Consider the following 57,671-nt stretch of genomic DNA (forward strand, 5'->3'; position numbering starts at 1 on the left):
AGCGAAGCAGACAAGCTAGCCCCTTGTAAGAGACTGATAAAGGTGATACCAACTTGAATTGTTGATAAAAAGTTATTAGGATTTTCCAAAACAGACAATAGACGAATGAATTTCTTATCGCCTTCTTCTGCTTTTTGTTCAACACGTGAACGATTAAGGGAAACTAATGCCATCTCAGAAGCTGAGAAAAAGGCATTTAGCAAGGTCAAAATTAATAATAAAATAAATTGTAAAACTAAATTCTGACTGGGGTCTTCCATATCAATTCTACTCCTATTCTTAAAATATCTATTATGGTAAGATTTTATTCTCCACGACAAAATAGTATAGTAACTACATTATAGCATATTTTTGATTTTATGTAATAGATAAACAGCCTTATCAAGCATATTTTACAATGCTAAACTAAAGTATCAAAATTTTCAGAAAATGATATAATAACTATTAAAAACACATGGAGGGCTCCAAATGTTACAAATCAAACTAAAGAATGTCAGCTTAGAACGTCAGCATAAATTATTATTAAAAAATCTTAACTGGGAAGTTAACAAGGGGGAACATTGGGCTATTTTAGGGCTGAATGGTTCTGGTAAGACAACGCTTTTAAAGCTTATCATGGCTGAATATTGGAAAACAGACGGTGAGGTGGAAGTCTTAGGAACATCATTTGGTGGTACTGACATTAGCGATATTCGTACCAAAATTGGTATCGTTGGCTCATTTATCGCTGAGCGACTTCCAGCCAATATGCTTGCTGAAAAAATTGTTTTGACTGGGAAATACAAATCAAGCATTCTTTACAAAGAATACGGTGAAAAAGAACTTGATGAAGCACGACAAATGTTGATTTCAATTGGTGGCGAATATCTGCTTGGACGTATTTATACTAGTCTGTCACAAGGTGAAAAACAACTGCTCCTTATCGCACGTAGTTTAATGGAAAATCCTGAAATTTTGATTTTAGATGAGGCTACAAGTGGACTTGATTTGTTTGCGCGTGAAAAACTATTGACACAGATTGAGCAAATCACAAGCCTTCCTAATGCTCCAACAATTCTCTACGTGACACACCATGCCGAAGAAATCACACAATCAATGACTCATGTCTTGTTGCTGAAAAAAGGAGAAATCATTGCCCAAGGTCCTAAAAATGAAGTTTTGACTGAGGACATTTTAACCGATTTCTATGACCGAATCGTCTCAATCATCTCACTAGGCGACGAACGCATTTACATCAAACCTGAATTTAAATCATAATAGTAAAGCCTCTAGGACATTTTCGTTCTAGGGGTTATTTTATAATAAAGTAATTATATGGTAGTGTTCCGTAGTCATCTTTTAACGAATAACTTTCGAGTTTATTGACATTGCGGCGTAGGAAGGTTGCATAGCTTGATGTGATGTCACCACGCATTTCATATTCGGCAATCACTTTGCGCTCAAGATAATACCCTCGCAACATTTCATAAATATTATCAGGTTTCATATGAGCAATGACACGTTCAACAAAGACGCCTGATTCAATAATATTAGCTTCTTGTAGACGTGATCTTTGGAGGAAACTAATCAATTCTGAATTGTAAATGCCTTCCAAATCTTGTAACCCTTCTAACACCAGCTCCGTATTCCTTAAATAAAGCTCTGTCAAGCGTTCACGGTTATCTTCTGTCAATTTAATTTCGCGTGATTTTCCAGAAAGAAAGTGACGGATAGTTGGCCAAAAACTGAGGCTTTCACGAACTAAGCGACGAATCATTCGCATGCTAATTGTGAAGAAATAGCTAAACGTTGAAATAAAATCACGATTAATCTGACGTTCCAAATTTTGCAAGTAACGTTGATACAAACGGTATTCAAATAATTCTATCTTGCCTTCTGAAAAGGCATGCTCTAAACCATCGCTTTCAATTCCAAGAATCATCAAGCGCAGGTAAGCCAATTCTTTTTTGACAATAGTCGGCTCTTGTTCCAAAATCAAGTGCTCAATACGCCCATTGTAATTATCAATGGCTGCATAAAGTGGACCTTTGTCCTCGACTTCTTTTAAATCTTCCTCCAATGTCTTAACCACTTCATTTAAAATGGCAATTTGAGTGACATAATCGGTGGTATCAGTATCATCAGAGCTTTGTGCCAAGTTTGGTAAAACAAATACACCAATTAGAAAGCTTAGCAAGGTCACCGCTGCTACAGTAAATAAAATCAAGCTATAAGCGTAACTTTCAAACTGTGGCAATAGCAAAATTGTCGCGATTGATACCGTCCCTTTCACACCAGAAAAAGTTAACAGCAAAACCTCTCTCAATAGTGATTTACTTAAACGTTTTCCTTTACGATAATGCAGAATATAATAAAGCCCAACCATGACAAATCGAACTAAAAAGAGTAAAGCTGTCACGACTAACACAATCGCTACAAGACGATATTTATTAACCAAAGGATTGGTCAAAGCAGGCTCAACGATACGTGTCAATTCATAGCCAAAAACGATAAAGACAAAGCCATTTAAGATGAAGCTGACCGTCTCCCAAATAATCTGGCTGACACGGTCCACCTCAGCATCAAATAAACGAATTCGTTTGAAACGACTGGCTTGTGATAATCCAGCAATCACGACAGCAATGATACCTGATACGCCAAAAAGACTGGCAACAAAGTATGACACAATCGGCAATGATAATTCCAATAAGAGAGCCCCTGTCACATCAGCGACGTCAATTTTTTCAAGAAAAGCCATGACGCCTCGATTTAACAAGGCAAAAAATAGCCCGACCAACATTCCACCAATAATTACCCAAAACAGACTAAAGCTCGCAGTAAGCAAAGAAAAGGCTCCAGTGGTCAAAGCCGTCACAGCAAATTGGAAAGAAATCAAACCGCTGGCATCATTCAAAAGCCCTTCTATTGTCAAAATGGATTCGACGCGCTTTGGAAATTTAAACCGTTTTGCAATTGATAAAAACGCAACGGCATCTGTCGGAGCAAGCGCTGCTCCCAAGGCAAAACTAGCAGCCAAGGGGACATCAACAGGTAATAACTTACCAGTCACATAACCAACTGTCAGCATTGTTATCAAAACAGTTGGCAAAATTAGATAAGCCACAATTGACTTGTATTTGACAAAGGTCGTCACATCACTTTCTTGCCCCTCTCTAAAATTAAGCGGTGCAATTACCAGAGCCAGAAATAGCTCTGAATTTAAAGTGAGTGTCGTCTCTTTTGCTAAAACACCCACCAAAATTCCCAAAATAATTTGGATGAAAGGTAAAGGTAATTTAGGATAAAGACGATTAATGACGTTGGAAACAATGAGCATTAATAAAAATGCTATAACAAGGATAGAACTCTCGATAAACCATCACTCCTTATCGTTGTTTTTGGCGGCAATAAACAGTAAAACGTTCTTTTTGCTTGGCAATTTTTTGATCAATAACCGTAACATCTTTACGATCACGAAGTCGTATGCAACGTTCTTTTTGCTTGGCAATTTTTTGATCAATAGCCGTAACATCTTTACGATTACGAAGTCGTACGCAACGTTCTTTTTCAAGACTGGCTAACTTTTTCTTAATTGTCAAGATTTTCTCTGCATCTTCTTCTGACAACTTGGCACACGGTTTAGTGTTTGCGTCATCTAAATATTTTTGATGCATTTGATGTAACTTTTCACGAACCGTTATGGTTTGCATAATGCTTAACTCTCCTTCGACTGTTTTAATTTTTCAATCATTACTAAAAATGGTGGTTGATTAATTTGGTTTAAAGGTTGATACAGCATGGCAGTAAAAAGCCTTTGGTCTAGCTGATTGACATATTCTAGCACAGCATCTTTTTCCATGTCACCGCCCTCATGTCCATAGTAAATCATGATAGCTAAGCGACCACCAACCTCAAGCTTTTTTAAAATTTTCTCCACAGCAATCAAGGTTGTGTCAGGTTTAGTGATAACCGTTTTATCAGCACTTGGCAAATACCCTAGATTGAAAATAGCTGCACGAATTGGTTGATTCACATAATGGTCAATATGTTGATGCCCATCCAAAATTAAATGAGCATTGTGAATTTCTTGTTTTTCTAAACATTCTTTCGTGCTTTGCAAAGCTTGTTCTTGCACATCAAAAGCATAAACTTCTTTAGCATGTTGGGCAAGAAAAACTGTGTCATTGCCATTTCCCATGGTCGCATCAACTGCGATTGCTTGTTCATCCAAAACTTCAGCTAAAAAATCATGAGATAAATGCAAAGGGCGTTTTATCATAACACGGCCTCCTTATTTTCTAGCTTACAGCCTTGATAAGAACCACGGCGTTCCATTTCTTGATCAATGGCATTTAAGACTTCCCATTTTTTAAGACTCCACATTGGACCAATGAGCATATCGCGCGGAGCATCACCTGTAATACGATGAATAATGATATTTTTGGGAATAATCTCCAGTTGGTCACAGATGATATTAACATATTCTTCCATACCCAGCAATTTTAAACGCCCCTCATGGTAATCACGTTGCATTTTCGTACTTGTCATCAAATGCAATAAATGAAGCTTAATCCCGTCAATTTCATTATCTGTCACACAACGTCTGACATTTTCAATCATCATGTCATGCGTTTCGCCAGGCAGACCATTAATCAAATGTGAAACAATCTCAACTTTCGGTGCTAACTGACGCAGGCGTTTAACCGTTTCAACGTAAAGGTCATAAGTATGCGCGCGATTAATGATTTTGGATGTTTCATCATAAGTTGTTTGCAAACCAAGTTCAACCGTTACGTGCATACGATCAGAAAGCTCAGCAATATAAGCAATCGTCTCATCTGGCAAGCAATCGGGACGTGTCCCAATATTGATACCAACCACCCCAGATTCATTAATGGCTTGCTCATAACGCTCACGAATGACATCTACGGTATCATGCGTATTTGTGAAATTTTGAAAATAAACCAAATATTTCTTAACATCTGGCCATTTGCGGTGCATGAAATCAATTTCCTTGTAAAATTGGTCACGAATCGGTGCGTCAGGAGCAACAATCGCATCCCCTGAACCAGATACGGTACAAAATGTACAGCCACCATGTGCGACCGTACCATCTCGATTTGGACAATCAAAGCCCGCATCGATAGGAACTTTAAAAATCTTCTCCCCAAAAATCTGACGATAATAATCATTTAAAGTATTATAACGCTTTTTCATAGCTTATATTATAACACTTTCCCCAAAACAAACAAACTCTTATCACTTATCGTAAACATATTCTTAGCTATAAAAAAGCTGGGATAACCCCAGCTCATTTTTCAATTACTCTTGTTTTCCTTGGAAACGCCATTCAAAGCGTTTTTTATCATAAAACGGATAGGTTGTGGCTGCGATAGCAAATGCTAGTAACCAACCTCCCAAAATATCAGACGGATAATGAACCCCTAAATAAATTCTTGAAAGTGCTGTTGTCAAAGCGATAACCACAACTAAAACTTGTAAGCAACGTTTGAGTGTCGTCTTTGTTAAGTGTTGTTCGATAATCACAACCAAGCTCAAAGCAACAACCATGGTCGCCGCAGCATGCCAACTCGGAAATGATGGTCCCATTGGCTTTGGAATGAGGTACTGAATACTTGGACGCGGACGATTATAAAGGTATTTAAAACCTGTTGAAAAAATGCCCATTAACACTAAATTCCCAGCTAGCAAAATAGCTTCTGCTTTCCACTTTTTCCAGAAATAAAATACAAAAGCAATGGCAAAGACATAAACAAAGATAAAAACTTCGTGTCCAAAATGCGTTACGATTTTAAAGAAAGCTGTTGCATTGGCAGGAAGATCACCACGAACACTTGTTTGAATGCTTGAGTCAATTCCAACCAAAGTCTCAGGAAAGAATTTGACCAAATAGCCTAACATCATAAAAATGAGAAGGAAAAATGAAGCTCCTACAAGATAATTTTGTTTATGTTTCATATTACAATACCTTTTCTATCAAAATGTCGTAAGTCTATTATACCTTAGTTAGTTTTTAAATCCCAGATAAATCCTCGAAAAATCTGTGGCAAAATTGTAGGAATTTATCATTCTAAACAGTTTACAAAATCATCAAAAGGCTTCCAACCACAATCAGCAGACACCCAAGCATTGACTTTAAAGTTAGCTGTTCATTTAGAAAAATGAAGGCTAAAATCAAAGTGATGACAACACTTAATTTATCTATCGAAGCTACTTTTGAAGCGTCGCCCATTTGTAAAGCGCGATAATAAAATAACCAAGAAGCACCAGTAGCAAGCCCAGACAATATCAAAAACAACCAACTTTTTCGGTTAATATCACCAATACCACTCTGAGCATTTGTGATAAAGACTATTCCCCAAGCCATGAAAACCACAACAACTGTTCTGATAGCTGTCGCTAAATTTGAATTGACACCACTTATCCCAATTTTAGCTAAGATAGACGTTAACGCAGCAAATACCGCCGATAAAATCGCAAATAAAACCCACATTTATTTTCCCTCACTCCAATTAAAACTCACTTAAACTATACCATTTTTAAGCGTAAAGCAAAAGCCAATATATGTTGGCGTTTTTAATTTAATCTATTTCTAAAATTGGTTTAAGGCAACTATATAAAATAAAGAATGTCACCGAAAAGATAATCCCTTCAATTAGGTTAAATGGAATGACCATGGCAAAGAGATAGTTTCCCAAACCCAAAATAGCAGAAATATCAAAATTCGCAAATTTGGCATAAAGTGGCACAGCGTAAACATAATTAAGTACAAACATTGCCACGGTTAAGCCAAGCGTTCCCACGACTGATGCTAGTAAGTAATTTTTCAAGCTTGGTTTTTGTTTCCAAAGAATGGCTAGCGCTACTACAAAGACACCTAGAGCAACAACATTCATTGGCAAACCAATAATCGTTGAAACACCACCGTTATTTAGCAAAAGCTTTAGCAAAGTACGAAGAATTAGAATTCCCAAAGCACTCTTCAAATCAAACATCACAAGCCCAACTAAAACAGGCAAAACTGAAAAATCAAACTGTAAAAAACTAGCTGACGGAATCAGTGGAAACTGAAGATACATCAGCAAAAAAGAAAGTGTTGATAAAATCGCAATATGAGCAATTTTACGCGTATTAGTCATTGTTTCAGACATAAAAAAGTTCCTCCAATTTTCTCAAATTGAAAGAAGGCGTTCGAGTATGTGGTAGCATAACAAAAACAGCATAGCCTAACTCTTGGTCTTCTCCCATCCAGACTATACTGTCGGTTCTGGAATCTCACCAGATCAGCTGCTCTGCAGCTCGCGGACTTTAAATCACTCTCGTTCGTTTTCTAAACTAACTAAGTTGTTTAATCTTTTGCTTTTAGTCTAGGCGACAACCCGCAGACACAACTGACATTAGGCAAGGGAAGTCAACGACAAATAAAAGCAAAAGGCAGACAACTAGAGGCAACACCGCCGGTCGGGAATTACACCCTGCCCTGAAGACAATTCTAGAATAGCAAAAAAACAGCATTCATGCAATATTTTTCGCACAAAAACCTTGCTATTATCAAAAAACAGCCATTTTGACTGCTTTCGTATAATTTATTTTAATTTATCGTGTGCGTAAGTATGACTTAATTCTAAATTCGGAAAAGCTTGCTGACGAAGAGCTTCATAGACAATCATACAAACAGTATTTGATAAGTTTAGGCTACGAACGTGTTCATCATTCATCGGAATGCGAAGAGCTTTTTCAGGATTAGCTCGCATAAATTCTTCTGGCAAACCTTTATCTTCACGCCCAAAAAGGAAATAGTGTTGCTTCCCGTCGTTATAATTTTCATCAGAATACACTTTGTTGGCAAATTTACTAATCAAATGAACCTCACCATCGCATTTTTCCATAAATTCATCCAAACTATCATAGAATGTCACATCAAGTTTGTCCCAATAATCCAACCCCGCGCGTTTCATTTTATGGTCATCAATTGGGAATCCCATTGGACGAATAATGTGCAAAGGAGCGTTTGTCGCAGCGCAAGTTCTGGCAATATTTCCTGTATTTTGTGGAATTTGTGGTTGAAAAAGAACAATATGATTCGTCGTTTTATTCGGTTCTTCGTGATAGTCAATCTCTTCAATATTCATAACTTACCCTTTCATTTCGACATAAAAATAAACCACACTGCTCGGAGTCAAGCTCAGCAAACAATGTGGTTAGCGGCGATTCATTAACTTAAATCATAACAGGTTTGATTTAAACTAACGAATTCTTGATATTTATTATAACACTTTAATACCTAAAGTCAACGTATTTGACATAATTTTGTGATGCTTTTGCGTGTTTTTCCAATATTTTTTGATTCTTTTCCTAAAAATAGTGGTCTCAATACTTTTCATTTCAATTTTTTTCAAAAAATATGAAATGCTCATTTTCACAGACGCTTCAGCGAAATATAACATTATTTTCTGCTAACCAATATTTGCTTTCCAACTTTGAAATTAAGTTAGATTTCAGAGCAAAGCCTATCGTTATCTATATCTGATAATTAGTGATTAAATAATTGTTCACTAAGGTGAAATTCAAAAGTCTTAACATCCACTAAACCAACTGTTTGGTTGCTTTGATATAGTTTAATCAGAAATTGTGCCATTTCTTCACTTGTATGATATTTAGAAAATGCTTCGTCATAATCATACTTATCAGAATCAGTAGCAATTTGTCCAAACTCCGTTTTTGTTGCTGCTGGTGCTAGAACTTTTGCTCTCAATAAATTGTGAATTTCTCTTAATTCTAGCGCTAAGTCTTCTGTAAATGAGCTAACATAAAACTTACTAGCACAATAAGTAACTGCATCAGGTACCATCATATAGCCACCTCTAGAAGAAACATTAATAAGTTGAGCACCTTCACAGTCCTTATAATCTCTTACATATAAGCTAGATAGTATTGTCAATGCCTCAATATTTAAGTGTAACATTTCTAAAACTTTTTTAGATTTTGATGTTCTAGACTATCATAGTTCCCAAAGCCAGCATTATTTATCCACGTTTTTATGTGATACGATTTTAAATCTTCGTAAAGTTTAAAAACATCATGACTTTTAGAAAGATCAACAACCTTAATAATCACATATAATTCTGGAAAATGTGACGAAATAGTCTCGCGTAATTCTTCTAATTTTTCTTGACGTCTAGCAACTAAGATAAGGTTATTTCCCAGCTTTGCAAATTGTTTTGCTGTTTCTGCTCCAATACCAGAACTTGCACCAGTAATGCAAGTATAATCTTTTAGAATTTCCATTATTTTTATCCTCTCTGTACTTGTTTACTAAATATCATTGATAGTTTTTATGTCATAACTTCACCACCTTTCGCTCAGATTGAATCAAATCTCTTTGATGTAAAGTATTTTAAATAGTAAAGTTAACTTTATGTCAAGGATGAATAATATTTTTTTATTAATGTGGTAGAATAATCAAAAATACCAGAAAAGGAGAAATATATAACTCACTATTCTATTGGAGAATTCGCTAAAAAGACATGGTTGTCTATATCTAAACTTCGTTACTACGAACAAGAAAAACTTATTTACTCTCTTAGAGAAAAAAATAATCGAAGATATTATAAAGAATCTAATATCGCATGGACTCAATTTATTATCAAACTTAAAAAACGGGGAAGTCAATAAAAAATATGCAAGAATATGCGAAATTAAGATACCAAGGTGACTTTACTATTCCTAAACGACTAGAACTCTTATTTTTACAACTTGATGAACTACACAGTCAACAGTCCGAAATTAACCAACATATCAATTTTCTTGAAAATAAAATAAAAACCTATTCAGGTATCAAGACTGATTAATCATTTAACATAAAAAAGCCCTGAAATTCAGGGCTGTGTGCATTATTTTTTCAAATGATAGGAATAAATTGCGATGATAATATCTTCATACCAGCGTAGGCGAGCAAGTAAGCGCAAGCTCATTTGGTTGTGAAGAATATTTTGCCATCTGTGTTTTGGAATGAATTTTGGAATAATCACTGTCATGGTGTGATTGTTTTTCTTGGCTTCCTGATTCATTTTTTGAACAAATGACATTGTTGGTTTCACAATATCACGATAATTTGATTCGATATTGACAAACGTTACGTCTGGGAAATAGGTCTTGAATTCTTGTTCAATTTCCAAATCTTTTTCACGGGTTTCTAACGTTGAGACGTGCATAGCAACAACGGTTTGACCAATACTTTTGGCATAATTAATGGCACGAATACTTGCTTGTGTGATATTCCCAACCAAAATCAAAACCGTATTGCCATCGTAATGAATATTTTTGACATCATCTGTTAGACGCAACTGCATGGCAACATTATTATAATGGCTCTTAATCGAATAAAATTGAATCATCAAGACTACGATAATTGGGAAGAATGGCCAGATTTCACCGATTCTAAAAATCAATAAAATCAATATAATCAGATAACAAATGATTGCTCCTAAAATATTAGCAACTGAATGTTTCAAATACCCTTTGCCAAATTTGCGTTTCCAGTGTATGACCATACCAGTTTGTGAAAGTGCAAATGGAATGAAAACACCAATTGTATAAAGTGGGATAAGGCGTTCTGTTGAACCATTGAAAATACAAAGCAAAACAATTGCTCCAACTGCCAAGGTAATAATCCCATTAGAATAGCTTAAACGAGCTCCTTTTTCCATGAAAAGGTGTGGCATGTATTTATTTTTAGCCATGTTAAAAGCCAACATTGGAAAGGCTGAAAAGCCAGTATTGGCTGCCACAGCTAAGATAAGAGCTGTTGACAACTGGAAAATATAGAAAAGTGCATTTCCGATTGCTGAATCGCCAAAGATTTTTTGAGCAATTTGCGCCAAGACAGTCACATGTGCTGACGGCAAAATGCCCAACCAATAGTTCAAGAAAGTGATGCCAGCAAACATAGCCCCTAAAATGATTGACATTATAGCAAGCGTGCCAGCAGCATTTTTTTCCTTAGGCTTTTTGAAAAATGGTACCGCATTTGAAATAGCTTCAACACCAGTAAGGGAAGCCGAACCGCTTGTGAAAGCCCTTAGTAAAAGAATCAAAGATACTCCAGGAACAACTTTACCAACATGTGCTGTTGCACTATAAGCAAGGTGCCCCGTTGCAATTTGAATGCTACCATAACCAATTAAAAAAAGGATACTAACAATGAAAAGATAAACTGGAATCATCAGAGATGTCGCTGATTCACGCAAACCACGCAAATTCATAAACATCAAAATCAAAACCAATACAATGGAAATTTCCAGATTAAATTCTTTAATAGCAGGAAAAGCTGATGTAATTGCATCAGCACCAGATGATACGGATACTGCTACCGTCAACATGTAATCAACCAAAAGACTACCACCAGCTATCAATCCCATACTTGGCGATAGATTTTCAGTTGAAACCATATATGCTCCGCCACCTTTTGGATAGGCGTGAATAACTTGTTGGTAAGATATTGTCAAACTAACTAACAATACCAAAACCAATAATCCAATCGGTAGAGACCACCAAATAGCTGCCGCAGAAATCGTTGTTAAAACTAAGATAACTTGTTCTGGTCCATAGGCAATAGACGAAAGAGCATCGCTCGATAACATCGCTAACGCTTGTGACTTAGACAATAAATGTTCTTCATCAGACTCGCCAGCTGATTTTAATGGATTACCGATAAAAACATTTCTTAACTTTTCAAGCATTGAAATTCTCCCTAAAATTAGATAATGATTTATTATAATTCTCCCCTTCTCATTTAGCAAGTATTTTGTAAAAATGTTATATAATTTTAACAATCAATGTTACCTTCTGTGAATTTTTCAAAAATACAGAATCTATCTCAACCATTCTTCTTTAATTAGGAAAACAGCTCTATAAAGAAAGGGGTTACAAATGATTAAATAGCTAGTATTTTTAGAAAAAAAAGTGTATCATGGGATTGATGCATTTCGGAGGTAAGAATGAAAATAATTGTTGTCGGCGGAGGTAAGGTTGGTACCGCGCTTTGTCGCTCTCTTGTTGAAGAAAAACACGATGTTGTCTTAATTGAAGAGAAAGAATCCGTTTTAAAAAACATCACCAAACGTCAAGATATTATGGGGATTGTTGGTAACGGAGCCAATTTTAAAATTCTCGAACAAGCAGATGTTAGCAACTGTGATATCTTTATCGCCCTAACTGCCGAAGATGAAGTCAATATGATTTCTGCTGTTTTGGCTAAAAAGATGGGAGCTAAAGAAACCGTTGTTCGTGTGCGCAATCCAGAATACTCTAACGCCTATTTTAAAGATAAAGACTTTCTTGGCTTCTCACTTGTTGTCAATCCAGAGTTGCTAACAGCTCGCTACATTGCCAACTCAGTTGATTTTCCAAATGCACTTTCCGTAGAACACTTTGTCAACGGTCGCGTCATGTTAATGGAATTTATGATTGCTGACGGCAGTAAGCTTTGTCAAATGACACTTAGCCAATTCCGAAAGAAATTTGGCAATATTGTCATCTGTGCCATTGAACGCCAAGGTAAGCTGATTATTCCAGATGGTGATGCCGTTCTCAAAACGGGAGATAAGATTTTTGTCACAGGAAATCGTGTGGAAATGATTCTCTTCCACAACTTTGTCAAAACCAAAATCATTAAAAATCTGATGATTATCGGCGCAGGACGAATCGCATACTATCTCCTCAACATCTTAAAACATACAAGAATCAATCTTAAAGTGATTGAAAACAATCAGGAACGTGCTGAACTATTTAGCCAAGAGTTTCCTGATGTACATGTTGTTCAAGGTGATGGTACTGCCAAAAATGTGTTATTGGAAGAAAGTGTTGAAAACTTTGATGCTGTTGCTACCTTGACAGGGGTTGACGAAGAAAATATTATCACTTCAATGTTCCTTGAGACCTTGGGAGTGCAAAAAAATATTACCAAAGTCAACCGTACAAGTTTGCTTGAGATTATTGATACCAGTCAATTCTCAAGTATTGTCACACCAAAAAGTATCGCTGTTGATACCATGATGCACTTCATTCGCGGACGTGTTAATGCACAAGATTCAAACCTTGATGCCATGATGCACTTCATTCGCGGACGTGTTAATGCACAAGATTCAAACCTTGATGCCATGCACCACATTGCCAACGGACGCATTGAATCCTTGCAATTTGAAATTCGTGAATCCAATAAAATGGCTGGTAAGAGCTTATCATTATTGAAATTCAGAGATAATATTTTGATTGCTGCCATCATCCGCAAAGGAAAAACAATCTATCCTACAGGTGAAGATGTTCTACAAGTTGGTGATAAAATTGTCGTTGTTACCTTCTTGAAAAACATCACACGCATTTATGATTTGTTAGCGAGGTAAGTTATGAATAGAAGTATGGTTCGTTACCTCCTTTCAAAATTACTCTTAATTGAAGCGGCGCTTCTACTTGTACCAATGTTGGTCGCCATTATTTATAGTGAGCCATTGCGTGTGCTCAACAGTATTGGCATTACAATTGGTATCCTTCTTATTCTTGGTTTGCTGGGTTCTGCTTTCAAGCCTAAAAATTACCACATTTATACCAAAGAAGGGTTATTGATTGTCGCTCTCTGTTGGATACTCTGGTCTTTCTTTGGAGCACTGCCTTTTGTCTTATCTGGGCAAATTCCAAGCATCATCGATGCCTTCTTTGAAATGAGCTCAGGATTTACAACAACGGGAGCAACCATTTTACCTGATGTCAGCGTCTTAACGCACTCACTTCTTTTTTGGCGAAGTTTCGCCCACTTAATCGGTGGTATGGGAGTGCTTATTTTCGCGCTAGCCATTATGGAAAATAGTAAAAATAGCCACCTCGAAGTCATGCGAGCTGAAGTCCCTGGACCTGTTTTTGGTAAATTGGTTTCCAAATTAAAAGAAACGGCACAGATTTTATACATTATTTACCTGACAATGTTCGTTGTACTTGCTATTATTTTAAAAATAGCTAGCATGCCAATATATGATAGTATCGTTACAGCCATGGGCTGTGCAGGTACTGGTGGCTTCGCTGTTTATAATGATTCGATTGCTCACTATAACAGCTCACTCATTACCAATATTGTCTCTGTTGCTGTTCTTCTTTTCGGAATCAACTTCAACTTGTATTATTTCCTACTCCTTCGTAAATTCAAAGCATTCTTTAAAGATGAAGAACTAAGAACATATATCGGCATCATTGTCATTTCTACGGCGCTTATTTGGCTCAATGTTAGTGGGCTATATGCAAGTGCTGGTAAAGGATTGGAAAATGCACTATTTGAAGTTACTAATGTAATTACGACAACAGGATTCGGAATTACTGATTTAACCGTCTGGCCGCTCTTTTCTCAAGTTATCTTGCTCATTCTGATGGTTATCGGCGGTTCGGCTGGTTCTACAGCTGGTGGGCTCAAAGTTATGCGAGCATTGATTTTAACCAAAATCTCAAGAAATCAAGTTTTATCAACGCTTTACCCTAATCGCATTATGACTCTCCATGTCAATTATCAACCACTTGACAAAGAAACGCAACGTGGTGTCTTGAAGTATTTTTCACTCTACATCACACTGTTGGTTGGACTGATTTTAATCTTATCGTTAGATAGTAATAACTTTATGGTCGTTGTCAGCGCCGCTGCTTCAACCTTCAATAATATCGGACCAATGCTTGGTACTAGTGACACATTTGCTATCTTTAGCCCATTTTCAAAATTAATCATGTCTTTTGCTATGATTGCCGGGCGTTTGGAAATTTACCCAATGTTACTACTCTTCATTCCAAAAACTTGGTCAAAATATTAAATAACGAAAAGAGGAAAGCCTTAGCCTTCCTCTTTCTTTGTGCGAAAATCTTTATTGCGTCGAAGCGTAAAATAGTCTGGAACTGGGTCATCGCCACCTGTCACAAATGGATGACAACGTATAATACGTGCAATTCCCATTAAAATACCTTTTAAACCATGCTTTTCAATCGCGCCAATCATGTAATTAGAACACGTTGGGCGATAGCGACATGACGGCGGTGACATGGGTGAAATCCGTTTTTGATACCATTTCACAAGAGCAATAAGACTTTTTTTCATCATTTTTGTTTATTGACAGCCAGATTGTGCAATTGACTGATTTCCTTTTTGTTGAGACGACGTGATTCGCCTGGACGAAGTCCTACCAAATCAAGCGTTCCAAACTGTGTACGAGACAATTTATCCACCAAAAGTCCAACAGATTCAAACATTTTCTTGACTTGGTGATTGCGTCCTTCGTGGATAGTTAACTCAACGACTGAACGATTTTTTTCAGGGTCAACCTTGACAATATTGTAGCGTGCTGGTTTTGTCTTTTTACCATCAATCACCACACCACGTGTCAATGGGCGTAAGTTTTCCTTCGTTGCAATACCTTTAACACGCGCCAAATAGACTTTGTCAATTTCATTACGTGGGTGAATCATTTCATCTGTAAAATCACCATCATTAGTCAAAATCAAAAGCCCAGTTGTATCCCAGTCCAAACGTCCAACAGGATAAATGCGTTCGGTAACATTTGGCAGCAAGTCAACAACTGTTTTACGACCTTTTTCATCTGAAACACTTGAAATGACACCACGAGGCTTATTAAGAAGATAATAAACCTTTTCTTCATTATAAATCGGTGAGCCCTCAACCTCAACAACATCACCAGATTTGACCGTTGTTGCCAGTTCTGTAACCACCTTACCATTAATCGTTACCAAGCCTTTTTTGATAAGCTCCTCAGCTTTTCGACGACTAGCAACCCCCGCATGGGCAATATATTTATTAATTCTCATTCTCTTTCCTTTACTACATGCTATAAAATACCAATTGACTTTATGGTTATTTTACAGTATTTCGTTATTTTTAGCGACTGTCTAACCTTCTTCAGGCAAGCCAGAATTATCAAAAAGGGTCATTTCCTCATCGACCAACTCAATATTGGAAACGTCGATTAATTCACTCAAGTCGTTAATGCCCATGAAATCTAAGAAATAATCAGTTGTCGCATATAGATTTGGACGACCAATAACTTCTTTTTTCCCTGCTTCTGTAATCAGTCCTAAAGTCATTAGTTTGCTAATAGCGCTGCTTGAATTCACCCCACGAATATCATCAACTTCAATACGTGTAATAGGTTGCTTATAAGCAATAATGGACAGAACTTCTAAACTCGCACGCGATAAACTTTGGTTGACAGGTGTCTTAGCAAACTCTCGTAGTAAGTCAGCAAAGATTTCCTTCGTTACAATTTTATAATTACCTGCGGTTTTAATCATACAGAGACTTGATGTCTCATCTGTTTCATATTTTTGGGCTAATTTTTCCAATTGTTGTTGGAGAGCTGTCGGGGTTAAATTAACCATACTAGCCAAATGTCGCAAGCTCAATCCCTCTTCACCTGCCACAAAAAGGAGGGCTTCAATCTGAGCTAAATAGTTCATGTAACTTCCTTTCTTAATCCTCTTTTGCTAAATGCCTTCTACAAGATTTGACAGCTTAGCTAACACTACGTAAAACAATGTCACCAAAATTTTCTTCTTGTTCAACCTCAACTTCGTGAACTTTGATTAATTCCAAAGTTGCCAAAAAAATGGTAATCATTTCAGGAAGTGTCTGGCATTCACGAAAAACGGTTGTCAACACTAGTTTTTTTGTCGCATTAAGACGTTCCACAATGATTGTCATCATGTCCTCAATGCGGTAATCATCACGTTCGATAACTGTATTGCTATTTTTTAATTCTTTTTGTTTTTCAGCCATGACATGTGAAAACGATAAGAACAAATCCATGACCGTCTTATCGTGTGTTAACACAGCATCTTCAAAAATTAATTCTTGCTTTGGTTTTGAATAGAATTTAGCACGTTCGTCGTGCTGCGCTGACAGTTCCTCACTAATCGTTTTAAAGCGGCGATATTCCTCAATTTGGGTCAGCAATTCTTGTTCAGGATCGTTTTCTTCTGACTCTGCCTCGACAACTTTTGGCAAAAGCTTACGGCTTTTAATAAACATCAGCTGACTTGCCATAACCATATATTCACCAGCCACTTCTAATTTCCTGGCTTGCAAGGTTGAAATATAAGCCAAATATTGCTCAATAACTTCTACAATTGGCACATCATAAATATCCATTTGGTATTTTGAAACCAAGTGCAAAAGCAAATCCAGAGGCCCTTCAAAATCTTTTAACTTAATATCCATTATTTATAAAATTTCTCTAAAGTCACTGGACTTTTAAGGCCCAGATTACGACTAACCTCCAATATTGATTTACCTGCTGCTTTTTGATGCAAAATGTATTGCTGGCGAATTGCCTGCGCAGATAAGTAATCTAAATCCAAGGTTGCTAAAAATGATTTTAGTTGATTGAAAAACCATTGACGTGAATAAGTTTTCCCTTGATTGTCAAAAAGATAAAGCTGATTCTCTGAAGAACTTGCTGCTACATAAAGCAATAATTTTTCAGGAAGCTCTAAAACCCTCACTAAACCTGCTCTTTGCACGCGCAAAACAGCAAAATTCAAATCAAAATCAGCAACTTTTAACTGTTGAATATCACTTGGTGATAAACCAAGTTCAATCATCAAAAGCGCAATTAGCTGCCCTGCTTGACAATTCGTTTCTTGATAAAAAGAACTATAATCCAAAAGCGCCAGCTCAACTGGTTTTGTTGTTATTTTCTCTTTATTACTCAACTTGTAAAAATGGTTCAGTCGGTCTGTTTCATATAAGAAATACAGAAACTGATTGACCGCTGAAATTTTTCGTTTTTTAGCCGAAGCTCTTAAAGGCGACAAAGAGTGTTCATACAATGCCAGCTTTTCTTTGTTAACTTTGCCATCAATAGCTTCAATGAATTGTTGCAAATCATAAAAATAGGCATTCTTTGTATTTTCAGATAAGGGCTTGCTATCAATAAAATCTTGAATAAAATCAATCATCTTTCGGAGTAATCGTGTAATAATCAGTGAAATCGTGTAAAAGGCTATTCACCGCCTTTAGAATCGATTTACGAGTGATAATGCCCAAAAACTGGTCATTTTTATTTAAAACAGGTAGAAATGGGTAATCTACCAAAAGGTGCATAATATCCGTCAAATCCGACGTTTCACTAATCGTTTCCATTTTAGTATTTACCATTTTACCAATATCTATTTGAGCTAGTTCCCAGTCTGTCAGCTGATTTTTAGCTTGATAAGACATAATATCCGCAATACTAATGGTTCCAACATATTTTTTATCTTTGGTAATAACTGGAACACGCGAATAACCATTGTTAGCTAATAAAAGCATGGCATGGTCGGTATTATGAGTATCAATAAAAATAGCTAAATCCTCTGCTGGAATCAAATAATGTTCCAAATGACTGAGAAGAAACTCTTCAAATTCTTTTGCTATCATCTATCAAATTCCTTAGAAAGTGCAGGAAAAAGGTCGTGATTACGTGTGTAATAATTTACCTTAATCTTATCATCAGTAATGTCAACTTTGGCATAGAGTTTTTCTTTCACATCACCACGTGGTTGTAAAACACTACCTGAGTTGATAAAGATTGTTTTGCCATTGCGCCAAGCTGCTGGACGATGTAGATGACCATAAAGGCAAATATTAGCATTCGCTTCTTGGGCAAATAAATCCAATCTATCCCACGTAAAATTAATATTATAAAGATGACCGTGTGTTTGTGCCACAACAACATCACCGAGATAAGTGATTAATCTTTCAGGATAACCATTGTCATAATCGCAGTTGCCACGAACCACCTTGATACCTTCCCAAATCGTGTCCGAACTTGGCAATTCAGAATCACCATTGTGGAAAATAGCATCTACTTCCCCTTGGTATTTTGTCTTAATATCATTGATAATCTCACGGTCACCATGAGAGTCACTCATTACAATTATTGTTTTGTTTGCCATACTGGGAATGCCTCCATTAATTTCTTAACAGCCAATCCTCTGTGCGAAATATCATTTTTTTCTTCAGCAGTCAATTCAGCTGCGTGACGTCCAGTTTCACCGACCATAAACAATGGGTCATAGCCAAAGCCGTTATCGCCTTTTGCTTCCATTGCAATGTATCCTGGCCAGTCAGCTTCAACAACTAAACTGTCTTTGTCTGGTGCTGCAACCACCAAAGTAGTATGGAATTGTGCAGAACGCTCTTTATGGTCAAATACCATAGCCAACTCATGAAGTAATTTGGCATTATTTGATTCGTCAGTCGCATCTGGTCCAGAAAAACGAGCTGACCAAACCCCAGGAAGTCCACCAAGAGCATCAACTTTCAATCCTGAATCATCTGCCAAGACCATTTTCCCTGTCAATTTTGAAATGGTTTCAGCTTTCAAACGTGCATTTTCCTCAAAAGTCATGCCAGTTTCTTCAACTTCTGGTAAATCAGGATAATCATTAAGATTTTCAACCTTGATACCGATTTTTTCAAACATCTTACGGAATTCTTTGGTCTTGCCTTCATTACGTGTTGCAATCAAAATCGTATCACCAAAGGCAGTTTCAGAAGTTTGTCCAAAGAAAGCCGATGCTTCAACACCGTTTTCTGGCAAATGAACCAAGAGCAATTGTTCAGCTTCCGTAACAATCACTGCTCCCGCACGTTGTGTCACTTCAAGCTTGCGATTTGTTTCTTGATTAATTATATCAGCGACAAAACGAATCAATTGAAAATCTGATGATTTTTTCACAACAGTCACATTATAACCATTTCTATCATCGGAATGACAATCTCCGTGGCAATTACCGTAACACTTGCTTGTGTTCAATTTAGCCACTTTTAAACTCAATTCAGAAAGGGCATCATTACTAATGTTTCCTAAACCTGAAATGGTGTTAAATCCGCCCCATTCACCAAGGAACCAATTTTCAGCATCTCTATACTCATAAATTTTATCAGTCATTTATTACAATCCTATTTCTATTTGTTCAGCTTTTTCAAATCAACGTGTTGCACATCAATATCTTTAGCAAGCCAATTCACAGCAATTTCTTTGAAACTCTGGCTACTTGCTGTTGTGTAAAACGCATGTGTCACGTCATCTTGTGTGCGACTGCGATTAATTTCAAAGTAGTTTAACAAAACCGATACATCACGAATACATTCAGCCCCACTATCAATAAGTTTGACATTCGGTCCCATTACGTTTTGAATAATCGGATGAAGCAAAGGATAGTGTGTACATCCGAGCACTAATGTATCGACTTTACCAACAAGCGGTGCTAACGTTTCATAAACAACTTTTTTAGCAACACTTGAAGTCATTTCGTTAGATTCTACAAGAGGAGCAAATTTAGGACAAGAGAGGCTTGTAACGTTCATTTGCGGTGCCAATGATTTTATTTTTTGATGATAAATATCCGACTTGATTGTCATCGGCGTTCCAATCACACCGATTTTTCCATTACGAGTTGATTTAATGGCTGCGCTAGAACCTGGCAAAATAACTCCCAAAACAGGAATATCCAGCTTTTCCTTAACTTCTTCCCAAGCGACTGCTGTTGCGGTATTGCAAGCAAATACAATCATCTTAACATTTTGTGTCAAGAGAAAATTAACCAATTCCCAAGTGTATTCGCGGATCTGTTCAGCAGGTCTAGGACCGTACGGCGCTCTAGCCGAATCTCCAATATATACAATTTCTTCATGTGGCAGCTGACGCATTAACTCACGTACAACTGTTAATCCACCAACTCCAGAATCTAAAAAACCAATTGGTCTATTATCCATAGAATCTTCTTTCTAATCATGGACTTAGAAAAAACTCAGTTGGTGAGCCAACTGAGTCATTCATTTCTGAGCTCTGTGCTCGAAAATCTTAGCCAAAAGAGACTGACTTTTTGGAATATCAACGACACCAATCACAGCAATTGACAATTATTTTTTCAAACCAAAGATTAAAGATTATTTTTTAGCTTTTGCTGCAGCTGCTTTTGATTGTTTGATAATGTTACGATAAGTTTGTTGAATCTTAGCTTCGCTAGGTTTTTGACCCATTTGGCTCATCATTTCACGGATCGCATCAGGCGTCAAACGTGGGTGTTCACCAATTTCCTTTTCAAACTGTTTACGAGCAATAAAAACGCCACCAACAAGGCCACCAAGAAGGGCGACCAAAACTAACAAAATCCAAAGAAATGTTGTCATGAATATTTTTCTCCTAAGTTTTTCTACAACACCCATTATAGCAGAAATAGAAAGAGTTTACAAATTCTTGAATGGCTTATTGCGAGAGTATTTTCCAAAAGGAAGTGACTTAACAGAGGTAGAACACTTAATTATTCAGGAATGGGAAGATAAATTAAACAATAGACCACGAAAATGTCTAAACTGGAAAACACCTTATGAAGTTTTTTATGGGATAAATGTACACTTAATTTGACAATTCGCCACTAAAAAACACCCGCTTTATGTCAATCAATACTTTGATTGCACAAGTGAGTGCTTTATGGTGTTATTTAGTTATTAAAATCAAATCCTTTGATAGTTGCGAAGTAATCTTCTGGTGTTTCTGCACGGCGGATTAAGCGAGCACTACCGTCTTCTTGATAAAGGATTTCAGCCGAGCGTAGGCGACCATTGTATTGATACCCCATTGAAAAACCATGCGCACCAGTATCATGAATCACAAGCGTATCACCAACACGCGCTTCTGGCAGTTCACGCTGTTTCGCAAATTTATCATTGTTTTCACAAAGTGATCCGACAACATCAACCACTTCAAGTTTGCCATTAGGATTAGACACATTAGTGATATGATGATAAGCATCATACATAATAGGGCGCATCAGGTTAACTGCTGACGCATCAACCCCAATATAAGTTCGATAAGTTTGTTTACGATGACGAACTTTGGTTACAAGTAAACCATGCGGTGCCAACATAAAGCGACCAAGTTCGGTGAAGATTTTAACATCACCAAGTCCAGCTGGAATCAATACCTCATCAAAGACACGATGAACGCCTTTACCAATCACAGCAATGTCATTTGGTTCTTGTTCGGGACGATAGTTGACCCCAATACCACCAGACAAATTGATAAAGCTGACAGCCACACCTGTTTTTTCTTTAACTTCAACTGCCAATTCAAACAATTGACGCGCCAATTCAGGATAGTAATCATTTGTGACTGTGTTTGAAGCAAGAAACGAATGAATACCGAAGTTTTTGACGCCTTCTGCCTTCAAATCTTTGAAGCCTTGAATCAATTGGGTTTTAGTCATCCCAAATTTAGATTCTTCGGGATTATCCATAATATCTGTTCCAAGAGCAAAAACACCTCCTGGATTGTAACGAAGCGAGACGGTTTCAGGAAGCCCAGCCACTTCTTTCAAGAAAGCAATATGCTCATAAGCATCAAGATTAATCGTTGCTCCGATTTCTTTAGCATATCTAAATTCACGCGCAGGAGTATCGTTCGATGAAAACATAATATCGGTAAAACCAAGCTTATGACTCATCAATAATTCCACTTCTGTCGCACAATCCACACCACAATTTTCCTCTTGAAGAATCTTCAAAATCGCAGGTGTCGGTGTTGCCTTAACCGCAAAATATTCCTTGAACCCCTTATTCCAAGCAAAAGCTTTGTTTAAGGCACGAGCTTTTTCACGAATACCCTTTTCATCATAAAGGTAAAATGGCGTTGGAAATTCATCAGTAATTTTTTGAAGCTCTTCAGCTGAAATAAAAGGTGTTTTCATATTTATCCCTCGAATTTTCAAAATATTAGGACTATTATAACACAAAGCGCCAAAATCACCAATGGAAATCCCTAAAAATAAAAGAAGCCGATACAGATTTAACTGTACCAGCATTTTCTTATCATACTTAATCGTCACTTCTAAAAATACGAAGCAAACTCAAGAACAAGTTAATAAAATCAAGGTAAAGACTTAATGCCATTGAAATTGCCCAGCCGTCACCAACATTACCTCCAGTGCTCTCATAAACACGTTTAATCATTTGATTATCATAAGCAATCAAACCAGAGAAAATCAAAACTGAAATGATACTAATGATATAACTCATTGTGCCTGAACCAATAAACATATTGACTAAGCTAGCAATAATGATACCAATCAATGCTGCCATAAGTGCCTTAGCCATTCCAGACAAATCTCTTTTAACAAAAGTTCCGATAATAGCCATAACACCAAAGACTAAAGCTGATGAAACAAAGGCTTGAACAACCGTTGTTTGCGTGTATGCCACAATAACAAAACTAAGTGTAAAGCCATTTAATGCCGAATAAAATAGAAACAACGGCAAAGCAGCAGGCGTATTTTTACGAGCAGCATTACTAGCTAAGAAAACCAAAGCAAGCTCTAAAAAGATAGCACCGTAATAAACAAATGGATGGTAAACAATAATATTAACCATATTATCAGTAAACACATATAGCATCAAAAATGATACCAAAGCTGATAACCCTATTCCAACGCCGACCAAACCGTAAATCTTAGCAAAGAAACGATTCAGTGCACTATCTGTCTGTGTGTAAATAACATCGTTATGATTCATGAAATCTCCTCTCTTACCATCATAAAATCCTTCTAAACTCAATCTATTCTAGCGATGATTGCTAGGTAAAATTTTACGACTGTAACGTCTTCTCTTATTAAAACGATTACGAAATGGGGTAATGGCTTCTTTGACAGCCCAATATTTATCTACCATTGTCACGATATAACCTTCTTTATAACGCGGTGGAGCAATCGTTGCTCCCCACATATGTTTCAAGATAATATCTTCCTCACGTTTATTTAGTGTAGTCAATTTTCTGGCATTGCGCACAGCAATTCTCGGATGTACCCAAGCATGACCTTTATTAAATTTCGTTTCTCGCCAATCGTAATAAAAAAAATCGTGTAAAAGTCCTCCACGCGCCGTGGATTTTTCATCCCAACCAAATTTTTTGGCAATCTTGTAGCTCGTATAAGCCACATTAATAGAATGTTCCATACGCGTCGAATAGTGATGCTGTGGAATATTATCTAATTTTTGAAAACGAGGGTGTTGGATAAGATGACCAACAAGCTCCATAAATTCTTTATCTTTTTTATATGCTTCCATACAGAACCACCTTCTTTCACCATAATTATAACATATGACCTTAAATTAGACTGAAAACAAGTTCTCTCTTGCACCACATTTTTCAAATTAAATCAACTGAAAAAGGACAATTCCTGTCGCCACAGCAACATTTAAACTTTCTGCTTGCCCAGGCATCATAATATGTGCCAAAATGTCAGCTTGCTTTGTCATTAACTCTGAAACACCATTTCCTTCATTTCCCATGACAAGCGCAAAATCGCCATTATGCTCAACGGTCTTGTAATCCACAGACTCTTTAGAAAGCGTTGTGGCAATCAGCGGTACATCAAGATTTTGTAGCTTCTGACAAGCCTCATACACATCAGTACGCCAAATCGGTAAATGAAAATGACTCCCCTGCATGGAACGTAGCGTTTTTTGATTGTAAATATCAGCTGATTTTTCTGAAATCAAAACACCGTCCAAACCAGCAGCATCTGCCGTACGAATCATTGTTCCCACATTCCCTGGGTCTTGAACATCTTCCAGTACCAAATATCGCCCTGCTTTTAAATCTGCTAAAGGCAAACTAGGCATAGCAAGTTCAGCAATAATACCCTGCGGTGTCTTAGAATCCGTTAATTCTTTTAAAACCTCAGGCGTTACATACGTTACCATTGAAAAATGGCTAACGCGGTCAACATAGTCCTCAAGAACAAAAATATTTAAAAATTCTGCCCCTGCTTTTTCCGCTTCTTCAAAAAGATGCCAACCTTCAATTAGATAAGAATGGTCACGATACTTTTTTTTCAATATTTTTTTAGTCTTTTTAATGAGATTATTCGATTTTGAGGTTATAATAGTCATAAGAAGATTATAGCATATAAAAGGAGGAAAGTGAGATGAAAAAAGTACGCTTAATTGTCTCAGGGAGTGTTCAAGGTGTCGGATTCCGTTACTCAACTTATGCCCTAGCCCTTGAAATCGGGGATATTTATGGTCGCGTTTGGAATAATGACGATGGCACCGTAGAAATTCTCGCTCAATCCGAGGACTCAGCTAAAATAGCTAAATTCATCCAAGAAATTCGTAAAAGTCCTTCACAATGGTCAAAGGTTACCTATGTTGATGTTAAAATTGCTAATTTCGAAGATTTCACTGATTTTCGCATTGCCAACTAATACACAAAAAAATAAAACCACAGATGTATTGAGAAATTACTCAAAAAACAGTAAAATAGTAGGGTATTATAATAAAAGGAAATAATCTATTGAAAAAGAAACTAAATCGTGTCCTCTTTTCAGGACTCAGCTTATCATTATTGTTCTTACTAACTGGTTGTGTCAGTCGTGATTCAAGTGGTAATCCTACTGGTACTATCTGGCATATTCTTGGTGAACCAATGGCAAAACTTATCCAATATTTTGCTAATAATGTTGGACTTGGCTTTGGTTTAGCCATTATCTTAGTAACTATTATTGTTCGTTGTATTATTCTACCGCTCGGACTTTACCAATCTTGGAAAGCAAGCTATCAATCTGAAAAGATGGCTTACCTTAAACCAATCTTTGAACCAATCAATGAGCGTATTCGTAATGCAACAACACAAGAAGAAAAATTAGCTGCGCAAACAGAATTGATGGCTGCTCAAAAAGAAAATGGCATCAATATGCTTGGCGGTATGGGATGTCTCCCACTTCTTGTCCAAATGCCATTCTTCTCAGCAATGTATTTCGCTGCACAATACACACAAGGTGTCTCTGAAAGTACTTTCTTAGGAATCGACCTTGGTACACGTAGTATCCCTCTGACAGCTGTTATCGCCGTCTTGTACTTCTTCCAATCATGGTTGTCTATGCAAGGGGTCGCTGAAGAACAGCGTGCTGCTATGAAAGGTACGATGTACGTTATGCCACTTATGATGGTGTTCTTCGGTATGAGCATGCCAGCAAGTGTTCTCCTTTATTGGTTAGTCGGTGCTTTCTTCTCAATTATCCAACAATTGATTACTATGGTTATTATCAAACCAAGACTTCGTAAGAAAATTGCTGTTGAATTTGAAAAAAATCCACCAAAAGCTTACAAGTCAAAAGCTCGTAAGGACATAACACCAGCTGCTAACAATGCACAACTTAGCAATAAACCTAAGAAAATCAACCGTAACGCTGGTAAACAAAGTAAACGTAAATAATTAAACCAAAAGAAACAGGAAGTAATAAACTTCCTGTTCTTTTTTAATTTTTAACATGGCGAATTGTCAAATTAAGTGCACATTTATCCCATAAAAAACTTCATAAGGTGTTTTCCAGTTTAGACATTTTCGTGGTCTGTTGTTTAATTTATCTTCTCATTCCTGAATAATCAAGTGTTCTACCTCTGTTAAGTCACTTCCTTTAGGAAAATACTCTCGCAATAAGCCATTTGTATTCTCGTTTGTTCCTCGTTGCCAAGGAGCATGAGGATCAGGAAAATAGACTTCGACATTTAGTTTCTCGGTGAGTTCAGGATGTCCTGAGAATTCCTTATCTCTATCAGGAGTCACTGTTTCTTTTGGTAGAGACTCTAACATATTTACCATGGCTTCTATAACCAATTTACTTTTTTTGACAGCTACTTTCTGAATTTTGAGGAAGCGGGAATGCCTATCAGTGAGTGTTACTAGGCAAGCTTTTCCAGTCTTTCCAGCAACAGTATCGGCTTCCCAATCACCTATTCTCGAGCGTTCATTAGCTGCTGTTGGTCTCTCATGAATGGTATGAGAAATAGGAATTTTTCCTCGCTTTTCCACATGGGATTTTATATGGCGTGTTTTACCATGGTGACGAAGTTTGCGAACAACCCTACGAGCCCCATGTGAAAGAGGTGTGTCGTCAAAGTGATCGCGATAGATAGCTCTATAAATGGTTTGATAACTAATGACATGTCTTTCACGTTCTAAACGTAATCGCCCCTTAATTTCTTCTGGTGACCATTGACACTCAAGAAAAAGATGCTTGACGGTCTGACTGAGTTCAGTGTCTATTTCTAATTTCCTTTTTCGCCCACAATGCGATTTAGCGAGATGATAAGCTGTTTGTGCCCTACTAGGCGAATAGTTGCCTTGTTTGGAATGACGTTTTAATTCACGGCTAATACTTGAGGGGTGCCGATGTAATAGTCGTGCTATTTGAGAAAAGGTCATCCCTTTAGTACGATAAATCAGAATACTTTCTAGTTCATCTATGGTAAAATAATGGTAGCTCATAAGATTTCCTTTCGTAAGATGTTTGTTCAATCCTATTTTACTAGAAAATCTTATGAGTTTTTATTGTGCACTTATATTGTAAATTCAAGATTAAGAAAAAGCTCTCTGTGGAGCTTTTAATTTATTAAGCTGTTTTTTCAACACTAACGATTTTAACGTCGTAGCTTCCTGCAGGTGATTCGATAGTAACGATGTCGCCTGTTTTTTTACCGATTAAAGCTTGCGCAATTGGGCTTTCATTAGAAATACGTCCTGAGAAAATATTAGCACTAGCTGCACCAACGATATGGTAAACGTCTCTATCAGTTGTACCAACCTCTTCAACAGTAACAGTTTTACCAATCGCTACTTCATCTTTGGCAACAGCATCGCTGTCAATGATTTCAGCATAGCGAATTTTAGTTTCTAAGATTTGGATTTGTCCTTCAACGAAAGCTTGTTCGTCTTTAGCAGCATCGTATTCTGAGTTTTCAGAAAGGTCACCATATGAACGTGCGATTTTAATACGTTCAACAACTTCTGGACGACGAACTAATTTTAATTCTTCTAATTCTTGTTCGAGTTGTTCTTTTTCAGCAAGGGTCATTGGATAAGTTTTTTCTGCCATTTTCTATCTCTTTTCTAAAAATTTATTTGGATAATCTACAAATACAAACATGATGTGAACCACACCATGTTTGTCAGTATTTATTATTCATCTAATTGACTATTAACATATTTTTTAACATTTGCTTCGTGATCTTCATAGGTTTCTGTGTAATAAACAGTTCCTGTATTCACATCGGCTACAAAATAGTAGTAATCTGTTGAAGCTGGATTAACAGTCGCCTCAATAGCTGATAAGCTTGGACTATCAACTGGACCAGGCATCAAACCAGTATTGGTATAAACATTATACGGTGAATCAATGGATGTGTCAATACTTGCATCCGCTGATAATGTCGTTTCTTCACCAAGTTTGCCCATAGCGTACAAAATAGCAATATTACTTTGAAGAGCCATGTTAGCATTTAAACGGTTGTAAAAGACACTTGCAATATTGCGACGGTCATCATCTGTTGAACCTTCTTTTTCAACTAATGAGGCTAGCGTAAGCACTTCATTGACAGTCATGCCTTTTTCAGAAATCGTATCATAGTAACTGGACATGTACGAATCCATTGTTGAAATCATTTGCTCAACCAAATCTTCCATAGTTGTATCTTCATAGTAACTATAAGTAGCTGGGAAAAGATAACCTTCTAATTGATACGTCACCTCATCTGCACTTGGTAAATTCGCTAATAATTTCGGATATTTTTCAACCATTTTTGAAATGAATGATTCATCTTGAACAACTGACAAAAAGTCATTTGCTGTGAAAGGTGTTGATGAATCATCATCTGCTGTATTTTTCGTAACAGCTTCTGAAATTTGTTTAATAGTATAACCTTCTGTCACCAGAATTTTTCCTAGAGAAGGTTTTTCTGGCCCTGCTGTTCCACCTTGTTTAAGAAGCTTACAGATTTCCTCTAAATCCATACTATCTTGTAGGTTATAGTAGCCACTTTGGAAATTACTATAATTTTTGAACTTTGTATAGTAATTAAAGACCGTTGCGCTCCTGATAACGCCAGCTTTTTCTAGAATTTGTCCGATATATTTGTTCCCCGAACCTTCTGGAATTTCAACGGTAACGTACTCTGTTGATGTGCTATCAAGTGCTCCGACAGCGCTATCAACATAGCGATAAACAAAAAATCCAGTTGCTAACAAAGCAATAATAATAGCTGTTACCAAGAACAAGGCAATGCGTCGTGCCAAACTATCTGTTTTGTGGCGTTTTCTTTTGCGTTTTGTTCCCATGTTTTTCTCCAAGTCTGTATTAGTCTCTGCTGAGCTATTCGCAGCGCTTTCTTCGGCCTGAACATTTTCTTCAGCTTGCATATCGGAATCAGCAATTTGAGAATCATCGCTTGTAATGTCGTCAGGAATATCTGGAATACCAGCAAAACCGACACCATCTGTTGCTCGGACAAGATAACTTTCTTGTTCGTTTTCAGCATTATCCTCTGAATCTGAACCGTTGGGATTGAAAGTTTGATTAATATTTCTCAAAACATCATTAATCTCTTTGTCATCTACCGTCGTTTCAATTTGGTTTTCAGCAAGAGCTGTTTGAGTTTTTTCTTCAAGGCGACGCTTTTCTTCACGAATTTCCACCTCTTGGCGCTCTTTTCGCTCCTCAGCTTCGTATTCTGCCATCAATTCTGCTGTCTTACGCGCAAATTCTTCTGCTTCTTTTTCTTTCTGTTGAAGTTCTAAATCGTGTTGCTTACGCAAACGGTTGGCTTCTTCTAGCTCAGCTAAAATTTGCTCCTTGAAACTTTTTTCTTTTTGAGTTTTTGGCTTATCGTCATTAAATTCGGTCAAAGCTTATCCTCCTAATCTTAGTCAATCGCCATTATAACCTAAAAACAGCGTAAAATCAACTGACGGGGGGGTTGTTATCTATTCTTAATAATATCATCACTCAATCATTGGTGATTCCCAAACCATGTTATACCAACTAGAGCCACCACGGGTAGATTCTGATTCACCTTCATCACTGAAACCATTTCTTTCATAGTAAGAAATTAAATTTTCATGACAAGTAAGTGTAATCCCTGTTCGTTTTTGGGCAATTGCTAAATCTTTCATTGTCGCTAGTAAAGCCATTCCGTAACCGCCCAATAACAAAGTATATTGAAAAAGGCTCCAAAGTCCTGTCGACTCTGGAACCTTTTTCTATTTACAAGCTCTCTTAATGTTTTTGTCCCATGGCAAATAAGCCTCTAGCACCTCTTTTTTTTTGCGAGTGTCTCCTCGTTAGGTAAGTGTTCTAGAAGATAAGTCATATATTTCTCTGCATCTAGTCCATGTCGCTTAGCAGTTTCTAAAAGACTCAGAATGACAGCTGTCGACTTGGCTCCCTCAAAGCTCTGAGAAAACAACCACCTTCGCTTTTTTATTTCAAGGCTCAGGCTGAAATAGTCCACTGGACTGTTTCACTACGGCCCATCACTAATGTCTTCATTGCCCTTTCAGCTATATTATTGGACAGGACTAAGTCACCATCCGAGAGGACGGTTCGGAAGGTAGTTTCGTATTTGAGGCTATTCTCTATTGCAGTGCCCAATTTGGAGCCTGGCAAGACGGCCTGATTGCGACACCAGTCAAAGAATTCGTCCATCAAAGGGGCTAACTCTGTCTGGCGTTTATGTAATCGTTCCTCAGTAGATAAGTCAGCCCAGTCATTCTCCAAGGTAAATAGGCGGTCGCAATAGGCTAAGCCTTTCGCTCCTAAAGAAGTCTTGTCTGTCTTCTTAGGAGTCGCCTCAAAGAACTTTCGTCTAACATGAGCCCAACAGCCAACCAGTTGAGCCTTGTCTAATTGACGATAAGCTGACCACATGTCACAATGAACGTAGCCCGCATAATCCCCAAGAAATTTCTCCACAACCAAGCCACTCCGACGTTTGTCATGATGATAGAGCGTAATTCCCTTTTTCTCGTGCTTCCCAGACAAGAAGATCCAGTAGAAGGTCAACTGGCTATCATTTTCTAAGACCTTGTAGGAGGTTTCATCCGCATGGAGAATAGGCTGCTCTAACAATTTCTCGTGTAACAGGTTATAAATCGGCTCGAAATAATATTGACTAGACTTGATGTGCCAGTTGGCTATTTCCTTCCGACTGATTGGCAAGCCAAGCTTGTTCCAATCCTCTTCCTGACGGTAATTGGGTACCTTCAGATTGAATTTCTGGTGAATGGTGTGGGCGATGATAGAAGCTGAACCCAAGCTATGTGCCAAAGGGGTCTTAGGAACGGGAGCCTTGATAATCTTATCGCTTAGATTCTTCTGACTACATGCCTGACACTTGTAGGCGTGTTGAACATGGTCAATCCGCTTTAATTGTGCGGGAATGAAGACCAATTCTTGTCGTTGAACAGTAGAACCAATCTCTTTCAACTGTCCATGACAGTCTGGACAAGTGCAGTCTTCGCCCTGTAATTCGTGATGAACAATCTCTGGAGTGAACTGACTAAAAATAGCCTGACGAACTCCCTTAGCTTTCTTGCGTTTATAGGTAATCGTTTCTGTTTCAACTGGGTAAGTCAGCTTCTTCTTCAGGCAGGATTTCCTCCCCAAACAAGCTCAGCTGACCGGGTTGATGCACTACCTTCTCTGATGATTTTCCGTAGAGTTTCTGTCTCAGATACTCAACCTGTTCTCGAAGGAGAGTGAGTTCATTAGCCATCATCTCTATCGTTTTTGACTGTGTTTCAATAATTTTTTCTAGTGATGACATAACCAATCTCCTTCTTTTTATCTCATTATACACAAAGAAAAGCCATGTTTTCAATAGAAATCACGACTTTTTGAAACATTTATTTTTGGGATGATAGAAAATCCCTTCATGAGCCAGTCCACCTGCTCGGAAGTTAGAGCCTTGACCTCTTCTTCATTGCTTGGCCAGGTTAATTTTCCATTTTCAAAACGTTTATACAATAACCAAAATCCTTGTCCATCCCAATAAAGAGCCTTGAACCGGTCTTTTCGACCTCCGCAGAAGAGATAGACCTGACCGGAGAAGGGATCCAGATTGAATTGACTTTTGACAAGGTAGGCGAGAGAATCAATCCCTTGACGCATATCCGTTTTCCCGCAAACCAAGTAGACTTGACCTAAATCACTGAGCCGGATTGTCATAGAACAGTACCTTATCCAAGATTGTTTCCAATACCTCTTGGTTGATAGAGTGAAAGAATGTGAGTTCTACTTTTTCGAGACGAATCTTCATCAGAATCTCATTTCTACTTTTCTTTTCAAAGCGTCGCGATTTGGGAACAGTCAATGGGACGATAGGTTGTGACATAAAAAATCCTCCAGTTTGTTTTTTATAACAGTATACTGGAGGAAGGAGTGATTGGATAGATACCTTGTTATTGGGCGGTTACGCCATTCCAATGCCTTGTCCTTTAAAATCTGGAGATACCGAAAGGCTTGTGACTGCAATAAATCCGCCGTTAACTGGATTTGAAATAACCTGATGGAATAAATCATCTGTTAAATAGCGTTGAAAAATGGCAGGTTCTTCAACATAGCCACAAATCTTTCCGTCAATCTCAGCTACTAAAAAAGTATCTGGAATAGTCAGAATGCGTTCCTTCATATCTTTTAGGTTTGCTGCTTCTTCTGCAGAGAAATTCTCGCGTTCAATAGCTATAATATCTTGCAAATCCTCAAGACATACATTCCTTATCATCATAGAATCACCTTCAAAAGAAAAAGAGCTCTTTGCTCCTTTTGGCTCTATAATTTCTGTAGTGGGTAAATCCACTGTAGAGATTATGGAGCCTTTTTTAGTGTAGAAAAAAAGTCCCATATGACCTATAATGAAAAGCGACTAAACTCATATTAGAAAGGGTTCATATGGAACAACTAAATCTTATCACAAATTTTCTCAGAATTAAAGACAAAAATATCACTATCACTGATGAATATAATATGGGGACTCACTTAGAACTCCACGGTCACTTGGACTACACAGCCCCTAAATGCCCAAAATGCAAGGGACAAATGGCTAAGTACGACTACCAGAAAACTTCTAAAATCCCCTACCTAGAAACTGCTGGCTACCCTTTGCTTATCCGTCTTCGAAAGCGTCGTTTCAAGTGTAAAGATTGCGGAAAAATGGCGGTAGCTGAAACTCCTCTTGTCAAGAAAAACCACCAAATCTCTGTCGCTGTTAACCAGAAGATCGCTCAATTACTCATCGAAAATCAAGCAATGCAACAGATTGCACACAGGCTATCTATCTCAACATCGTCAGTTATGAGAAAGCTCAATGAGTTCAAGTTTGAAACGGATTGGAATACCCTACCCGAGGTGATGAGCTGGGACGAGTATGCCTTCAAGAAGGGGAAAATGAGCTTCATCGCTCAAGATTTCGACTCCCTAAATGTCATCGCCATTCTCGACGGAAGAACCCAAGCAACCATCCGAAACCACTTTCTACGCTATCCTAGAAAGGTTAGAAATCGGGTCAAAGTGATTACCATGGATATGTTTAGTCCCTATTATCAACTTGCTAAACAGCTTTTTCCGAATGCAAAAATTGTACTCGATCGCTTTCATATCGTGCAACACCTTAGTCGTGCTATGAACCGTGTCCGTATTCAAATTATGAATCAATTCGACAGAAAATCCCAGGAATACCGAGCCTTGAAACGTTACTGGAAATTGATACAACAAGATAGCCGTAAACTCAGCGATAAACGATTTTATCGTCCTATGTTTCGAATGCATTTGACTAACAAGGAAATCCTAGAAAAACTCCTATCCTACTCAGATGAACTACGACAGCACTATGAACTCTATCAGCTTCTCTTATATCATTTCCAAGAGAAAAACTCAGATCATTTCTTTGACCTCATCGAACAGGAAATAGCCACTGTTAATCCTATTTTCCAGACGGTATTTAAGACATTTTTAAAGGATAAGGACAAGGTTTTAAACGCCATGGAATTGCCTTATTCCAACGCCAAACTGGAAGCTACCAATAATCTCATCAAAGTCATTAAGAGAAATGCCTTTGGTTTCAGGAACTTTGAAAACTTTAAAAAACGGATTTTGATTGCTTTGAACATAAAGAAAGAGAGAGCGAAGTTCGTCCTCTCTAGGTGTTAGCTTTTCATCTACCCACTACAGTTGACAAAGAGCCCTCCTTTTCACCACAGTTTTTTATTGCGTATTATTAGCCAAGTTTGCTAACAATTCTTCAAAAGAACGTTCATACATTTGGATATCACCAGCCCCCATGAAAACATAAACAGCATTATCATGGTCAAGTAATGGTGATACATTTTCAAGACTAATCACCTTAGCTGATTTTTGGATTTTACTAGCCAAATCTTCGACTTTAACGTCACCGTGGTCAACTTCCCGTGCTGAACCATAGATTGGTGCCAAGTAAACAGAATCTGCTTGGTTCAAAGCATCCGCAAAGTCATCCAAAAGGGCAATTGTACGTGTGAATGTGTGTGGTTGGAAAATCGCTACAATTTCCTTGCTTGGATATTTTTGGCGAGCAGCATCAAGTGTCGCAATGATTTCAGTTGGATGGTGTGCAAAATCGTCGATAATAGTCGTGTTATTAATTACTTTTTCAGTAAAACGACGTTTAACCCCTGCAAATGTCTTCATATGCTCTGCTACCAATTTCATATCAATACCAGCGATATAAAGATTGGCAACAACAGCAGTCGCATTCAAAATATTGTGGCGACCAAATGCTGGAAGATGGAATGAACCAAGTTCTTCATCACCGTGTTTCACTTTGAAAGCAGAACCGTTTGTTGTGCGAACAATATCGTAGGCAACAAAGTCATCTGTATCTTTGAATCCATAGTAGTAGATATTAGCGTCTGACGTAATTTTACGAAGATAAGCATCATCACCATACAAGAACAAAGCTTTTTGAACTTGTTTTGCATAATCATTAAAGGCATCAAAAACATCGTCAATGCTCTTGAAATAATCAGGGTGGTCAAAGTCAATATTTGTAATAATAGAATATTCTGGGTGATAAGGCATGAAATGACGTTGGTATTCATCAGACTCAAAAACAAAATAGTTGCTGTTAGCTGACCCACGACCAGTACCATCACCAATCAAATAAGAGGTATCTGTAATATTTTTTAATACATGTGACAATAAACCTGTTGTTGATGTTTTTCCGTGTGCACCTGCAACACCAAAACTTGTGAATTGGCGCATGAAATCACCTAGGAATTCGTGATATCTTTTGAATTTAAAGCCATTATTAACGGCATAGGCAATTTCAACATTATTATCTTCATGGAAAGCATTACCGGCAATTAATTCAACGTCTGATGTGATATTATCTTCAGAAAATGACAAGATTTTAATACCTGCTTGTTCTAAACCACGTTGTGTAAAGTAATATTTACTAACGTCACTCCCTTGAACCTTATGTCCCATTTGGTGCAACATTAAGGCAAGGGCACTCATACCAGACCCTTTAATTCCGATAAAATGATAGGTTTTAGACATTTTTTCTCCTCTATATTAATAACTGCTAGGCAGTTTAATTAGCGTCATCAAAGCGTGTCAAATTTAACTCTTGAGCAACTTTGTGCTCTCTTTGGCTTTGTTGAGCTTCCTTATTGTAAATTTGGCTACATTTCAAGAAATCATAGTTATTTTTCTTTGGTTTTGGTACAGAAGAATTATCTGGCTCTTTATACGTTACGGGAATCTCTGCCAAGATATAGTCCTCTTGATGCATTTTTTCTGTTAGATGACTAAGTTTATTAGTCGGTTTAGCAGGAGCTTTAGGCAGCGTCACCTTTAATTGTTGCTGAAAATTTGCTTTTGACGGCATCTTTTTAACGTCGTTAGATAGGTAAGCTTGACGTTTTTTCTTAATATCTCGTCTTGCTTCATCACGCGCTAATTCCGCATAAGATTTACCTTCGCTAACTGTTTTTATGCGCTCTGCATCGTTTTCTGTCTTGCCAACAAAATTATAGTCTTTAGTAACGTCATCGTAGTCCTTTTCATGATAAGTTCCATGAATATTGGTAATTAAATCTTCGTTTTCGTATAAAGCCATTGCTTTTGGTGGTTTACTTACTGGCACACCATCAGCAACTAAGGGAAAGCGTCTTACAGTTTTACTCACAGCGTCACTTCCTTTCTTAACACACTATGCTAATTAATTATCATCACTCACTAAGAAATCAAGTAAATAGTCACTACCATGACCTGCGTCCTAGTAACTAAAAGCTTCTATCTCTAATCTCATCTCAAAATAGACTGAGAAGCCGAAATTAGTTCAAATCAAGCCCCAACTTTGTAGCATTTTTATTATAAACTAATTCAGGTATTTTTTCAAAGTTTTCATAAAAGAAAGTCAGTCTTTCATCGCTGAAAAACTGACGTTAAGATGATTAATCGACACCTAAAATTTCTTTAATATCTTCAATGGTCATGCTAGCACGTGTTTCATTACCGTCAAGTACCGTTGTTACAAGATTTTTCTTGCTTTCTTGCATCTCTAAAATTTTCTCTTCAATGGTTCCGCGCGTAATCAAACGATAAACTTCGACATTTTCTTTTTGACCAATACGGTGGGCGCGGCTAATGGCTTGCATTTCAACAGCTGGATTCCACCAAAGGTCAATCAAGATAACGGTATCGGCACCAGTCAAGTTAAGTCCTACACCACCTGCTTTCAAAGAAATTAAGAAGGTGTCTTTTGATCCATTATTAAATGCTCGTGTCATTTCTTGACGGACATTCGCTGGTGTTGACCCCGTAATCTTATAGGAGGTTAAGCCAAGCTTTTCCATTTCTTTTTCCGCAATATCAAGCATCCCTCTAAATTGTGAAAAGATAAGAGCACGGTGTCCATTTTCCTTGATTTGTGTCAAAAGAGTGCGAAGGCTGTCTAGTTTGCCACTTTCTCCATTGTAATCCATAAAGAGACTTGGCGTGTCACAAATTTGGCGTAAACGGGTAATTCCTGATAGAATCTCAATCTTACGGCGATTAATATCAGCATCAGATGCTCCTGCAATCGTTTCTTGCATTTGTCGAAGCTGTGCTAAATAAATCGCTTTTTGCTTATGGTCAAGCTCATTAGGATAATTAATTTCTATCAAATCTGGCAATTCTGGAAGAACTTCTTCTTTACGGCGACGCATGATAAATGGCTTAATAAAACGCGCCACTTGCTTAGCTTCCATTTTGAGGAAACGTTTTTTATCTGGCAATAATCCTGGCAAAACAATTTGGAAAATTGACCAGATTTCCAATAATTTATTTTCAATCGGTGTCCCAGAAAGTGCAAAACAATTTTTAACCTCAAATTGGCGCAAATAGTGAGCAATCTTAGTTTGTGTATTTTTCATCACTTGCGCTTCATCCAAAATCAAATAATCAAAATTCAACTGGCTATATTCGTCAAAATCTTGACGGAAAGAGGAATAACTCGTAATCACAACTTGATGATTTTGTGAAATAATATCATCACGCACTGATTTTAAACCGTAAGCCACAACGACATCAATTTCTGGTGCAAAGCGGGTAAATTCATCCTGCCAGTTGTAAATCAAACTTGACGGTGATAGAATCAAAATGCGTGTCTCTGACGTTAATTTAGAGGCTAGAAAAGCAATTGTTTGTAAGGTCTTACCAAGACCCATATCATCTGCTAAAATGCCACCAAAGCCGTAATGATCAAGCATAGATAACCAACGGACACCAGTCACCTGATAATCTCGTAACTGCGTGTTTAAATTTGGAATAGTGACCTCAAAACTTTCTGGGTGTCTCAAATCGTGCGCCAACTGTTCAACTTCTTTTGAAAATATTACACGGTCATTGCCTTGGAATAAATCTGAAATTTGGAACGCTGAAATAGCTTCTAGTTGCAAATGTCCATTTTTCAGCCGTTTAGCTCGTAAATTTTGCAAAGCATTGCTGACACGTTGTGTTTCCTCATCAAAGACAACTAATTTACCAGCGTCATTAACAAAATAAGGTTGATTTTTAAAAAGTGCTTCTAAGGCATCATCAATATCATTTTCAAAAATGGTTGAAAAATCAAAAGAAATATCCAACAAACCACCATTTGTCTGAACAGAAACTTGTGGGTGCTCAAACTGACGCATTTCTTTAAGGTCATCAGACAAGGTTACCTTACCCAAACGTTCCAATTGTTCCAAGGTATTGGTAAAGAAGTCGTACAACTCTTCATTTGCCAATGGTGCATGGTAAGATGAAAACGAGGCAGCAAAACCATTGGCTTCTAAAGTCCTAAACACACGCTCTTCATGCTTAAAATGACTAGCAAATGGTAAGTCTTCAAGTTCACGTTTACTACTGACCTTAACTATACCATAATCAAAAGTCACCTTTAAAGCAATCTCTTGGTATTCATTTAACATTAAATGAAAAGAAGGTACAAAATCATGAATTTCAAAACTTTTCGGAGCTTCAACCACTCCAAGCTCTTTAAAATCAAGTAAACTAGCAGCTAATTTTGCTTGGTCATCCAAATCAAAGAACAGATGCTTCGCTAAATCAGACTCAATCGGCAGGCTACGAACAGCGGCTAAGATTTTTTGTTGCTTCAAATTCAAACCGTAAATTATACCATTTGTGAATAAGAAAGCATTGTCAAAAAGTGGCTGAAATGTTTTTTCTGTAATAACCAGTTCAATTGATTGACGGTGAACAATGACTTTAAATGACAACAACCCTTCTGAGCCATCTAATAGTCTAAAAACCAGTTGCCCATAATTCTGATGATTGTGCTCAAATGAGAAATCATAAAGCTCGTTTAACAATGAAACGCCTTCCTCAAATGTCCCACTTGTCAACGCAAGATTTCGACCGTGATTTGGCAAAATATACTCCAAATCAACACGGTCACTATCTGGCAAAACACGCCATAAAAATTGAATCAAGTCTTGACTAGCTTCATCAAATTGAATCAAAGACAAGGGTTCAAAATAATGTTTCCCAATTTGATAGTAGCCTTCGCTTTTAACAACCGCTAAAAAGGCTTTAATATCTCGGACAACATAAGCACGTTCATCAGGCAAACGATTAATTTTTAACGTCCACCAATAATCTGATGAATAGGGACTCTGACTACCATAAGCTGCTAAACGGTATTTTGTTGTATCGTCATCGTTGATAACCAAGCTGTCCAAAAAGACACTACCAAATGAGGTCACTTTTTTCGTTTCTTGATGAATTTCTTGATGTGAACTAAGTTCATCTGACAACTCTTTGCCTTCCGTGTTATTTTTTAGGAAGTACTCTAGAGCCGCTAAATGCTCACAATATTTTTTCTTGGCAAACAGGTCACAATCACACCTGACCTGTTCATCTTCTAAAGCATACTGAAGATGATGTGCACCAACTTTGGCTTGAATTACTTCTTCTCGTTTACTAACAATATCAACCAAACCTTGTTCGTAAAGTTCTATCCCCTGATTGCGAATTCGACCTGGAATCATTCTACCCATTCTTAGCCACCACCTTTTTCCTTATCCTTTTATTATATCAAATTCAGCCTTCTTTAGCTTGAAAAAATAATCCTTTTGATTTTATTTTTAGCCATATTTTCCAAATGCAGCAAAAAAAGCACCGTTTGTGGTGCTTTTAAATCTTATTTGCGTTTGCGGGCAATCAAATTGATTGGTGTGCCTTCAAAACCGAAAGCTGCACGGATTTGATTTTCCAAGAAACGCATATATGAGAAGTGCATGAGTTCTTCTTCGTTAACAAAGATAACAAACGTTGGTGGTTTAACAGAAACTTGTGTGCCGTAGAAGATTTTCAACCGTTTCCCTTTATCTGTTGGTGTTGGGTTGATAGCAATGGCATCCATGATAACATCATTAAGCACAGCTGATGGAATACGTTTGTTTTGGCTTGCGCTAATTTTCTTAATCATATCAGGTAATTTGTTCAAGCGTTGTTTTGTCGCCGCTGAAACAAAGATAATTGGTGCATATGACAAGAATTGGAATTGGTCACGAATGTCTTCTTCCCATCTTGCAACTGTATGATTATCTTTTTCAATCGTATCCCACTTGTTAACAACGATAATGATTCCTTTACCAGCTTCGTGAGCAAATCCTGCAATACGTTTATCGTACTCACGAATTCCTTCTTCGGCATTGATAACCATAAGAACGATATCTGAACGGTCAATGGCACGCATTGAACGCATTACTGAATATTTTTCAGTATTTTCATAAACCTTACCAGATTTACGCATACCTGCGGTGTCAATCATTGTGTATTCTTGACCTTCGCTATCAGTAAAGTTTGTGTCAATAGCATCACGTGTTGTCCCTGCAATTGGGCTTGCAATCACACGTTCTTCACCAAGAATCGCGTTTATCAAACTTGATTTACCAACATTTGGACGACCAATCAAACTGAATTTGATAATATCTGGATTTTCGTCTTCTTCTTCAACAGGCAGATTTTCAACGATAGCATCCAAGACATCCCCCGTACCAATCCCATGAACAGATGACACCGGGTATGGATCCCCAAGACCAAGTGAGTAAAAGTCGTAAATATCACTACGCATTTCAGGGTTGTCAACTTTATTGACCACTAAAATCACTGGTTTATTAGTACGATACAAGATTTTTGAAACATATTCATCAGCATCTGTAACGCCTTCTTTTCCTGAAACCACAAACACGATAACATCTGCTTCAGTCATCGCAATGTTTGCTTGTTGTTTGATTTGTTCCATAAATGGCGCATCAACGTCATCAATACCACCAGTATCAATCAATGAAAACTTGCGGTTAAGCCATTCACCTGTTGTGTAAATGCGGTCGCGTGTAACACCTTCGACATCTTCCACAATTGAAATGCGCTCACCTGCGATACGGTTAAACAAAGTCGATTTTCCAACATTTGGACGCCCGACAATAGCAACAGTAGGTAAAACCATAATTCCTCTAGTACCAGCTTCGTTAAAACAGTCTCAACTATTTTAAGTGGATTTTTCCACACGAAAGACATTTTGATTTCTCAAAAATGCCTTTGTCGAATTTATTCCTTTCAAATTCTTTTATCTATTTATCACTTTTAATGATTTACGATTAGCGACGATTATTGCCTTGCAGATGAATTTCACGAGCCAAATAACGAATACGCTCCATGACACGCTTTGCTTGCCACGTTTCATCACCCGAGCGTGATGCTGCAAAGTGTTCTTCAAGTCCTTTAAAATCAAGATTTGATGTAAAGAATGTCAAGAGATTTTCTTGCATTCGATATTGCAAAATAACCTGCAAAACATCATCACGAATCCATGGACTTTGTTGTTCTGCTCCAATATCATCAAGAACTAAAATTTCAGATTGTTTGATTTGGTCAATTTGCTCTTTCACTGTTCCTGTATTGATAGCATTTTTAATATCAACACAGAAAGTTGGAAAATGAAGCAAGGTCGTTGACTTGCCGTACTTGGCAGATAAACGATTTGCTAGATAAGCCATCAAATAAGACTTCCCAACACCAAAATTTCCAAAAACATAAAGCCCTTTTTGAGTTCCTGTCTCAAGATTTTTTTGATAATCGTTCAAATAATTGTAAATTTCAATACGATTTGGGTCTCCTAAATCAAGATCATCTGTTGCAATGTGTTTGAGACTAGCTGGCAAGCCAATCAAAGTCACACGATTTTTAATATCTTGACGTTTTTTAGCCTCAACTAATTCGCGTGTTTCCAAATAAATGACATCTGCATAGCCCTCATTCATGCTAAGAGCAGGCTTGTACCCTTTAGCAATATAGGATTCATCCTGATTTTGAAATTTTTCACGCTCCACCATGAATTGATTAAACTTAGGTAGGCTACGGTTAATTTGCTCCTGAGTCAAGCCATTTGACGTGATAAAATCAGCAATTTCCTTATCTGCTAAAATAACTTGGGTCAATTCATTAAGGTCTGTGCGACTTTGGCGAAGCTGTTTAGCCAAGGTTTGTCCGATTTTTTCCATCACTCGCTCCTTAATCTTCTAACATGCTACGTTTGAGTTCTTCCAATTTCGCTTTTTCTTCAGCAGTAGCAACATGCTTGTATTCTTTTGCTGTCCATTCAGGGACATTGCTTTTAGCAACTTTTGCCTGTGCTTTACGGTCCTCTTTATTGCGTTGGGCAAAGCTGCGCATTTTTAAAACAGCAGCTTCAGCAGTCGTTATATTTTGATAGGCAAAATCATTGGCTACTTTCATAATGTAAGGTTTATTGAGATTAGCTGACTGCGTTTTATTTAACGTATAAAGCACCATGACATTAATCACTTCATCTAAAAAGCTCATGTTGGCTAATTCTTCCAACAATTTTCGCTCGCTCTCGGTAACCACCGCACGACGTGGTGCCTTGATTTTCTCCAAAAATTCTCTTGCATTAGCTTGCTTGGCTTCACGAATAATCACTTGTTCCTTGGTGTCAAATTGCTCTTTGCTTTGACCTTGTGATTTCGCATTTTTGGGTTGTTCCAACTGAACAGTCATTCGTTGTGGTGAAATTTTACCATTAATAGCCGTGCTTTTTGCCAAATGATAGGTATCAAACCAATTCATGGTGTACTTGTCAGCAAGGCTGTAAATCGAAACAACATCTGCTTTTTCATCTTTAAATTGCAGGCCATCACGCAACATCAAACGCTCAAAGCTATCCAAATCAAAATGATTTTTTGACACATTTGCTTTTGGCTTTGGTAGTTCTCCTGCTGAAAAAATATCCGAGAATTTTTTGGAAATATCTCTAGCCTCTTGCGGAATTTTAATATCCAGCTCAGCCACTGCAACATCACCAATTTCCTGCTCTAATAAGCGACGATACACAGGATTGCTAAGAAAAGTCTCACGGTTCAAAGCAGGTTGCAATTTTAAAACATAAGCATCACGTGTTTGGTACAAAATAAGCAAATCAACAGCAGTCAAAATTGCAAAAGCTTCTTCCACCTGACGCATGCTTAATTGCAAATGATTAAGAATCTCACTAAATTTGTGACGTTTAACACCATCATCAAAAAATGCCAACAAATAATCATAAAGCAAAACCGCGTGATTTCCAATCACTGGGTGATACAGCTGGCTAAGACTATCAGAATCTAATAAAACCTTATTATTTTTGATATAAGAAAACTCATCGATTGGTCTCATCTAAATTACTTCTTTTCTTCTTACTATGAACTCGGTTAGTAATTTCTTGTAAAAGTTCTTCAATCTCATCGACGTCTTTAAACGATTTATAAACAGAGGCAAAACGTACATAAGTTATTTCATCAAGTTCAGCTAACTCATCCATGACAAGATTACCAATGGCTGTACTCGGAACTTCACCTTCAAAGTCACTACGAACTTTTTGCTCAATACGTGAAACAACTTGTTCAATATCATCGCTCGATACTGGACGTTTTTGGGCACTTTGGAAAATACCATTTAAAATCTTTTCACGAGAAAATTGTTCACGCATTCCATCTTTTTTAATGACTAGTAAGGGCAATTCTTCAACACGTTCAAAAGTAGTGAAACGTGCATGGCAATTTTCACATTCTCGACGACGTCTAATAGTATTTCCATCTTCAGCTTGACGACTATCAATAACACTTGATTTATTATAATTACATTTTGGACAACGCATGCAAACACCCCATTCTGCCAATTGTTTTAATACTTTATTTTAACATAAAATCAATCATTATGAAAGTAATACCAGTTTGACCATATCAATCAAACGATTTCCCATTTCTTAAACCTTATCCCTTTTCTAATAAAAAATAATTGTTCAATCATGCTTTATTAGAAAAACGAACAGACCGAGAGAAAAACTCAGTCTGTTTTATCTTGTTTTGTCATAAGTCGTGGAATAACTAACGTAAACTCTGAACCCTCATTAACAATACTGTTAACACTGATATTAAGCTCATAAGCATCAACAATCTGTTTAAGGATAGCCAAGCCAATTCCAAGACCTCCTTGTGTTGAAACACGATTACGTGATTTATCTGTTCGATAAAATCGTTCAAAAATATATTTCAGGTCTTCCTGAGAAATTCCTTCCCCTTCATCTCTAACTTTGACAACAGCGTCAGATCCTTGAAGCTCCAAACTAACATGAATCGTTTTACTTCCTGAAGAATATTTTACACCATTATCAATTAAAATCAAAATTGCCTGTTCAAAGTGATTTTTGTAAATTTCTGCAAAGACACACTCCTCCACACTTGTTGAAAATTGAAAATTAAAATCTGGATGCAAAATACGAAAATTTCCCAAAACATAGTCAATTGATTTCTTCAAGTCTGTTTTTCCACCTTTGTGTAGATCAAAACTTCCCTGAACACGAACCATATCTAGCATTTCATTAACCATAATGGACATTCGATCGATTTCATGATAAGCAGCATCTAAACTTTCTTCAAGAATATGTTGGTCTTCTTTTCCCCAACGTTTCAGTAAACCAAGATGTCCCTTAATAACTGCAATCGGTGTTCGTAATTCATGACTAACATCACTAACAAAACGCGCTTGTCTTTTAGTATACCCTTCAATTTGATCTAACAATTTATCAAAGTTAGCAGAAATTTCTTCAATTTCATCTCCAGAGTGAATATCACTACGGACAGTCAAATCGCCAGGATTTTCAGCAATATTACTAACAATTCCTTGAAATTCTTCCAACGGACGTAAAAAGCGTTTTGTTGAAGAGAAAAGAACATATAAAATTAACCCAATCTCAACCAACTCTGTAATCAAAAGGATTACCACAAGACAATGTCGCATTAGATAGTAGGAGCTAAAGTGTTGAAAAAGCGTCACATAACCCATAACTTCTCTTGTGTTTTTGGAGTAAATTTTCGCCGTTGCATAGTAACCTGTAAAAGCAGGTGCATGGTAGATTTTTGTCTTGCCAACTGTACCTGTTTTAAAATTTGCAACTGACTTATCAGTCGTTAAAACTAATTGCTTATCCTTGTTAAAAATGGCGACTTCTTGATTATCAGAAGTCAAATCATCAATCCCACCACTTTTATCTAGGATATATTGGGCATCATCTTCCTCAACAAGTGACTCCGTAGCATTATACTCATCCAACAAATCCAAAAGATTGTCAACTGTTAGTGAGCTTTCTTGAGACAAAAAATTTCTCACTACTTCGGCACTTTGTTCAACATCATAACGCTCACGTGCTAAAAAGATTTGGGTAGTTCCAAAGTACACGATTAGATTAAAAAGAGTTAACACAAGGAGAATCCGAAGCAAAGAGAAAATCGATATTTTTCTAGATAAAGACTTTTCTTCCCATTTTATCATTATTTTTCTCGAATAATGTATCCCATTCCACGAACTGTTTGAATGTAAGATTCTTTACCTGGAATATCGACTTTTCCGCGAAGGTAACGGATATAAACATCAACAACATTTGTCTCAATATCTGTATCATATCTCCAAACACTAGACAATAATTCTTCACGTGTCATTACACGATTAACATTTGATAAAAGAACACTTAGCAAATCATATTCACGTTTTGTAAGTGAAATTTCATCATCACCTCGAACAGCAGAACGATTTTGAGGGTTTAAGCGTAGTCCAAGTAGCCCTTCTTTTCCTCGACTATCTTGTTCACGCTTAGATTCAACATCTTGACGACGAAAAACAGCACGGACACGAGCTAACAATTCTTCAATTGCAAATGGTTTAACAATATAGTCATCTGCACCACGATCAAGCCCAGCAACAACATCCATAATTGAATCACGAGCTGTCATCATAATAATAGAAGTCTCTTTTCCTAATCGAAGACGGCGTGTAATTTCAAAACCATCCATATCTGGAAGCATCAAGTCTAACAAAATTAAATCAAAATCATCATCTAGAGCTGTTTGTAGGCCAAGTCGTCCATTATTTTCTACTACTACTGAATAACCTTCATGTTGCAACTCTAAAGATACAAAACGTGCAAGATTTTTTTCATCTTCAATAATTAAAATCTTTTTACTCATTGTCACCAACCTTTTATTAATTTTTAAAGATTTAAAATCTCTTTTTTGCAAAAGTATACTACCTCTGTCAAAAATGACTTCCTATTAGCATGAGAATAAAATTACATTTTTATTATTTTATTACATCTTTCTGAAAAAGCAAAAACAAAGATAAGTATATTATATAGCCTTAAAAGTATATCAAAGTGTTAACGATAATTCAAGAATATTTTATTTTTTAATAAAAATAAAATTAATCTTCAAACAATCCATTTAAAGCAGAAAATGGATTATTCTCCTTTTTCTTTTCATCTTGTAGCACATCATATTGTTCTTCTGTCAAAACTGACCAGTCATTTCCTGATGGCATTACATTAGAATTTCGTTCTTCCTTACTTAAAATTTGCATAGGAATTGTCAACAAAATATTATCAATAACACTTTCTTCTAAATCAATATAGTCCTCCTCAAGTACCAAGACAAGATTTTCTCTAACAAGTTCTTCTTTTGTATGAATATCCGCCATTTCAATAAAAATTTCTGAAATTTTCTCAATCTGGTGTACGTCAACAGGCAACATTGAGCGGCTTGAAGGTAATGTAATTGTATAATCGAGTGTATAATTTAATAAATATAAACCATCATCATAGGCAACATTACCTTGCACAAAAATTCCCTTAACGTCCAACACATCTTTGTTACGTTCTGCTAATTTTTCTTTAATATCTAAAGAAAGATTGAAACTAATACCATCTGGATTCTTTTTTATTTCCGAAATTGAAAACATCATTATTACCTCTTTTAAATTTCTCTACTATTATATCAACTTTTTAGAGTATTGTCTGTATATATTCTATCAATAAATAATTTATTATAAAAGAACTTCACACCTTAAAATGAAGTTCTTGATATTATTATATTTGACGAAGACGTTCAATACGATCCGAAATAGATGGATGTGTGTTGAACAGTGATGTTGTTCTTTCTTCTTTTTTGATAGGGTCATTAATGTAGAGTGCCGCACTTGCTTCATCAACAGGATGATGCATTGGAGAAGATTGCTCCAGTTTTTGAAGTGCTTTAATCATCCCTTCAGGATTACGAGTTAGTTCAACAGAACTGGCATCAGCAAGGTATTCACGTTGCCGTGAAATGGCTAATTGAACAAGAGTTGCGGCAAGTGGTGCTAAAATTAACGATAAAATCGAAAAGAGCAACATCAAAATACCAAGACCACCCTCATCGCGGTTATTCGAACGGCGACGATTGCCACCTCCGCCAAACCACATCATGCGGCTACCGATACTAGCAATTAAGGTCACTGCACTAGCTAAAGCAACAGCAATGGTAGAAATGCGGATATCGTAATTACGAATATGACTAACTTCGTGTCCAATAACACCTTCCAATTCTTCACGATTCATCACAGCTAATAATCCTGTGGTGGCTGCGACCGCAGCATTTTCAGGACTTGAACCTGTCGCAAACGCATTTAAAGAATCATCTTCAACGATAAACACACGCGGCATTGGAATTTGTGCCACCATTGCCATATCTTCTACAATATGATAAAGTTCTGGGGCTTCTTCCTCGCTGACTTCACGCGCATTGTTCATTGACATGACAACATTTGTTGATTGAAAAATCATACTAACAGCATAGATTCCACCAATAATTAAGGCGATAACCACACCGAATTCTAGACTATCTAACCAAAGATAGCCAACTGCGGCACCAATAGCTGACAAAATCAAGAAGAAAACAAGAATCAAAACAACCGTTCTTCGCTTGTTACTAGAAATTTGATCGTATAACATGACTTTATTAAGAAAACAAAAGGTCTCTTCGAGTTGTTAAAATCATCAACTATTTCAAGAGACCTTCCATTTTATTCCTTTCTTTATTAAAGGTTGCTTTAAAATAATTTCTCAAAACAATATCAATTAGAAATCAAATGATACTTTTGGTGTTTCTTTTTCATCTTCAGGGGTTTCCAAGAATTGGCTTGGTTTAAAACCAAACATACCTGCAATGATATTGCTTGGGAAAGTTTCTAATTTAACATTATAATTTGCTGTTGTTGTATTGAACAATTGACGTGAGTACGAAATTTTGTTTTCTGTATTTGTCAATTCATCTTGCAACTTGATAAAGCTGTTATTAGCTTTAAGTTCAGGATAATTTTCAGCCACAGCAATCAAGCTTGAGAGTTGTTTGGTAAGAGCATTTGACGCGTGCATTGCTTCTGCTGGTGTTTCTGCTCGGGCAACTTGACTGCGTAATTCTGTAATCTTAGCAAATGTTTTTTCTTCATAAGCGGCGTAGCCTTTTACAGTCTCAATCAGATTCGGAATGAGGTCATTACGACGTTTGAGTTGCACATCAATTTGACTCCAAGATTCCTTAGTTTGCATACGACTTTTAACAAGACCATTATAGATAGCAATAATCCAAAGCACTAAAACAACAATAATAGCGATAATAACAAAAATCATAAATTTCTCCTTAGGTATGACATACCTTTCCAAAATCAGTTGCTTTTTGTAACCTACCGCTACACAAAAGCTTTTGATAAACCAAAATAAGTAGATAAAAAATACTTCCTAAGCTCATTATATCAATTTTCTTTCAATTCTTAAAGTATTTACAGATGAAGTTATGGAGGAAAATTAGTTTTTGGGGTGTTATAACCATTTCTAAGAATGTTATTGGATGGGATTTTATGGTAGAATAAGATTACATATATTGAAATTGAAAGGATATTAGAGAAAGTTGTGGTGGTTTGTGTTTTGCAGGCTGCTAATGCTTTCTTTACTGATAATCATGACACCAGAAGAATTTTATAAGAAACTTAGTCAACAAGGTTTTGAGTTGACAGATACACAAAAAAAGCAATTTGAACGTTATTTTGAGCTTTTGGTTGAATGGAATCAAAAGATTAATTTGACGGCTATTACGGATGAAGAGGGCGTTTATTTGAAACATTTTTATGATTCTATTGCTCCTGTTCTTCAAGGAAAAATAACAAATCAAGCGATTCGTTTGCTAGATATTGGAGCTGGAGCTGGTTTTCCAAGTATTCCTATCAAGATTTTATGCCCTGATATTGATGTTACTATTATTGATTCACTAAATAAGCGTATTAATTTTCTTAATTCATTGGCAGATGAACTTGGCTTAGAGGGAGTTCATTTTTACCATGGACGTGCTGAAGATTTTGGTCAAGATAAGCATTTCCGCGCAAGCTATGATATTGTAACAGCACGAGCTGTTGCTCGTCTCCAAATCTTGACCGAATTGACAATCCCATTTTTAAAAGTTGGTGGGCAATTAATTGCTCTTAAAGCTTCCGCTGCCGAAGAAGAATTGGCAGATGCCAAAAATGCCATGACAATTCTTTTTTCAAAACTCATAGACAATTATCATTATGAATTGCCAAATGGCGATAGTCGCCAAATCACAATTCTTGAAAAGAAAAAAGAGACACCAAATAAATACCCACGTAAGGCTGGGATGCCAAATAAAAAACCTCTTTAATGTTATGAGCCGTAAGGCTCTTTTAGAAAACTTTAAAAACTTTTTGAAGTTTAGGAGGAGTACTCTTTGAATAGTATTTTTAAATCTTTAACAAGTACACAACGCTTGACATTTAGTTTTATGATTGTCATTTTCATAGGAAGCTTGTTACTCTCACTTCCTATAACTCACTATGCTGACGCGCCTAGCACTACTTACCTTGACCACTTGTTCAACGTAGTTTCAATGGTTTGTGTGACGGGATTATCAGTCTTTCCTGTAGCCAGTGTTTACAACGGATTAGGTCAAGTGATTACAATGTGTCTCATGCAAATTGGTGGACTAGGATTGGTTACTTTAATTGCAATCAGTACCTACCTTTTACGTCGTCGCATGAATTTATCAAGGCAGAGTTTGCTGCAATCAGCACTTAGCTATGACAATAACAATGACCTTAGGCATTACCTTTTTAATGCTTACAAAATCACTTTTATTATTGAGTCCTTGGTTGCTATTATATTGCTCTTTGATTTTATTCCACGTTTTGGCTTGTGGCACGGTATTTTTAATGCCATTTTTCTTGCTGTCTCTGCTTTTTGTAATGCTGGGTTTGATAATTTTGGCGATGCTAGCCTTAAACAATTCGTTTTGAATCCCTTGGTTAATGTGGCAATTGCTGCCGCAATCGTATCTGGTGGAATCGGATTTGCGGTTTGGATGGATTTAAAAAAAGCTATCAAACACTTTATCAAAGATAAACCTTATCGCTTTTCTGCATTTTCTCGCTCATTAAGCAATCAGACACGCTTAGTGCTTGTCACAACAGGAATTCTTTTACTGCTTGGAACAGCATTGACGTGGCTAATTGAATTTAAAAATGCTAAGACAATTGGGCACTATACCATTTTTCAGCAAATCATGGTCTGCTTTTTCCAATCAGTAACCATGAGGACGGCTGGATTTGCAACGATTTCTTATCTTGATACGCATTCAGCGACAAATATTCTTTATATGATTCAAATGATTATCGGTGGTGCTCCTGGTGGTACGGCTGGCGGTGTCAAGGTGACAACAGTCGCAATTGCCTTCTTGCTTTTCAAATCCGAACTTGCAGGGCAAAATGAAGTCACTTTTCGCCACCGCGTTATTGCCAATAAAGCGATAAAACAAACACTGACCGTGCTAATCTTTTTCTTTACTATTTTAATCATCGGCTATCTGTTGCTTTTGGAATTTGAACCGAATCATGACCCGCTCGCTTTGCTGTTTGAAGCCATTTCTGCGATTGCTACGGTTGGCGTTTCCATGGATTTAACGCCTAAATTATCGCAAGCAGGGCGATTTGTCATCATGGCGCTTATGTTTATCGGACGTGTTGGACCGATTACTGTCCTGCTTAGTCTTTTGCAAAAGAAAGAAAAAAATATTCGCTACGCACAAACAAATATTAATGTTGGTTAGAGGAAATTATTATGACAAAAAAGATTTTTGGAGTTCTTGGATTAGGAATTTTTGGACGTACTATTGTTGAAGAATTAAGTAAATTCGAGCAAGAGGTCATTGCTTTAGATAGACATGAAAATCTCGTTCAAGATGTGGCTGATATGGCAACTAAGGCAGCTGTTGGTGATATTACAGAGATTGAATTTTTAAAAGCCGTTGGCATTGCGCAATGTGATGTTGTTGTTATTGCAACTGGAAATACCTTAGAATCTTCAGTTCTTGCCATTATGCACTGTAAAAAATTAGGGGTAAAAACCATTCTTGCCAAGGCCAAAAATGCGACTTATGAAGAGGTGCTTTACGGCATTGGGGCGACTAAAGTTATCACACCAGAACGCGACTCTGGAAAAAGAGTTGCTTCAAATATGCTTCGCCACCATATTAAAAATATTATTCACATTGAGAATAATATTTCTATGATTGAATTTTCTATTCCTGATTCTTGGGTTGGAAAGAGTCTGGTTCAGCTGGACCTTCGACACAAATACGACCTGAATTTAGTCGGTATTCGTAAAAAATCAACGTCAAGTCTTGATACCCATATCAATCCCAACCAAGCTTTTGAAGCCAATACTGAAGTCGTTGCCATTGCAAATGACAATACGTTTGAAAAATTTGATTATCTTGGTTATTTGAAATAAGAAAAAAGCGTATAAACCGTTGAACAGCTAATTGTTCTGGTTTATACGCTTTTTTAATGCCAAGGATTGTAAAAACGCCCTTGGTTAAGGTGAAAAAGCCACAAACTAATGATAACTAGTAAAACAGCAATCACAACGGTCAGCAAATCCGCTGTTATAAATTTTTGATAAGTGTACCAAGTACGCTTTTTATTTTTTCCAAAACGACGTAGCTCCATAGCTGTTGACACCGTATCAATTCGCTCAAGTGAGCTGAAAATCAAGGGAATGACAATTTGTAGATTTCCTTTGATACGTTTCATTAGTTTTTCTTTTTGTGATAGTTCCAGTCCACGCGCTTCTTGTGACATTTGAATCATGTAAAATTCTTCTTGCACGTCAGGAATGTAGCGTAGCGTCAAACTAACTGCATAGGCAACTTTATAAGGTACGCCGATTTGATTCAAACTTGAAGCAAATTGACTTGGCTGCGTTGTCATAAGAAATAAGACAGCCAACGGAACCGTGCAAAAATATTTCAAAGCAAGGTTAAACAGGTAAAATAATTCTTGACTGGTAAGATAAAATCGCCCATAGCCTTGTAGCAAAATAGTTTTAGTTCCGTAAATTGTTTCGCCATAATTCGGTGCAAACAAATACACCATGACCACATTTAAAAGAGCAAAAAAGCCAATAAATTTGACGACAAAAGAGACTTGCTGCCAACGAATACCTGCTATTTTAAACAAAACAAGGGAAGCAATTCCAATCGCGGCTATCAAACGCGTATCATAGGTTGTCATACAAGCAATCGATACCAAAACAAAGAAAATTAATTTACTGGCGCCTGACAATTGATAAAAGAAACCCCGACCACTCTGATAACCAATAAGATGACTAGCCATGAATACCTCCCTCTTTTTCAATGTAATAATGCGTCAAGACAATTGGATCAACTGCTAATTTTTCTGCTAATTCAAACAAGCTAGTCTTTTTCAAGTTAGCTTTTTCTAGGATAGCATTTTGATTGAATAATGCCACTGGCGAACAATCCGCAATGATTTCACCGTTGCTCACTACAATACTGCGATCAGAATACTCCAACATCAACTGCATGTCATGCGTTATCATGATAATGGTGTGCCCTGCCTTATTGAGCTGATTAAGGAAATTCATGATTTCAGTATAATTTCGCTTATCTTGACCTGCTGTCGGTTCATCTAAAAGAATGATTTCAGGATTCATTACCAGAACCGAAGCAATTGTCACTCGTTTTTTCTGACCAAAAGACAGCGCAGAAATAGGCCATTTTCGGAATTCATACAAACCACAAACTTTTAACGTTTCTAACACGCGTTTTTCAACGTCTTGCTCATCTACTCCACGCAAACGAAGACCAAGCGCCACCTCATCAAAAATCATCGTCTGACTAATCATCTGTTTTGGATTTTGAAGAACATAACCGATTTTTTCAGCACGCTCTTTGATAGAATCCGTCATAATCGATTGTCCTCGATAACGAATATCACCTTCTGGCATGATAAATTGGCAGATAGCTTTTGCCAAAGTTGACTTGCCAGCACCATTTTTTCCCACAATGGCAATCCGTTCGCCTTGATTAATCTCAAAATTGATATTTTTCAAAATAGGACGATTCTCTTGATAAGCAAAATGCAGTTGTTCAACCGTTAAGAGCTTATCTTGCGGCGCTTCTTCTTGAAATGAGCTGGGCGCTGTCACGGCAATATTTGTCAAATCAACTTGACTTAGGTCTGATAGATGTTCCATTGATGTCACATCAACACCCAAATCTCTCAAAGCCGTTACGTAAAGTGGCTCGCGAATGCCATTTTGAATCAAAAGCTCTGTCCGTAATAGCTCATCTGGATGACCATCAAATAAAATCTGACCATCATTCACCAAAACGACTTTATCCACATGACGATAGAGCACATCTTCCAAACGATGTTCAATGATAATCGTCGTCGCCTTTTCTTCATGATGAATACGGTCAATCAAATCAATCGTTTCTTGACCTGATTTTGGGTCTAGATTGGCAAGCGGCTCATCAAAAAGTAAAATCGGACTCTCATCAATCAGAATCCCTGCTAAACTAACACGTTGTTTTTGTCCACCTGATAAATCTTGTGGACGATTGTCTAAAAACTCTGTTAAATCAAGCCTTTTTGCCCAGTGAACAACTTTTTCTTGCATTTCTTCCAAAGAAACACAGTCATTTTCAAGCGCAAATGCCAAGTCCTCTGCCACGGTTAACCCAATAAATTGACCATCTGGGTCTTGTAAAACCGTAGAATCCAAATGAGACTTGTCGTAAATAGACAAGCCAAATGCTTCTTTACCATTAATCGTAAACTGCCCAGATTTCTCCCCATGGTAAATATTAGGGATAATCCCATTAAGACAGTGACCAATTGTTGATTTTCCAGAACCTGATGGACCTATGATAAGTACCTTTTGTCCTTTTTCAATCGTTAAATTGAGAGATTTTAAGGTTGGTTCTGCTTGAATATCATATTTAAAAGTGAAATCCTTAAATTGAATAAAGGGCTTCATGACTATTCTCCTAAAAAATGATTAAGAGCAGGGAATCCCTGCTTCTACTTCTGTATTAATCTTTGGTTAGGCTGCCTGATTGCGTGCGTGTTTTAGAATACACGGCAAGCAAAAGCGAACCACCAATAGCGATTGTCAAACTGTTGATAACTGCTGATAAAATACCTTGAGCGAAAACTTTGCTTGCTGGTTCGCTGTAAATCAAAATGTCACCGTAAGGGGCAATCAAAGTCCAGCCAACAACATTAGCAATAATCTGTACGGCATTAAACCAAACATAATCTTTTGCAGTCAAAGGACTTTTTTCAATATTGATTTTCTTAGCTAATAAGCCAATAGCCAAGCCAATCAAGCCACTAACAAGCACCCATGTCCACCAAGGTGAACCATATTGAAGGGCATCTTTTAGAGCATGTCCAATAAAACCAGAAAAGAAACCAACTGTCGGACCATAAATCACAGCAAAAAGAGCAATTACGGCATATTGTAATTGAATATTGGTATTTGGGATGGGCGTTGGAATGTTAATCAAAGTTCCAATGATAATGAACAAGGCTGCCCCAATCCCTGTCGCAACAACGGTTTTTATCGAATTACTTTTCATAATGATACCCCTAATTTTTTAATCTCAATGCGCCAGTTAGACCCAACTCCAACATTATAAGCCTTGGCAAACGACCCTTGGTTGATAGCAAGCCCAACACGATAAAGTGAATTAATATAGATAATTGGCTGACCAATCCGCACATCAGCAAATGATTTTCCGTAAGTCACTTGATTTTGGTAAACCAACATATCGTTATTAAAAATGGTCACTTCAAAACGGTCACCAAATTCAGGCGACAACGTATAAAACTCTTCATGTTTAATTGACGTCCACAATGACCCAAAACGAACATCTAAAATATCAACTGCCCCACGCACAGCATTCTCCAGAATTTCTGTCTCAACGACAGGCAATTCCAAAACGGCTTCAACAGGCAATTCTGGTCCCACTTCTTCAAATGAAATATGACCGCTGGCTAGTTTTGCTCCTGTATAAGCATAAACATCACGTCCGTGGAATGTATAAGAATACTCTGTATTCTTGCGTCTATTTTTAACCTCTGAAATTTCTCGAACCGCCTTGATACCAACATGTGTTTTGATATAGGTTAAAGTGCCATTATCAGGTGTCACGATAAACTGGTTATTCTCTGTTAAAGCAACAACACTTTTTCGCTTTGAACCAACTCCTGGATCAACTACAGAAACAAAAGTGGTGCCTTCTGGCCAATATTCTACCGTTTGAAAAAGGCGATAAGAAGCCTCAAAAATATTATAAGGAGTAATATCATGAGTTAAATTGTGAATTTTTAAAGTTGGCTCTTCCTGCAAGGCAACTCCAACCATGGCTGCAACTGCCCCGTCAACCAAACCAAAATCCGATTGTAAAACAATTAAATGATTACTCAAAATGAGAGTTCCTCCTTTTTGATGTTGGTTTATTTTATCATAAATAAGATTCAATTTAAAGAAGCTTATTTCTTGAACTAGTTATAAATACAGGTTATAGCAAGGGGTTTAATATAAAAAAAAGCTGAGCAATTTGCCCAGCTACGGTGATTAGCTATGTTTTGCTTTTTTGTTTTTACCCCAGACAGATTTTTCAGCTACCGCTGTAAAAAGAACGTCCGTTGATGAGTTAAGCGCTGTTTCACAAGAATCTTGGACAACACCAACAATAAACCCAACACCAACAACTTGCATAGCAATCTCATTTGAAATGCCAAATAAACTACATGCAACTGGAATCAATAGGAGAGACCCCCCTGCCACACCAGAAGCACCACAAGCAGATACCGCTGAAATCACACTCAATAAGAAAGCTGTTGGAAAATCAACACTAATTCCAAGAGTGTTAACCGCAGCAAGTGTTAGGACGTTAATCGTAATCGCTGCGCCAGCCATATTGATTGTCGCTCCGAGAGGAATAGATACCGAATAAGTGTCTTTATTCAAGCCTAAATCTTCACAAAGTTTCATATTGACAGGGATATTTGCCGCTGAACTACGCGTAAAGAAGGCTGTCAAACCAGATTCTTTCAAACAACGAAGAACAAGTGGGTAAGGATTTTGACGAATCATCACAAATGCAATTAATGGATTGACCACCAGAGCCACAAAAAGCATTGTTCCAACTAGAGTTACAATCAAGAAACCATAATTAGTCAGAATACCAATACCATTATCAGAAATGGCGTTAAAGACCAAACCTAAAATACCAAATGGCGCTAAATTAATAATCCAACGCACAACCTGCGACGTTACTTCTGTCATGGTTTGTAGTAAGTCTTTCGTTTGTTGGCTAGCATTGCGCATTGCAAGCCCAAAGACAACCGCCCACGCTAGCACTCCGATATAGTTAGCAGATGCGATAGCATTAACAGGGTTATCCACAACTTTGAGCAAGAGGTCTTTGAAAACTTCTGCTACCCCTTCTGGTGCTGATAAATCCGATTCTGCTACATTGTCTAATGTCAATTTCAACGGGAAAATGTAGTTAACTAATATTGCCACTATCGCCGCAGCTAGTGTCCCAACAAGATAAAGGCCGACAACCGTTGACATATTGGTCTTTTGTCCTTTTTCATGTTGTGATAAAGCATTGGCAACCAAAACAAAAACCAATAATGGTGCTACAGCTTTAAGACCACCTACAAATAAATCTCCTAAAATACCAATTCCTGATAATTTTGGAAAGGCTACTCCCAGAATTAAACCAAGGATAACTCCGATAATAATACGTTTGATTAGACTAGTCCTATTCCAAACGCTAATAAAATGTCTCATAGTAACTCCTTATATCGTAATAACTTTTTTATAATAATACAAAACTGCCACTTCGTCAAACATCCTCACACAAGATTTGTTAAATGATAGCGCTTAAATACACTATTTTCCAAATTTTTTCACAATTTAAATTTTTTGATGATACTTTTTATGATATTATTTAGCGCATTTTATAGCTTTAGGACACAGCTTGTCAGTTTTTTATGAGAATTTGTTTATAATTTTTGAACCTTTCTTCTATTGACGACAGCTTGTCTGTTCGCTATAATAATTGTCATACAATTTTACTCAATTGAAAAGTAATTGTAAGCATTTTTCATTATTAGGAGGACATATGAAACCTTTTAAAAATATTTATGTCATTATCGGTTTCATGTTATTTGCTCTATTTTTTGGAGCGGGTAACCTTATTTACCCTGCCTTTTTAGGCATTTATTCTGGAAGTAACTTAGCATTGGCTATTCTTGGCTTCTGCTTGACAGGCGTCACCCTGCCATTGCTTGGAGTTGTTGCTGTTGCTTATTCTGGTGCCAGCGACGTCGAGGATTTTGCACGCCCTGTTTCGCGCCATTATGCCTTGTTATTTTCAATTGCCCTCTATTTGTCAATTGGACCTTTCTTTGCGATTCCAAGGACAGGTGCTACGTCATTTTCGATTGGGATCCAACCAATTTTAGGTGAT

At 37.1% G+C, this 57,671-nt stretch carries 56 protein-coding genes and 7 pseudogenes (2 of these 63 only partly in view); 12 read left to right on the forward strand and 51 right to left on the reverse strand.

Features of this window, described 5'->3' with window-relative positions; translation table 11 throughout:
• Positions 1–260, reverse strand: the beginning of a protein-coding gene (locus SMA_RS08210) for a hemolysin family protein (RefSeq protein WP_014295117.1). Its footprint begins 1,072 nt before the window's first position; the window shows 260 of its 1,332 coding nt (coding positions 1–260); its start codon is at positions 258–260; the stop codon falls past the left edge of the window.
• Positions 261–468: 208 nt separating this feature from the next.
• Between SMA_RS08210 and SMA_RS08215 the strand changes: the two genes are divergently transcribed.
• Entirely contained in the window at positions 469–1,257 is a 789-nt protein-coding gene (locus tag SMA_RS08215) for an ABC transporter ATP-binding protein (RefSeq protein ID WP_014295118.1), read from the forward strand.
• 34 nt (positions 1,258–1,291) lie between these two features.
• Here SMA_RS08215 and SMA_RS08220 read toward each other — a convergent pair whose 3' ends face one another.
• From SMA_RS08220 to SMA_RS08265, 9 genes and pseudogenes are all read right to left on the reverse strand, one after another.
• Complete coding sequence (locus SMA_RS08220; protein ID WP_014295119.1) at positions 1,292–3,316, reverse strand: cation:proton antiporter; 2,025 nt, start codon at positions 3,314–3,316, stop codon at positions 1,292–1,294.
• Positions 3,317–3,365: 49 nt separating this feature from the next.
• Positions 3,366–3,689 carry a hypothetical protein gene (locus SMA_RS08225; RefSeq protein ID WP_014295120.1) on the reverse strand — a complete coding sequence of 108 codons (324 nt, stop codon included), beginning with the start codon at positions 3,687–3,689 and terminating at the stop codon, positions 3,366–3,368.
• Positions 3,690–3,694: 5 nt separating this feature from the next.
• Complete coding sequence (gene mnmM / locus SMA_RS08230) at positions 3,695–4,258, reverse strand: tRNA 5-(aminomethyl)-2-thiouridylate-methyltransferase MnmM (protein WP_014295121.1); 564 nt, start codon at positions 4,256–4,258, stop codon at positions 3,695–3,697.
• Positions 4,255–5,196, reverse strand: coding sequence for a tRNA modification radical SAM protein MnmL/YtqA (mnmL, locus tag SMA_RS08235; protein WP_014295122.1), 942 nt, complete (start codon positions 5,194–5,196; stop codon positions 4,255–4,257). Before mnmL ends, mnmM begins: the two co-directional genes overlap by 4 nt.
• 105 nt (positions 5,197–5,301) lie before the next feature.
• Entirely contained in the window at positions 5,302–5,958 is a 657-nt protein-coding gene (locus SMA_RS08240) for a phosphatase PAP2 family protein (RefSeq protein WP_014295123.1), read from the reverse strand.
• A 121-nt stretch (positions 5,959–6,079) separates the two neighbouring features.
• A complete protein-coding gene (locus tag SMA_RS08245) occupies positions 6,080–6,493 on the reverse strand; it encodes an EamA family transporter (RefSeq protein WP_014295124.1) in 414 nt (137 codons plus the stop codon).
• 88 nt (positions 6,494–6,581) lie between these two features.
• Positions 6,582–7,151: an ECF transporter S component gene (locus tag SMA_RS08250; protein ID WP_014295125.1), complete on the reverse strand. Its 570-nt coding sequence runs from the start codon at positions 7,149–7,151 to the stop codon at positions 6,582–6,584.
• A gap of 435 nt (positions 7,152–7,586) precedes the next feature.
• A complete protein-coding gene (locus tag SMA_RS08255; protein ID WP_014295127.1) occupies positions 7,587–8,132 on the reverse strand; it encodes a tRNA (cytidine(34)-2'-O)-methyltransferase in 546 nt (181 codons plus the stop codon).
• 401 nt (positions 8,133–8,533) lie between these two features.
• Positions 8,534–9,288: pseudogene (locus SMA_RS08265) on the reverse strand (SDR family NAD(P)-dependent oxidoreductase).
• Positions 9,289–9,489: 201 nt separating this feature from the next.
• On the opposite strand from SMA_RS08265, the pseudogene SMA_RS08270 reads away from it, so the two are divergent.
• Positions 9,490–9,851 (forward strand): annotated as a pseudogene (locus SMA_RS08270) (MerR family transcriptional regulator).
• Positions 9,852–9,893: 42 nt separating this feature from the next.
• Here the strand turns inward: SMA_RS08270 and kimA are convergent.
• Positions 9,894–11,741 (reverse strand): potassium transporter KimA, encoded by a 1,848-nt coding sequence (gene kimA, locus SMA_RS08275; protein WP_014295130.1) that lies wholly within the window; start codon positions 11,739–11,741, stop codon positions 9,894–9,896.
• Between the two features lie 258 nt (positions 11,742–11,999).
• Here kimA and trkA point away from each other — a divergent pair, with 258 nt between their 5' ends.
• Together trkA and SMA_RS08285 are read left to right on the forward strand one after the other, a co-directional pair.
• On the forward strand, positions 12,000–13,403 hold the full coding sequence (gene trkA, locus SMA_RS08280) for a Trk system potassium transporter TrkA (RefSeq protein WP_014295131.1): 1,404 nt from the start codon (positions 12,000–12,002) through the stop codon (positions 13,401–13,403).
• A gap of 3 nt (positions 13,404–13,406) precedes the next feature.
• Positions 13,407–14,846, forward strand: a complete 1,440-nt coding sequence (locus SMA_RS08285; protein WP_014295132.1) for a TrkH family potassium uptake protein — start codon at positions 13,407–13,409, stop codon at positions 14,844–14,846.
• Between the two features lie 20 nt (positions 14,847–14,866).
• Here the strand turns inward: SMA_RS08285 and yidD are convergent, their stop codons facing one another.
• The 10 genes from yidD to SMA_RS08335 all read right to left on the reverse strand — a co-directional run bounded on the left by yidD (position 14,867) and on the right by SMA_RS08335 (position 21,220).
• Positions 14,867–15,130, reverse strand: a complete 264-nt coding sequence (gene yidD / locus SMA_RS08290; protein ID WP_014295133.1) for a membrane protein insertion efficiency factor YidD — start codon at positions 15,128–15,130, stop codon at positions 14,867–14,869.
• Positions 15,127–15,852: a pseudouridine synthase gene (locus SMA_RS08295; protein ID WP_014295134.1), complete on the reverse strand. Its 726-nt coding sequence runs from the start codon at positions 15,850–15,852 to the stop codon at positions 15,127–15,129. Before SMA_RS08295 ends, yidD begins: the two co-directional genes overlap by 4 nt.
• A gap of 81 nt (positions 15,853–15,933) precedes the next feature.
• Positions 15,934–16,500: an SMC-Scp complex subunit ScpB gene (scpB, locus tag SMA_RS08300; RefSeq protein WP_014295135.1), complete on the reverse strand. Its 567-nt coding sequence runs from the start codon at positions 16,498–16,500 to the stop codon at positions 15,934–15,936.
• Positions 16,501–16,555: 55 nt separating this feature from the next.
• A complete protein-coding gene (locus SMA_RS08305; protein ID WP_014295136.1) occupies positions 16,556–17,260 on the reverse strand; it encodes a segregation/condensation protein A in 705 nt (234 codons plus the stop codon).
• Positions 17,260–18,000, reverse strand: a complete 741-nt coding sequence (gene xerD / locus SMA_RS08310) for a site-specific tyrosine recombinase XerD (RefSeq protein WP_014295137.1) — start codon at positions 17,998–18,000, stop codon at positions 17,260–17,262. Before xerD ends, SMA_RS08305 begins: the two co-directional genes overlap by 1 nt.
• Positions 17,993–18,460 carry a cyclic-di-AMP-binding protein CbpB gene (gene cbpB / locus SMA_RS08315; RefSeq protein ID WP_014295138.1) on the reverse strand — a complete coding sequence of 156 codons (468 nt, stop codon included), beginning with the start codon at positions 18,458–18,460 and terminating at the stop codon, positions 17,993–17,995. Before cbpB ends, xerD begins: the two co-directional genes overlap by 8 nt.
• Entirely contained in the window at positions 18,457–18,978 is a 522-nt protein-coding gene (locus tag SMA_RS08320; protein WP_014295139.1) for a metallophosphoesterase, read from the reverse strand. Before SMA_RS08320 ends, cbpB begins: the two co-directional genes overlap by 4 nt.
• Entirely contained in the window at positions 18,960–19,976 is a 1,017-nt protein-coding gene (locus SMA_RS08325; protein WP_014295140.1) for a nucleoside-triphosphate diphosphatase, read from the reverse strand. Before SMA_RS08325 ends, SMA_RS08320 begins: the two co-directional genes overlap by 19 nt.
• Positions 19,977–19,993: 17 nt before the next feature.
• Positions 19,994–20,803, reverse strand: coding sequence for a glutamate racemase (gene racE / locus SMA_RS08330; protein WP_014295141.1), 810 nt, complete (start codon positions 20,801–20,803; stop codon positions 19,994–19,996).
• A 174-nt stretch (positions 20,804–20,977) separates the two neighbouring features.
• Positions 20,978–21,220: a YneF family protein gene (locus SMA_RS08335; protein ID WP_012962405.1), complete on the reverse strand. Its 243-nt coding sequence runs from the start codon at positions 21,218–21,220 to the stop codon at positions 20,978–20,980.
• A 70-nt stretch (positions 21,221–21,290) separates the two neighbouring features.
• Between SMA_RS08335 and SMA_RS12220 the strand changes: the two are divergent.
• Positions 21,291–21,455: pseudogene (locus SMA_RS12220) on the forward strand (IS30 family transposase); the annotation flags it as partial.
• A 76-nt stretch (positions 21,456–21,531) separates the two neighbouring features.
• Here the strand turns inward: SMA_RS12220 and SMA_RS08345 are convergent.
• The 4 genes from SMA_RS08345 to SMA_RS08360 all read right to left on the reverse strand — a co-directional run bounded on the left by SMA_RS08345 (position 21,532) and on the right by SMA_RS08360 (position 24,976).
• Complete coding sequence (locus SMA_RS08345) at positions 21,532–22,776, reverse strand: diaminopimelate decarboxylase (protein WP_014295142.1); 1,245 nt, start codon at positions 22,774–22,776, stop codon at positions 21,532–21,534.
• Between the two features lie 127 nt (positions 22,777–22,903).
• Positions 22,904–23,596 (reverse strand): Bax inhibitor-1/YccA family protein, encoded by a 693-nt coding sequence (locus SMA_RS08350; RefSeq protein ID WP_014295143.1) that lies wholly within the window; start codon positions 23,594–23,596, stop codon positions 22,904–22,906.
• Between the two features lie 48 nt (positions 23,597–23,644).
• On the reverse strand, positions 23,645–24,148 hold the full coding sequence (locus SMA_RS08355; protein WP_009854806.1) for an HD domain-containing protein: 504 nt from the start codon (positions 24,146–24,148) through the stop codon (positions 23,645–23,647).
• 87 nt (positions 24,149–24,235) lie between these two features.
• On the reverse strand, positions 24,236–24,976 hold the full coding sequence (locus tag SMA_RS08360) for a TrmH family RNA methyltransferase (protein ID WP_014295144.1): 741 nt from the start codon (positions 24,974–24,976) through the stop codon (positions 24,236–24,238).
• Between the two features lie 35 nt (positions 24,977–25,011).
• On the opposite strand from SMA_RS08360, the gene SMA_RS08365 reads away from it, so the two are divergent.
• Both SMA_RS08365 and yidC read left to right on the forward strand, forming a co-directional pair.
• Positions 25,012–25,290 carry an acylphosphatase gene (locus tag SMA_RS08365; RefSeq protein WP_014295145.1) on the forward strand — a complete coding sequence of 93 codons (279 nt, stop codon included), beginning with the start codon at positions 25,012–25,014 and terminating at the stop codon, positions 25,288–25,290.
• An 89-nt stretch (positions 25,291–25,379) separates the two neighbouring features.
• Positions 25,380–26,300 (forward strand): membrane protein insertase YidC, encoded by a 921-nt coding sequence (gene yidC / locus SMA_RS08370; protein WP_014295146.1) that lies wholly within the window; start codon positions 25,380–25,382, stop codon positions 26,298–26,300.
• A gap of 66 nt (positions 26,301–26,366) precedes the next feature.
• Here yidC and SMA_RS08375 read toward each other — a convergent pair.
• The 9 genes and pseudogenes from SMA_RS08375 to SMA_RS08420 form a co-directional block, all read right to left on the reverse strand.
• Positions 26,367–27,353, reverse strand: a pseudogene (locus tag SMA_RS08375) (IS30 family transposase).
• Between the two features lie 124 nt (positions 27,354–27,477).
• A complete protein-coding gene (gene greA, locus SMA_RS08380) occupies positions 27,478–27,960 on the reverse strand; it encodes a transcription elongation factor GreA (protein WP_014295148.1) in 483 nt (160 codons plus the stop codon).
• Positions 27,961–28,043: 83 nt separating this feature from the next.
• Positions 28,044–29,765, reverse strand: coding sequence for an endolytic transglycosylase MltG (gene mltG, locus SMA_RS08385; RefSeq protein WP_014295149.1), 1,722 nt, complete (start codon positions 29,763–29,765; stop codon positions 28,044–28,046).
• Between the two features lie 96 nt (positions 29,766–29,861).
• Positions 29,862–30,059, reverse strand: a pseudogene (locus SMA_RS08390) (GNAT family N-acetyltransferase); the annotation flags it as partial.
• Between the two features lie 60 nt (positions 30,060–30,119).
• A pseudogene (gene tnpC / locus SMA_RS08400) lies at positions 30,120–31,524 on the reverse strand (IS66 family transposase).
• Positions 31,478–31,684, reverse strand: a complete 207-nt coding sequence (locus SMA_RS08405; protein ID WP_014295151.1) for an IS66 family transposase — start codon at positions 31,682–31,684, stop codon at positions 31,478–31,480. Before SMA_RS08405 ends, tnpC begins: the two are co-directional and overlap by 47 nt.
• A 50-nt stretch (positions 31,685–31,734) precedes the next feature.
• Positions 31,735–32,028 (reverse strand): IS66 family insertion sequence element accessory protein TnpB, encoded by a 294-nt coding sequence (gene tnpB, locus SMA_RS08410; protein ID WP_252562703.1) that lies wholly within the window; start codon positions 32,026–32,028, stop codon positions 31,735–31,737.
• Between the two features lie 37 nt (positions 32,029–32,065).
• Positions 32,066–32,251, reverse strand: a complete 186-nt coding sequence (locus SMA_RS08415; RefSeq protein WP_014295153.1) for a hypothetical protein — start codon at positions 32,249–32,251, stop codon at positions 32,066–32,068.
• A gap of 81 nt (positions 32,252–32,332) precedes the next feature.
• Positions 32,333–32,644, reverse strand: a pseudogene (locus SMA_RS08420) (GNAT family N-acetyltransferase); the annotation flags it as partial.
• 164 nt (positions 32,645–32,808) lie between these two features.
• Between SMA_RS08420 and SMA_RS08425 the strand changes: the two are divergent.
• On the forward strand, positions 32,809–34,065 hold the full coding sequence (locus SMA_RS08425; protein ID WP_014294295.1) for an ISL3 family transposase: 1,257 nt from the start codon (positions 32,809–32,811) through the stop codon (positions 34,063–34,065).
• A gap of 54 nt (positions 34,066–34,119) precedes the next feature.
• Here the strand turns inward: SMA_RS08425 and murC are convergent, their stop codons facing one another.
• The 12 genes from murC to SMA_RS08485 form a co-directional block, all read right to left on the reverse strand.
• Positions 34,120–35,451, reverse strand: a complete 1,332-nt coding sequence (gene murC / locus SMA_RS08430) for a UDP-N-acetylmuramate--L-alanine ligase (protein WP_014295155.1) — start codon at positions 35,449–35,451, stop codon at positions 34,120–34,122.
• Between the two features lie 34 nt (positions 35,452–35,485).
• The gene (gene zapJ, locus SMA_RS08435) at positions 35,486–36,082 is read right to left on the reverse strand and encodes a divisome accessory protein ZapJ (RefSeq protein WP_014295156.1); all 597 of its coding nucleotides are present in this window, start codon (positions 36,080–36,082) and stop codon (positions 35,486–35,488) included.
• A gap of 268 nt (positions 36,083–36,350) precedes the next feature.
• Positions 36,351–39,440 carry a pilus expression-regulating Snf2 family helicase gene (locus SMA_RS08440; RefSeq protein ID WP_014295157.1) on the reverse strand — a complete coding sequence of 1,030 codons (3,090 nt, stop codon included), beginning with the start codon at positions 39,438–39,440 and terminating at the stop codon, positions 36,351–36,353.
• A gap of 143 nt (positions 39,441–39,583) precedes the next feature.
• Entirely contained in the window at positions 39,584–40,894 is a 1,311-nt protein-coding gene (der, locus tag SMA_RS08445; protein ID WP_014295158.1) for a ribosome biogenesis GTPase Der, read from the reverse strand.
• A gap of 151 nt (positions 40,895–41,045) precedes the next feature.
• Positions 41,046–41,948, reverse strand: coding sequence for a primosomal protein DnaI (gene dnaI, locus SMA_RS08450; protein WP_014295159.1), 903 nt, complete (start codon positions 41,946–41,948; stop codon positions 41,046–41,048).
• Positions 41,949–41,958: 10 nt separating this feature from the next.
• The gene (locus SMA_RS08455) at positions 41,959–43,119 is read right to left on the reverse strand and encodes a DnaD domain protein (protein ID WP_014295160.1); all 1,161 of its coding nucleotides are present in this window, start codon (positions 43,117–43,119) and stop codon (positions 41,959–41,961) included.
• The gene (nrdR, locus tag SMA_RS08460; protein ID WP_014295161.1) at positions 43,103–43,600 is read right to left on the reverse strand and encodes a transcriptional regulator NrdR; all 498 of its coding nucleotides are present in this window, start codon (positions 43,598–43,600) and stop codon (positions 43,103–43,105) included. The genes SMA_RS08455 and nrdR overlap by 17 nt, the downstream gene beginning before the upstream one ends.
• Positions 43,601–43,788: 188 nt before the next feature.
• Positions 43,789–45,204 carry a HAMP domain-containing sensor histidine kinase gene (locus SMA_RS08465; protein ID WP_257903756.1) on the reverse strand — a complete coding sequence of 472 codons (1,416 nt, stop codon included), beginning with the start codon at positions 45,202–45,204 and terminating at the stop codon, positions 43,789–43,791.
• Between the two features lie 68 nt (positions 45,205–45,272).
• Positions 45,273–45,965: a response regulator transcription factor gene (locus SMA_RS08470; RefSeq protein WP_014295163.1), complete on the reverse strand. Its 693-nt coding sequence runs from the start codon at positions 45,963–45,965 to the stop codon at positions 45,273–45,275.
• 232 nt (positions 45,966–46,197) lie between these two features.
• A complete protein-coding gene (locus SMA_RS08475) occupies positions 46,198–46,734 on the reverse strand; it encodes a DUF177 domain-containing protein (protein WP_014295164.1) in 537 nt (178 codons plus the stop codon).
• A 124-nt stretch (positions 46,735–46,858) separates the two neighbouring features.
• The gene (gene htpX / locus SMA_RS08480) at positions 46,859–47,761 is read right to left on the reverse strand and encodes a zinc metalloprotease HtpX (RefSeq protein WP_014295165.1); all 903 of its coding nucleotides are present in this window, start codon (positions 47,759–47,761) and stop codon (positions 46,859–46,861) included.
• 126 nt (positions 47,762–47,887) lie between these two features.
• Positions 47,888–48,439, reverse strand: a complete 552-nt coding sequence (locus SMA_RS08485; RefSeq protein ID WP_014295166.1) for a LemA family protein — start codon at positions 48,437–48,439, stop codon at positions 47,888–47,890.
• Between the two features lie 328 nt (positions 48,440–48,767).
• Between SMA_RS08485 and rsmG the strand changes: the two genes are divergently transcribed.
• The 3 genes from rsmG (at position 48,768) to ktrA (ending at position 51,604) form a co-directional block, all read left to right on the forward strand.
• Positions 48,768–49,481, forward strand: a complete 714-nt coding sequence (gene rsmG, locus SMA_RS08490) for a 16S rRNA (guanine(527)-N(7))-methyltransferase RsmG (protein WP_039671169.1) — start codon at positions 48,768–48,770, stop codon at positions 49,479–49,481.
• Between the two features lie 66 nt (positions 49,482–49,547).
• The gene (locus SMA_RS08495; protein WP_014295168.1) at positions 49,548–50,921 is read left to right on the forward strand and encodes a TrkH family potassium uptake protein; all 1,374 of its coding nucleotides are present in this window, start codon (positions 49,548–49,550) and stop codon (positions 50,919–50,921) included.
• A gap of 11 nt (positions 50,922–50,932) precedes the next feature.
• Entirely contained in the window at positions 50,933–51,604 is a 672-nt protein-coding gene (ktrA, locus tag SMA_RS08500) for a potassium uptake transporter gating subunit KtrA (protein WP_014295169.1), read from the forward strand.
• A 53-nt stretch (positions 51,605–51,657) separates the two neighbouring features.
• Here ktrA and SMA_RS08505 read toward each other — a convergent pair whose 3' ends face one another.
• From SMA_RS08505 to sstT, 5 genes are all read right to left on the reverse strand, one after another.
• On the reverse strand, positions 51,658–52,488 hold the full coding sequence (locus SMA_RS08505; RefSeq protein ID WP_014295170.1) for an energy-coupling factor transporter transmembrane component T family protein: 831 nt from the start codon (positions 52,486–52,488) through the stop codon (positions 51,658–51,660).
• On the reverse strand, positions 52,481–54,157 hold the full coding sequence (locus SMA_RS08510; protein WP_014295171.1) for an ABC transporter ATP-binding protein: 1,677 nt from the start codon (positions 54,155–54,157) through the stop codon (positions 52,481–52,483). Before SMA_RS08510 ends, SMA_RS08505 begins: the two co-directional genes overlap by 8 nt.
• Positions 54,158–54,212: 55 nt before the next feature.
• Entirely contained in the window at positions 54,213–54,761 is a 549-nt protein-coding gene (locus SMA_RS08515; protein WP_014295172.1) for an ECF-type riboflavin transporter substrate-binding protein, read from the reverse strand.
• Complete coding sequence (locus SMA_RS08520) at positions 54,758–55,612, reverse strand: SAM hydrolase/SAM-dependent halogenase family protein (RefSeq protein ID WP_014295173.1); 855 nt, start codon at positions 55,610–55,612, stop codon at positions 54,758–54,760. Before SMA_RS08520 ends, SMA_RS08515 begins: the two co-directional genes overlap by 4 nt.
• A 150-nt stretch (positions 55,613–55,762) precedes the next feature.
• A complete protein-coding gene (gene sstT / locus SMA_RS08525) occupies positions 55,763–56,989 on the reverse strand; it encodes a serine/threonine transporter SstT (protein ID WP_014295174.1) in 1,227 nt (408 codons plus the stop codon).
• 334 nt (positions 56,990–57,323) lie between these two features.
• Here sstT and brnQ point away from each other — a divergent pair, with 334 nt between their 5' ends.
• Positions 57,324–57,671, forward strand: the beginning of a protein-coding gene (brnQ, locus tag SMA_RS08530; protein WP_014295175.1) for a branched-chain amino acid transport system II carrier protein. Its footprint extends 1,026 nt past the window's final position; only the first 348 of its 1,374 coding nucleotides appear in the window; the start codon lies at positions 57,324–57,326; its stop codon lies off the right edge, out of view.

The sequence above is a fragment of the Streptococcus macedonicus ACA-DC 198 genome (assembly GCA_000283635.1).
GTDB lineage: Bacteria > Bacillota > Bacilli > Lactobacillales > Streptococcaceae > Streptococcus > Streptococcus macedonicus.

Coding starts and splice junctions, on each gene's coding strand:
- SMA_RS08215 (WP_014295118.1), top strand. CDS start 469: ATGTTACAAATCAAACTAAAGAATGTCAGCTTAGAACGTCAGCATAAA.
- dnaI (WP_014295159.1), bottom strand. CDS start 41,948: ATGGAAAAAATCGGACAAACCTTGGCTAAACAGCTTCGCCAAAGTCGC.
- SMA_RS08240 (WP_014295123.1), bottom strand. CDS start 5,958: ATGAAACATAAACAAAATTATCTTGTAGGAGCTTCATTTTTCCTTCTC.
- SMA_RS08475 (WP_014295164.1), bottom strand. CDS start 46,734: ATGATGTTTTCAATTTCGGAAATAAAAAAGAATCCAGATGGTATTAGT.
- tnpB (WP_252562703.1), bottom strand. CDS start 32,028: ATGCGTCAAGGGATTGATTCTCTCGCCTACCTTGTCAAAAGTCAATTC.
- SMA_RS08415 (WP_014295153.1), bottom strand. CDS start 32,251: ATGTCACAACCTATCGTCCCATTGACTGTTCCCAAATCGCGACGCTTT.
- SMA_RS08425 (WP_014294295.1), top strand. CDS start 32,809: ATGGAACAACTAAATCTTATCACAAATTTTCTCAGAATTAAAGACAAA.
- SMA_RS08335 (WP_012962405.1), bottom strand. CDS start 21,220: ATGACAACATTTCTTTGGATTTTGTTAGTTTTGGTCGCCCTTCTTGGT.
- SMA_RS08360 (WP_014295144.1), bottom strand. CDS start 24,976: ATGACTATTATAACCTCAAAATCGAATAATCTCATTAAAAAGACTAAA.
- SMA_RS08225 (WP_014295120.1), bottom strand. CDS start 3,689: ATGCAAACCATAACGGTTCGTGAAAAGTTACATCAAATGCATCAAAAA.
- SMA_RS08325 (WP_014295140.1), bottom strand. CDS start 19,976: ATGACTGATAAAATTTATGAGTATAGAGATGCTGAAAATTGGTTCCTT.
- SMA_RS08485 (WP_014295166.1), bottom strand. CDS start 48,439: ATGATTTTTGTTATTATCGCTATTATTGTTGTTTTAGTGCTTTGGATT.
- SMA_RS08470 (WP_014295163.1), bottom strand. CDS start 45,965: ATGAGTAAAAAGATTTTAATTATTGAAGATGAAAAAAATCTTGCACGT.
- SMA_RS08250 (WP_014295125.1), bottom strand. CDS start 7,151: ATGTCTGAAACAATGACTAATACGCGTAAAATTGCTCATATTGCGATT.
- SMA_RS08305 (WP_014295136.1), bottom strand. CDS start 17,260: ATGGATATTAAGTTAAAAGATTTTGAAGGGCCTCTGGATTTGCTTTTG.
- scpB (WP_014295135.1), bottom strand. CDS start 16,500: ATGAACTATTTAGCTCAGATTGAAGCCCTCCTTTTTGTGGCAGGTGAA.
- racE (WP_014295141.1), bottom strand. CDS start 20,803: ATGGATAATAGACCAATTGGTTTTTTAGATTCTGGAGTTGGTGGATTA.
- murC (WP_014295155.1), bottom strand. CDS start 35,451: ATGTCTAAAACCTATCATTTTATCGGAATTAAAGGGTCTGGTATGAGT.
- SMA_RS08255 (WP_014295127.1), bottom strand. CDS start 8,132: ATGAATATTGAAGAGATTGACTATCACGAAGAACCGAATAAAACGACG.
- SMA_RS08220 (WP_014295119.1), bottom strand. CDS start 3,316: ATGCTCATTGTTTCCAACGTCATTAATCGTCTTTATCCTAAATTACCT.
- mnmL (WP_014295122.1), bottom strand. CDS start 5,196: ATGAAAAAGCGTTATAATACTTTAAATGATTATTATCGTCAGATTTTT.
- SMA_RS08245 (WP_014295124.1), bottom strand. CDS start 6,493: ATGTGGGTTTTATTTGCGATTTTATCGGCGGTATTTGCTGCGTTAACG.
- nrdR (WP_014295161.1), bottom strand. CDS start 43,600: ATGCGTTGTCCAAAATGTAATTATAATAAATCAAGTGTTATTGATAGT.
- SMA_RS08295 (WP_014295134.1), bottom strand. CDS start 15,852: ATGAGAATTAATAAATATATTGCCCATGCGGGGGTTGCTAGTCGTCGA.
- SMA_RS08345 (WP_014295142.1), bottom strand. CDS start 22,776: ATGAAAACACCTTTTATTTCAGCTGAAGAGCTTCAAAAAATTACTGAT.
- SMA_RS08320 (WP_014295139.1), bottom strand. CDS start 18,978: ATGGCAAACAAAACAATAATTGTAATGAGTGACTCTCATGGTGACCGT.
- sstT (WP_014295174.1), bottom strand. CDS start 56,989: ATGAGACATTTTATTAGCGTTTGGAATAGGACTAGTCTAATCAAACGT.
- SMA_RS08440 (WP_014295157.1), bottom strand. CDS start 39,440: ATGGGTAGAATGATTCCAGGTCGAATTCGCAATCAGGGGATAGAACTT.
- SMA_RS08350 (WP_014295143.1), bottom strand. CDS start 23,596: ATGAATCATAACGATGTTATTTACACACAGACAGATAGTGCACTGAAT.
- SMA_RS08285 (WP_014295132.1), top strand. CDS start 13,407: ATGAATAGAAGTATGGTTCGTTACCTCCTTTCAAAATTACTCTTAATT.
- cbpB (WP_014295138.1), bottom strand. CDS start 18,460: ATGATAGCAAAAGAATTTGAAGAGTTTCTTCTCAGTCATTTGGAACAT.
- SMA_RS08515 (WP_014295172.1), bottom strand. CDS start 54,761: ATGAAAAGTAATTCGATAAAAACCGTTGTTGCGACAGGGATTGGGGCA.
- SMA_RS08510 (WP_014295171.1), bottom strand. CDS start 54,157: ATGAAGCCCTTTATTCAATTTAAGGATTTCACTTTTAAATATGATATT.
- yidD (WP_014295133.1), bottom strand. CDS start 15,130: ATGATGAAAAAAAGTCTTATTGCTCTTGTGAAATGGTATCAAAAACGG.
- der (WP_014295158.1), bottom strand. CDS start 40,894: ATGGTTTTACCTACTGTTGCTATTGTCGGGCGTCCAAATGTTGGAAAA.
- kimA (WP_014295130.1), bottom strand. CDS start 11,741: ATGCTTGAAAAGTTAAGAAATGTTTTTATCGGTAATCCATTAAAATCA.
- trkA (WP_014295131.1), top strand. CDS start 12,000: ATGAAAATAATTGTTGTCGGCGGAGGTAAGGTTGGTACCGCGCTTTGT.
- greA (WP_014295148.1), bottom strand. CDS start 27,960: ATGGCAGAAAAAACTTATCCAATGACCCTTGCTGAAAAAGAACAACTC.
- rsmG (WP_039671169.1), top strand. CDS start 48,768: ATGACACCAGAAGAATTTTATAAGAAACTTAGTCAACAAGGTTTTGAG.
- mnmM (WP_014295121.1), bottom strand. CDS start 4,258: ATGATAAAACGCCCTTTGCATTTATCTCATGATTTTTTAGCTGAAGTT.
- xerD (WP_014295137.1), bottom strand. CDS start 18,000: ATGATTGATTTTATTCAAGATTTTATTGATAGCAAGCCCTTATCTGAA.
- htpX (WP_014295165.1), bottom strand. CDS start 47,761: ATGTTATACGATCAAATTTCTAGTAACAAGCGAAGAACGGTTGTTTTG.
- SMA_RS08355 (WP_009854806.1), bottom strand. CDS start 24,148: ATGGAAGCATATAAAAAAGATAAAGAATTTATGGAGCTTGTTGGTCAT.
- SMA_RS08365 (WP_014295145.1), top strand. CDS start 25,012: ATGAAAAAAGTACGCTTAATTGTCTCAGGGAGTGTTCAAGGTGTCGGA.
- ktrA (WP_014295169.1), top strand. CDS start 50,933: ATGACAAAAAAGATTTTTGGAGTTCTTGGATTAGGAATTTTTGGACGT.
- SMA_RS08505 (WP_014295170.1), bottom strand. CDS start 52,488: ATGGCTAGTCATCTTATTGGTTATCAGAGTGGTCGGGGTTTCTTTTAT.
- SMA_RS08455 (WP_014295160.1), bottom strand. CDS start 43,119: ATGAGACCAATCGATGAGTTTTCTTATATCAAAAATAATAAGGTTTTA.
- SMA_RS08405 (WP_014295151.1), bottom strand. CDS start 31,684: ATGTCATCACTAGAAAAAATTATTGAAACACAGTCAAAAACGATAGAG.